General features: G+C 68.0%; 54 protein-coding genes and 1 pseudogene (2 of these 55 only partly in view). 19 read left to right on the forward strand and 36 right to left on the reverse strand.

The genetic code is table 11. The annotated features are described in order from the left end of the window. The 10 genes and pseudogenes from GLP40_RS35040 to ctaD form a co-directional block, all read right to left on the reverse strand. Window positions 1-110 (reverse strand): annotated as a pseudogene (locus GLP40_RS35040) (class I SAM-dependent methyltransferase) (its annotated part extends 310 nt beyond the left edge of the window); the annotation flags it as partial. A 17-nt stretch (window positions 111-127) separates the two neighbouring features. Beyond that, window positions 128-1105, reverse strand: coding sequence for a class I SAM-dependent methyltransferase (locus GLP40_RS10090; protein ID WP_154787570.1), 978 nt, complete (start codon window positions 1103-1105; stop codon window positions 128-130). Window positions 1106-1152: 47 nt separating this feature from the next. After that, the gene (locus GLP40_RS10095; RefSeq protein ID WP_328289948.1) at window positions 1153-1920 is read right to left on the reverse strand and encodes an enoyl-CoA hydratase-related protein; all 768 of its coding nucleotides are present in this window, start codon (window positions 1918-1920) and stop codon (window positions 1153-1155) included. Between the two features lie 79 nt (window positions 1921-1999). Beyond that, window positions 2000-2773 (reverse strand): NUDIX hydrolase, encoded by a 774-nt coding sequence (locus GLP40_RS10100; protein ID WP_230329455.1) that lies wholly within the window; start codon window positions 2771-2773, stop codon window positions 2000-2002. A 127-nt stretch (window positions 2774-2900) separates the two neighbouring features. After that, entirely contained in the window at window positions 2901-3341 is a 441-nt protein-coding gene (locus GLP40_RS10105; RefSeq protein ID WP_154787572.1) for a MoaF-related domain-containing protein, read from the reverse strand. A gap of 136 nt (window positions 3342-3477) precedes the next feature. After that, window positions 3478-4311 carry an ABC transporter ATP-binding protein gene (locus GLP40_RS10110; RefSeq protein WP_154787573.1) on the reverse strand — a complete coding sequence of 278 codons (834 nt, stop codon included), beginning with the start codon at window positions 4309-4311 and terminating at the stop codon, window positions 3478-3480. 367 nt (window positions 4312-4678) lie between these two features. Further along, the gene (locus GLP40_RS10115) at window positions 4679-5422 is read right to left on the reverse strand and encodes a peptidyl-tRNA hydrolase (protein WP_328289949.1); all 744 of its coding nucleotides are present in this window, start codon (window positions 5420-5422) and stop codon (window positions 4679-4681) included. Window positions 5423-5628: 206 nt separating this feature from the next. After that, window positions 5629-6876, reverse strand: coding sequence for a phosphoserine phosphatase SerB (gene serB, locus GLP40_RS10120; protein WP_230329419.1), 1248 nt, complete (start codon window positions 6874-6876; stop codon window positions 5629-5631). A gap of 149 nt (window positions 6877-7025) precedes the next feature. After that, on the reverse strand, window positions 7026-7994 hold the full coding sequence (locus GLP40_RS10125; protein ID WP_154787575.1) for an NAD(P)H-dependent flavin oxidoreductase: 969 nt from the start codon (window positions 7992-7994) through the stop codon (window positions 7026-7028). A gap of 137 nt (window positions 7995-8131) precedes the next feature. After that, window positions 8132-9868, reverse strand: coding sequence for an aa3-type cytochrome oxidase subunit I (gene ctaD, locus GLP40_RS10130; RefSeq protein WP_328289950.1), 1737 nt, complete (start codon window positions 9866-9868; stop codon window positions 8132-8134). 178 nt (window positions 9869-10046) lie between these two features. Between ctaD and GLP40_RS10135 the strand changes: the two genes are divergently transcribed. Beyond that, entirely contained in the window at window positions 10047-11147 is a 1101-nt protein-coding gene (locus tag GLP40_RS10135; RefSeq protein ID WP_154787577.1) for an ABC transporter substrate-binding protein, read from the forward strand. Window positions 11148-11519: 372 nt separating this feature from the next. Here GLP40_RS10135 and nrdF read toward each other — a convergent pair whose 3' ends face one another. Together nrdF and GLP40_RS10145 are read right to left on the reverse strand one after the other, a co-directional pair. Beyond that, a complete protein-coding gene (gene nrdF, locus GLP40_RS10140) occupies window positions 11520-12482 on the reverse strand; it encodes a class 1b ribonucleoside-diphosphate reductase subunit beta (RefSeq protein WP_328289951.1) in 963 nt (320 codons plus the stop codon). A gap of 244 nt (window positions 12483-12726) precedes the next feature. Beyond that, window positions 12727-13029, reverse strand: coding sequence for a magnesium transporter (locus GLP40_RS10145; protein ID WP_230329420.1), 303 nt, complete (start codon window positions 13027-13029; stop codon window positions 12727-12729). Window positions 13030-13247: 218 nt separating this feature from the next. Between GLP40_RS10145 and GLP40_RS10150 the strand changes: the two genes are divergently transcribed. From GLP40_RS10150 to GLP40_RS10170, 5 genes are all read left to right on the forward strand, one after another. Continuing rightward, window positions 13248-13916: a response regulator transcription factor gene (locus tag GLP40_RS10150; protein WP_328289952.1), complete on the forward strand. Its 669-nt coding sequence runs from the start codon at window positions 13248-13250 to the stop codon at window positions 13914-13916. Next, on the forward strand, window positions 13913-15217 hold the full coding sequence (locus GLP40_RS34770) for a sensor histidine kinase (protein WP_154787579.1): 1305 nt from the start codon (window positions 13913-13915) through the stop codon (window positions 15215-15217). The genes GLP40_RS10150 and GLP40_RS34770 overlap by 4 nt, the downstream gene beginning before the upstream one ends. 57 nt (window positions 15218-15274) lie before the next feature. Beyond that, on the forward strand, window positions 15275-15931 hold the full coding sequence (locus GLP40_RS10160) for a histidine phosphatase family protein (protein ID WP_328289953.1): 657 nt from the start codon (window positions 15275-15277) through the stop codon (window positions 15929-15931). Between the two features lie 363 nt (window positions 15932-16294). Continuing rightward, complete coding sequence (locus GLP40_RS10165; RefSeq protein WP_154787580.1) at window positions 16295-17566, forward strand: PucR family transcriptional regulator; 1272 nt, start codon at window positions 16295-16297, stop codon at window positions 17564-17566. 292 nt (window positions 17567-17858) lie between these two features. Then, window positions 17859-18101: a hypothetical protein gene (locus GLP40_RS10170; RefSeq protein WP_154787581.1), complete on the forward strand. Its 243-nt coding sequence runs from the start codon at window positions 17859-17861 to the stop codon at window positions 18099-18101. A 36-nt stretch (window positions 18102-18137) separates the two neighbouring features. Here GLP40_RS10170 and GLP40_RS10175 read toward each other — a convergent pair whose 3' ends face one another. From GLP40_RS10175 to GLP40_RS10200, 6 genes are all read right to left on the reverse strand, one after another. Next, on the reverse strand, window positions 18138-19148 hold the full coding sequence (locus GLP40_RS10175; protein ID WP_328289954.1) for an alpha/beta hydrolase: 1011 nt from the start codon (window positions 19146-19148) through the stop codon (window positions 18138-18140). A 681-nt stretch (window positions 19149-19829) separates the two neighbouring features. Further along, window positions 19830-21911, reverse strand: coding sequence for a class 1b ribonucleoside-diphosphate reductase subunit alpha (gene nrdE / locus GLP40_RS10180; RefSeq protein ID WP_230329460.1), 2082 nt, complete (start codon window positions 21909-21911; stop codon window positions 19830-19832). Between the two features lie 59 nt (window positions 21912-21970). Continuing rightward, window positions 21971-22432: a class Ib ribonucleoside-diphosphate reductase assembly flavoprotein NrdI gene (gene nrdI, locus GLP40_RS10185; RefSeq protein WP_154787794.1), complete on the reverse strand. Its 462-nt coding sequence runs from the start codon at window positions 22430-22432 to the stop codon at window positions 21971-21973. 71 nt (window positions 22433-22503) lie between these two features. Beyond that, complete coding sequence (locus GLP40_RS10190; protein ID WP_154787582.1) at window positions 22504-22743, reverse strand: redoxin NrdH; 240 nt, start codon at window positions 22741-22743, stop codon at window positions 22504-22506. Window positions 22744-23195: 452 nt separating this feature from the next. Then, window positions 23196-24044, reverse strand: a complete 849-nt coding sequence (locus GLP40_RS10195) for a G1 family glutamic endopeptidase (protein ID WP_196054603.1) — start codon at window positions 24042-24044, stop codon at window positions 23196-23198. Between the two features lie 139 nt (window positions 24045-24183). After that, entirely contained in the window at window positions 24184-24750 is a 567-nt protein-coding gene (locus GLP40_RS10200; RefSeq protein ID WP_154787584.1) for an NAD(P)H-dependent oxidoreductase, read from the reverse strand. Between the two features lie 210 nt (window positions 24751-24960). Between GLP40_RS10200 and GLP40_RS10205 the strand changes: the two genes are divergently transcribed. Continuing rightward, window positions 24961-25545 carry a TetR/AcrR family transcriptional regulator gene (locus GLP40_RS10205; RefSeq protein WP_154787795.1) on the forward strand — a complete coding sequence of 195 codons (585 nt, stop codon included), beginning with the start codon at window positions 24961-24963 and terminating at the stop codon, window positions 25543-25545. Between the two features lie 4 nt (window positions 25546-25549). Beyond that, window positions 25550-26389, forward strand: a complete 840-nt coding sequence (nadE, locus tag GLP40_RS10210) for an ammonia-dependent NAD(+) synthetase (RefSeq protein WP_154787585.1) — start codon at window positions 25550-25552, stop codon at window positions 26387-26389. A 160-nt stretch (window positions 26390-26549) separates the two neighbouring features. Here nadE and GLP40_RS10215 read toward each other — a convergent pair whose 3' ends face one another. From GLP40_RS10215 to moaA, 3 genes are all read right to left on the reverse strand, one after another. Continuing rightward, complete coding sequence (locus GLP40_RS10215; protein ID WP_154787586.1) at window positions 26550-26948, reverse strand: DUF1003 domain-containing protein; 399 nt, start codon at window positions 26946-26948, stop codon at window positions 26550-26552. An 86-nt stretch (window positions 26949-27034) separates the two neighbouring features. Beyond that, a complete protein-coding gene (locus GLP40_RS10220) occupies window positions 27035-27277 on the reverse strand; it encodes a MoaD/ThiS family protein (protein ID WP_328289955.1) in 243 nt (80 codons plus the stop codon). After that, window positions 27270-28328, reverse strand: a complete 1059-nt coding sequence (moaA, locus tag GLP40_RS10225; RefSeq protein WP_154787587.1) for a GTP 3',8-cyclase MoaA — start codon at window positions 28326-28328, stop codon at window positions 27270-27272. The genes GLP40_RS10220 and moaA overlap by 8 nt, the downstream gene beginning before the upstream one ends. Before the next feature lie 108 nt (window positions 28329-28436). On the opposite strand from moaA, the gene GLP40_RS10230 reads away from it, so the two are divergent. From GLP40_RS10230 to pucL, 4 genes are all read left to right on the forward strand, one after another. Further along, window positions 28437-29642, forward strand: a complete 1206-nt coding sequence (locus tag GLP40_RS10230) for a molybdopterin molybdotransferase MoeA (RefSeq protein WP_154787588.1) — start codon at window positions 28437-28439, stop codon at window positions 29640-29642. 33 nt (window positions 29643-29675) lie between these two features. Continuing rightward, window positions 29676-30695, forward strand: coding sequence for a bifunctional molybdenum cofactor biosynthesis protein MoaC/MoaB (gene moaCB, locus GLP40_RS10235; RefSeq protein ID WP_154787589.1), 1020 nt, complete (start codon window positions 29676-29678; stop codon window positions 30693-30695). Further along, window positions 30688-31107 (forward strand): molybdenum cofactor biosynthesis protein MoaE, encoded by a 420-nt coding sequence (locus GLP40_RS10240; RefSeq protein WP_154787590.1) that lies wholly within the window; start codon window positions 30688-30690, stop codon window positions 31105-31107. Before moaCB ends, GLP40_RS10240 begins: the two co-directional genes overlap by 8 nt. Window positions 31108-31242: 135 nt before the next feature. Then, window positions 31243-32163, forward strand: coding sequence for a factor-independent urate hydroxylase (gene pucL / locus GLP40_RS10245; RefSeq protein WP_154787591.1), 921 nt, complete (start codon window positions 31243-31245; stop codon window positions 32161-32163). On the opposite strand, the gene GLP40_RS34775 is transcribed toward pucL, so the two are convergent. Then, window positions 32145-33758 carry a helix-turn-helix domain-containing protein gene (locus tag GLP40_RS34775; protein ID WP_328289956.1) on the reverse strand — a complete coding sequence of 538 codons (1614 nt, stop codon included), beginning with the start codon at window positions 33756-33758 and terminating at the stop codon, window positions 32145-32147. The genes pucL and GLP40_RS34775 overlap by 19 nt on opposite strands. A gap of 136 nt (window positions 33759-33894) precedes the next feature. Here GLP40_RS34775 and GLP40_RS10255 point away from each other — a divergent pair, with 136 nt between their 5' ends. Then, entirely contained in the window at window positions 33895-34986 is a 1092-nt protein-coding gene (locus tag GLP40_RS10255; protein ID WP_328289957.1) for a CobW family GTP-binding protein, read from the forward strand. A gap of 229 nt (window positions 34987-35215) precedes the next feature. Beyond that, window positions 35216-35530, forward strand: coding sequence for a hypothetical protein (locus GLP40_RS10260; RefSeq protein WP_154787594.1), 315 nt, complete (start codon window positions 35216-35218; stop codon window positions 35528-35530). A gap of 145 nt (window positions 35531-35675) precedes the next feature. Here the strand turns inward: GLP40_RS10260 and GLP40_RS10265 are convergent, their stop codons facing one another. The 6 genes from GLP40_RS10265 to GLP40_RS34780 form a co-directional block, all read right to left on the reverse strand. After that, a complete protein-coding gene (locus GLP40_RS10265; protein ID WP_196054604.1) occupies window positions 35676-37238 on the reverse strand; it encodes a flavin-containing monooxygenase in 1563 nt (520 codons plus the stop codon). A 152-nt stretch (window positions 37239-37390) separates the two neighbouring features. Next, window positions 37391-38386, reverse strand: a complete 996-nt coding sequence (locus tag GLP40_RS10270) for a sulfate/molybdate ABC transporter ATP-binding protein (RefSeq protein WP_154787596.1) — start codon at window positions 38384-38386, stop codon at window positions 37391-37393. After that, the gene (gene cysW, locus GLP40_RS10275) at window positions 38383-39192 is read right to left on the reverse strand and encodes a sulfate ABC transporter permease subunit CysW (protein ID WP_154787597.1); all 810 of its coding nucleotides are present in this window, start codon (window positions 39190-39192) and stop codon (window positions 38383-38385) included. Before cysW ends, GLP40_RS10270 begins: the two co-directional genes overlap by 4 nt. Next, the gene (cysT, locus tag GLP40_RS10280) at window positions 39192-39989 is read right to left on the reverse strand and encodes a sulfate ABC transporter permease subunit CysT (RefSeq protein ID WP_154787796.1); all 798 of its coding nucleotides are present in this window, start codon (window positions 39987-39989) and stop codon (window positions 39192-39194) included. Before cysT ends, cysW begins: the two co-directional genes overlap by 1 nt. Window positions 39990-40126: 137 nt before the next feature. Beyond that, window positions 40127-41164 (reverse strand): sulfate ABC transporter substrate-binding protein, encoded by a 1038-nt coding sequence (locus GLP40_RS10285; RefSeq protein WP_154787598.1) that lies wholly within the window; start codon window positions 41162-41164, stop codon window positions 40127-40129. A 187-nt stretch (window positions 41165-41351) separates the two neighbouring features. After that, window positions 41352-41441, reverse strand: a complete 90-nt coding sequence (locus tag GLP40_RS34780; RefSeq protein WP_328289958.1) for an Ms4533A family Cys-rich leader peptide — start codon at window positions 41439-41441, stop codon at window positions 41352-41354. Window positions 41442-41582: 141 nt separating this feature from the next. Between GLP40_RS34780 and GLP40_RS10290 the strand changes: the two genes are divergently transcribed. Next, the gene (locus GLP40_RS10290; protein WP_154787797.1) at window positions 41583-42629 is read left to right on the forward strand and encodes a M48 family metallopeptidase; all 1047 of its coding nucleotides are present in this window, start codon (window positions 41583-41585) and stop codon (window positions 42627-42629) included. A gap of 112 nt (window positions 42630-42741) precedes the next feature. On the opposite strand, the gene GLP40_RS10295 is transcribed toward GLP40_RS10290, so the two are convergent. Further along, on the reverse strand, window positions 42742-42990 hold the full coding sequence (locus GLP40_RS10295) for a hypothetical protein (protein ID WP_154787599.1): 249 nt from the start codon (window positions 42988-42990) through the stop codon (window positions 42742-42744). A gap of 128 nt (window positions 42991-43118) precedes the next feature. Beyond that, complete coding sequence (locus tag GLP40_RS10300; protein ID WP_328289959.1) at window positions 43119-43355, reverse strand: hypothetical protein; 237 nt, start codon at window positions 43353-43355, stop codon at window positions 43119-43121. Window positions 43356-43476: 121 nt separating this feature from the next. On the opposite strand from GLP40_RS10300, the gene GLP40_RS10305 reads away from it, so the two are divergent. Further along, the gene (locus GLP40_RS10305) at window positions 43477-45546 is read left to right on the forward strand and encodes a glycoside hydrolase family 15 protein (protein ID WP_407671564.1); all 2070 of its coding nucleotides are present in this window, start codon (window positions 43477-43479) and stop codon (window positions 45544-45546) included. A 69-nt stretch (window positions 45547-45615) separates the two neighbouring features. Here the strand turns inward: GLP40_RS10305 and GLP40_RS10310 are convergent, their stop codons facing one another. From GLP40_RS10310 to lepA, 3 genes are all read right to left on the reverse strand, one after another. Beyond that, entirely contained in the window at window positions 45616-47427 is a 1812-nt protein-coding gene (locus GLP40_RS10310) for a P-loop NTPase family protein (RefSeq protein ID WP_328289960.1), read from the reverse strand. Then, entirely contained in the window at window positions 47424-49634 is a 2211-nt protein-coding gene (locus GLP40_RS10315) for a hypothetical protein (protein ID WP_154787600.1), read from the reverse strand. Before GLP40_RS10315 ends, GLP40_RS10310 begins: the two co-directional genes overlap by 4 nt. Before the next feature lie 338 nt (window positions 49635-49972). Next, window positions 49973-51820, reverse strand: a complete 1848-nt coding sequence (lepA, locus tag GLP40_RS10320) for a translation elongation factor 4 (protein ID WP_328289961.1) — start codon at window positions 51818-51820, stop codon at window positions 49973-49975. A 391-nt stretch (window positions 51821-52211) separates the two neighbouring features. Between lepA and GLP40_RS10325 the strand changes: the two genes are divergently transcribed. The 3 genes from GLP40_RS10325 (at window position 52212) to GLP40_RS10335 (ending at window position 54553) form a co-directional block, all read left to right on the forward strand. Then, entirely contained in the window at window positions 52212-52793 is a 582-nt protein-coding gene (locus GLP40_RS10325) for a type II toxin-antitoxin system PemK/MazF family toxin (protein WP_154787601.1), read from the forward strand. A gap of 419 nt (window positions 52794-53212) precedes the next feature. Then, window positions 53213-53476, forward strand: a complete 264-nt coding sequence (gene rpsT / locus GLP40_RS10330) for a 30S ribosomal protein S20 (protein WP_328289962.1) — start codon at window positions 53213-53215, stop codon at window positions 53474-53476. 327 nt (window positions 53477-53803) lie between these two features. Continuing rightward, a complete protein-coding gene (locus tag GLP40_RS10335; protein WP_230329421.1) occupies window positions 53804-54553 on the forward strand; it encodes an LGFP repeat-containing protein in 750 nt (249 codons plus the stop codon). 27 nt (window positions 54554-54580) lie between these two features. On the opposite strand, the gene holA is transcribed toward GLP40_RS10335, so the two are convergent. The 3 genes from holA to GLP40_RS10350 form a co-directional block, all read right to left on the reverse strand. Next, window positions 54581-55555, reverse strand: coding sequence for a DNA polymerase III subunit delta (holA, locus tag GLP40_RS10340; RefSeq protein ID WP_328289963.1), 975 nt, complete (start codon window positions 55553-55555; stop codon window positions 54581-54583). 190 nt (window positions 55556-55745) lie between these two features. Continuing rightward, window positions 55746-57281 carry a ComEC/Rec2 family competence protein gene (locus tag GLP40_RS10345; RefSeq protein ID WP_154787603.1) on the reverse strand — a complete coding sequence of 512 codons (1536 nt, stop codon included), beginning with the start codon at window positions 57279-57281 and terminating at the stop codon, window positions 55746-55748. Next, on the reverse strand, window positions 57278-57671 hold the 3' end of the coding sequence (locus GLP40_RS10350) for a ComEA family DNA-binding protein (RefSeq protein WP_196054605.1). The gene runs 575 nt beyond the window's last position; the window shows 394 of its 969 coding nt (coding positions 576-969); the start codon falls outside the window, past its right edge; its stop codon occupies window positions 57278-57280. The genes GLP40_RS10345 and GLP40_RS10350 overlap by 4 nt, the downstream gene beginning before the upstream one ends.

Genomic DNA, 57671 nt, shown 5'->3' on the forward strand with positions numbered 1-57671 from the left:
TTCAGCAGCGAGGCGGGGGTGAGGGCGAAATCGCCTACCTGAGCCAGGGCGGCCGCGCCGGCCGGACTGGCGAGGTAGGCGATGTCATCGCGAGAGAAGGCGTAGGCCACGGGATTCGTGGTGCGGCCTACTTGGCGGAGGCGCCGGGCTTCACGCCGGTGATCATGGCGTTGTAGAAGAACTGGCGCGGCACCACGTGGCGCAGCACCTTCTCGTCGAGGGCGGAGAAGGCCAGCCACGCCTTGTACTGGGCCATGCGGTAACGCCAGGTCAGCTTCTCGTCGGGGACGGCGGCCTCGAAGGTGCGCACCGGCCAGCCCCACAGGGCGGCGGCGAATTCCTCGGTCTTGGCCTGCACGTCGACGGCGCCGGCGCTGCGGGCCATGCGCTCCAGGTCGGAGGGGTCGAAGGTGTGCAGGTCGACGACGGCCTCGAGGGCGGCGGCGCGGGAGGACTCATCGAGCTCCTCCTGCGGGCGGCGCCAATCGCTCAGGAACGGCAGCTTGGTGATCTCGGTGGTGATCTTCCAGGTGATCTGGCCCAGCTTGCGGGCATAGAGGTTGCCGATGGTGGTCGGCTCACCGGCGAACACGAACCGGCCGCCCGGCTTCAGCACGCGCAGGCACTCCTTGAGCGCCAGCTCCACATCCGGAATGTGGTGGAGCACGGCGTGGCCCACGACGAGGTCGAAGGTGTCGTCGTCGTAGGGGATGGTCTCGGCGTCGGCGACCCGGCCGTCCACGTCCAGGCCCAGGTTCTGGCCGTTGCGGGTGGCGACCTTGACCATGCCCGGGGACAGATCGGTGACCGAGCCGCGCTTGGCGACGCCCGCCTGCATCAGGTTCAGCAGGAAGAAACCGGTGCCGCAGCCGAGTTCGAGGGCGCGGTCGTAAGGCAGCTCGGCGCTCGGGGCGACGGCGTCGAAGCGGCCGCGCGCGTACTCGATGCAGCGCTCGTCGTATGAGATCGACCACTTGTCGTCGTAGGTCTCGGCTTCCCAGTCGTGATATAGGACCTGGGCCAGCTTGTTGTCGCTATACGCGGCCTGGACCTCCGCCTCGGTGGCGTGCGGGTTCGGCGCGGGGTCTTCAGGACCAACTGTCATGCAGGGCAGCCTAATGAATAGCCCGGTGAACGGTGTTATCGGGCCGCTTAACGGCCGGTGAACCGGATCGCATCCGGACCGTCGACCAAATAAGAACGTGTTCCAACCTGCTGATCTTCGGTGCCGAACAACTCTGCCCACTCGCGACGCGCGCGATCGTGGCCGTGAGCGCCCGCCTCGAAGACCCGTTTGGCGGCCGCGAGAGCCAGGCCCGGACCGTCGGTGAACTGCTTCGCCCAGCGCAGGGCGGCGGCGAACACATCGTCGGGCGCGACCACCTCGTCCACCAGCCCGATCGCCGCGGCCTCCTTCGGGCCCACGAACCGGCCGCTGTACACCAGATCCTTGGCGCGCGACGGCCCGATCAGCTGGCTCGCGCGGCGGATACCGGCGACCGGAATCAGCCCGGCCTTGATGTGCGGCAGGCCCAGTTTCACGTTGTCGCCGATGATGCGGCGGTCCGCGGCCAGGGCCAGTTCGAGCCCGGCGCCGAGGGCGTAACCGCTGATGGCCGCCACGGTCGGCTGCGACAGCCGGGCCAGGCAGCTCAGCGCCGACTGGAAATCGGCGACCATGGCCTGCGCCTGCGCATGGGTGAGCCGGGCCAGCTCGGCCATCTCGTCCCCGGCGCAGAAGACACGCTCGTCGCCATAGACCACCACGGCCGCGATCGACGCGTCCGCCGCGATCTCGTCGGCGGCGGCCGCCACCTCCAGCGCCACCTGGAGATCGATCAGATTCATCGGCGGGCGTGCGATGCGGAGCACGGCGATACCGTCCGCCACACCCCGGTCCACGGTCACGAATTCGGCCACAGCCGACCACCCTACTTCGGCCCCGGGTACCGAGTCGCTCCGCCCGTGCGCGCGCTGAGCCGGGCTGCCCGCGCGGACGCTACTCCGGGCGCCGCGAACCGCGGATGCGCGCGTTGTCCGGCATTTCGGCGAAGTAGCGGTCGGCGTGCGGGAACGCCAGCGCGGGACCCCCGCCCGACGGGTCGTACACCGGCATGATCGGGGTGATGGCGCGGTCGGCCGCGAGAATCTCGGCGGTGGAAGCGAATTCGCTCAGTGCCGCCAACTGGGTCCAAGTCGGCGGCAGCAGCACGTCCACGCCCTGATGCCAGCGGTCGATGGCCTCGGTCGGGGTGCACCAGGCGACCACCTCGGCCTCGGAGGTCGCGCCGTCGGCGAGCTGGCCCTCCGGCAGCACCGCGACGAAGAAGCGGGTGTCGTAGCGCCGCGGCTCGATCACCGGGGTGATCCAGTTGTCCCACGGGCGCAGCAGGTCGGCGCGCAGCACCAGATTCTCACGGGTGAGGAATTCGGCGAAGGACAGTTCGCGGCGTTCCAACTGCCCGCGCGCCTCGGCGTAGACCGAGGTCTCGGTGACCACGCTGTCGACGGTCGGGCCGGCCAGCAGTACGCCGCACTCCTCGAAGGTCTCGCGCACCGCGGCGCAGACCAGCGCCTGGGCGCGGCCGGCGTCGATGCCGAATCGCTCGGCCCACCAGGCCGGTTCGGGTCCGGCCCAGTCCAGCGCGATGGACGCGTCGGAGGGATCGACGCCGCCGCCCGGGAAGACGGTCATCCCGGCCGCGAAGGCCATGCCGCCGACTCGACGCTGCAGGAACACCTCGGGCCCGCGCGCACCGTCGCGCACCAGCATGACCGTGGACGCGTCCTTCACTGGCGCGGCGGCGGACTGGGAATCGGGCCGGGCAATTGCTTCGCTCACGTTTCGCACCATAACCGTTGCCCCGGCTAAGCGATACAACCCGCTGCGGGTTCGCCGGTCAGTCCATCACATGGATCGATCCCGTGCGGGTTTCGATCACAGCCTGGCCGGAGGCGCCATGACGGGTCCAGGTGCCCTCCATCTTTCCGGTCCGGTAGTCCTGCACCTGGCCGACCACGGCGCCGGTGTCGTCGGTCCAGGTAACCAGGAAGATGCCGGCCTCGATGGGCTCGATCGCGACCGGAGAGGTGTTCCGGCGTCCGGTGTCCGCGGCGGTGTAGGTCAGGGTGCGTCCGTCCGCGGCGAAGGTGAGGGCGCCACTCGGGCCACTGTCATAGGCGAGCTGCACCGTCCTGCCGTTCAGATCCGACGGGGCGGCGGCCTTGCCGAGGGTCTCCGCGGCGTGCGAGTTCGAAACCCGCTGGGCGGCCGGTGGATCGGCCACGCATCCGGTGGCGGCGAGGGCGAGGATCGCGATCGCACCGATGCTCCGGCCCACAAGCAGCTCCCTCCATCCACAGCAGTTGCGGACAGTTTGCCCGGTAGCGGCAGCGAATGCAATGATGCAATCGCAATTCGCCAAGGGTCCGCGAGATCGCTTACGGGAAGCCGGTTCCGCGTGCGGGAGAAGAACCTCAGCGGTTGCGGTGCCGCCCGAAACGCTGGCTGCGCCGCGCGAAATAGCGGCCGTCGACGCGGTCCAGCTGGATCGGCTGGCGGAACGCCTCACTGAGGTTCTCGGAGGTGAGCACATCGCTGAGCAAACCCTGCGCGACCACACTGCCCTCATTGAGCAGCATGCCGTGCGTGAAGCCCGGCGGAATCTCCTCCACGTGGTGGGTGACCAGCACGGTGGCGGGCGCGTCCGGATCGGCGGCCAGATCGCCGAGCCGTTCGACCAACTCCTCGCGCCCGCCCAGATCGAGGCCGGCCGCGGGTTCGTCGAGCAGCAGCAGTTCCGGATCGGACATGAGGGCGCGGGCGATGAGCACCCGCTTACGCTCCCCCTCCGACAGCGTGCCGTAGGCGCGATCGGAAAGGTGTTCCGCGCCCAGGCTTTCCAGAATGTCGATGGCCCGGTCGGTGTCCATGTCGTCGTAGCGCTCCCGCCAACGGCCCATCACCGCGTAACCGGCGGATACCACCAGGTCGGAGACCTTCTCATCGAGCGGCACCCGGCTGGCTATGGCGGCTGAGGACAGGCCGATGCGCGGGCGTAGCTCGTTGATGTCGACCCGGCCCAGGGTCTCGCCGAGCAGGTTGGCGACCCCGGAGGTGGGATGCATCTCCGCGGCGGCCATGCGCAGCAGCGAGGTCTTGCCGGCTCCGTTGGGGCCGAGCACGACCCAGCGCTCGTCCAATTCCACCTGCCAGGTGACCGGACCGACCAGGGTATGTCCGGAACGTCGGACGGCGACGTCGCTGAAATCGATGAGCAGATCGGGATCCGGTTGCGGCACGGGGTCCATCTTGGCCCACTGCCCTGGACGATCGTCAACGTGGTGGGAGAATTCGGTGCGTGTCCTCCCCGGAAGCGCGATGGCGATAGGCGATTTCGTGTGCGCGACTGTCGAATTCCGATACTTCGCGCTCCGTGTCCGGCAACCCGCGGTCCCACGCGTCCGCGCTCGCGGACCGGAACATCGGTGCCAGGATCAGTGCCGCCGGGACCGAGGGCGCGCCCACACGATCAGAACAACCAGCAGTGTTGTCATTTCGGTGGTTTCCCTCGAGGAAACGTGAATCGGTCCTTGCCCACACCTTCGGGGAAGTCGATACGCACTGCCCATAGGGGTCAGCGCGCCGACTATTCCGTTCGCTGGTGCGACGTCCGAACTACGGCACCGCGATCACTGTCGTCGATCCCGGAGCCACCTCCGTGAAACCGGCATCGCGCACCGCCACCGCGCCGCCCTCGACCACCCTCCGCTGCAATTCCGCCCAATGAGCCGTATCGGCCTCCGCGACGGTGCACCGGAAACCCTGTGCGGCCCACGCATACGCCCGCCCGACCGGGAGAGCGCCCGCCAGCAACATGCTGGCATGTCCTACCTGTGCCGCGGCCTTCCCCACCGTCATACCCAGTTCCGCGTTCACCCACAGCACCGGATATTCCGGATCGACTGCGATCTCCTCCGCCGCGGGCAATTCGGTGCCGCTGATCTGGAGGCGCCGGATGCGCGGATCCACCTCGCCGACCGGGCCCGGCACCAGCGCCCGCGCCTGCGCGCCCGCGAATTCGACTGTGACACCGTCTACTTCCTGCGCCGCCAGCCACTGCGCCCCGCGCGCCCGCCGCGCCACCTTGCGAATGCGCGAGCGCTTCCAGGTCAGATAGCGCTCCTCCCATTCCCCATCGGGCCCGACCCGCTCGTCGAGGCACAACGCCACCACCGCGGAGGCGGCGGCGGCCAGAAGCGCGCCGCGCGCCGGCGGATCGTTCTTCGGAATGTGCAGCACCATCTGCATGGCCTGCACGAGCGCCGGATCCTCGGGATCACCTCCGCCGCCGTATCCCCTCGCCAATTCCGCGTGCCTGGCCACGAAACCGGCATCGATGGTGGATCCGACGCTCGACACAACCACTCCTACACGCTCTTCCGACCAATGAACCGTCAGGTTCCGGGTGAAGCATTCGGCGGGCTCCACATCCTGACCGCCATCAGCGTCCTACGCACGCGCACGGACTCTCCTTCGATCGTGGCCGGATGCCCCCGACCACGGTACCGAGAGCGGAGCTGCGAGTGGCGCAACCGAATTGGACGCGTTGCGGCTACCCGGACCGGCTATCGAGACAGCGGCACGCGGCGAATGCCGCCGTCGCGGGCGTCGGCCGCCTCGACCTCGTCGCGGGTGACGCCCAGAATGAACAACACCGCGTCCAGGAACGGATGCGACAGCGCCGCGTCGGCGACCTCGCGCAGCGCGGGCTTGGCATTGAACGCGATGCCCAGCCCGGCCGCATTGAGCATGTCGATGTCATTGGCGCCGTCGCCGACCGCGACGGTCTGGTCCATGGCAACCCCGGTCTCGGCCGCGAACCGGCGCAGCGCAACGGCTTTCGCCTCCCGGTCCACGATCTCTCCGACCACCGCGCCGGTGAGCTTGCCGTCGCGGATCTCGAGCGTGTTGGCCTGGACGAAGTCCAGTTCCAGCTCATGCGCCAGCGGCTCGATGACCTGGCGGAAACCGCCGGACACCACACCGCAGCGGAAACCCAGGCGGCGCAGGGTGCGAATGGTGGTGCGGGCGCCGGGGGTGAGCTCGATGCGCTCGGCGACCTCATCGATGACCGAGGCGTCCAGCCCGGCCAGTGTGGCCACGCGCTGGCGCAGCGATTCGGAGAAGTCGATCTCGCCGCGCATGGCGGCCTCCGTGACCGCGCGGACCTCCTCCTCGACACCGGCGTGCGCGGCCAGCATCTCGATGACCTCGCCCTGGATGAGTGTGGAGTCCACATCGAACACGATGAGCCGCTTGGCCCGTCGCGCCAGGCCCGCCCGCTCGACCGCCACGTCCACACTCTCCTTGGCGGCGACGGCGGCCAGCGCGGTGCGCAGCTCGGTCTCGGCGTCGGCGTCAACGGAGGGGACGGTGACCATGAGTTCCAGACCCGTGACCGGGTAGTCGGCGATGCCGCGAATGGAATCGATGTTCACCCGCTGCGCGGCCAGCGTGCGCGCGATGGCGCTGAAAGCGCGAGCGGTGACCGGCGAACCCAGCACCACGACGGCGTGGGTGGACAATTTCGCACCCGAGACGGCGCTCGCCCCGATCGCCACGTCGACATCCATGCCGATGGACGCCATGGCGTCCTCGAGCTGATCCTGCAGGGCTTCCGGATCGGTGGGACACGACACCAGCACGCCGAGGGTGAGCCGGCTGCGGATGACCACCTGCTCCACATCCAGCAGGCTGACCGCGCTATTGGCCAGGGCGGCGAGAAGTACCGACGTAACGCCCGGCTTGTCGGGTCCGGTCACCGTGACCAGAACCGTCGTGTCAGCGCTCCGCCGCCCGGCGTTTGCACTCAATCGATAACTCCTGTCCATGCGACTGCCTGTCCCGCCCGGCATGCGGCGGCAGCTCATTCTGTCAGGTCGGCGCGAACAAGCCAGCGCCGACCGCTGCCGACGGTGGCGGGCATCACGCCGCCCGAGGTCACCGCCCGTGCGGCCGAGGATCAGCGCGACGGATGATCGAGCAGACGGACGGCGCCCGAACACATTTCGGCCAGCACCTCGGCGACCGGCCGCACCGCCGTGACCAGGCCGACGCCCTGTCCCGCGTCGACCGGGGCGACGCGTGGGTCGTCGGCGGCGGTGGCGGCGGCCAGCTCGGCCCGCGCGCCGGGGTCACCGGCCAGGTCGCCGACGCGGTCGTGCCAGCGCGCGGTGAAGTCGTTGCGCAGCACCCGCGCTGGAAAGCGCTGTGGCCAAGGCAGTTCCATGCCGACATCGAAGGTTCGCGTGACGATGGTGCCGGTGTCCTCGGCCGCGAGCAGGGCGCGCCGGCCCCCGGGCGACAACAGGGATTCCTCGCAGGCGGCAAGGGCGGTGCCCAGCCACACCCCCGAAGCGCCGGCGGCCAGCATCGCGGCCACGCCCCGCGCCGACCCGATCCCGCCCGCGGCCAGTACCGGCCCCTGGACCGCATCGAGGATTGCTTCCAGCAGGGGCAGGGTGCCCAGTTCGGGAGCGCCGTGCCCGCCGCCTTCCAGACCGCGTGCGACCAGGACGTCGATCCCGGCATCATGCGCCCGCCGGGCGTCGTCCACGGTGTAAACCTGTGTCGCGGTTCGGATTCCGGCCGCACGGGCCCGCTCGGACCAGGACAGGTCGGTTCCGAAGCTCACCGACAACAGCGCGGGAGCAGCGGCCAGAGCGAGCTCGAACAGCCCCGGACGGGCGGCCGCCACCCAATCGACGAGGCCGATCCCGATGTGGCCGGGCGCGTCCGCGACATGCGCCAATTCCCGCTCCAGCGCTTCGACCGAGCCCGCGCTGCCCATCCCGATCATGCCCAGTCCCCCGGCCGCCGCGACCGCCGCCGCCAGCCTGCCACCCGCCACCCCACCCATCGGCGCGTTCACCACCGGCAGCCGCAACCCCAGCGCGCGCGACCACGCGGTGGACAGTCCCGTTTCCGCCATCGTTCCCGGATCCTCCATCCGCCAATAGCAACACAAACCCCAGCCCGTAACACGATCCCCCAGCCGATCGGCGATCGAGAAACAACGCGGCACCCGTCGTGAGACGGGTGCCGCGTTGGTTTTTCAGTGTCGAGCGACTAGCTGGAAACGTTCTCCAGCTCCTTGACGGTGTGGGACTTGGAGCCCCAGCCCACGTGGGCCTCGGCGCGCATGCGCTCGACCATGTGCGGGTAGTGCAGCTCGAACGCGGGACGCTCGGACCGGATCCGCGGCAGCTCGTAGAAGTTGTGCCGCGGCGGCGGGCAGGAGGTCGCCCACTCCAGCGAATTGCCGTAGCCCCACGGGTCATCCACGGTCACGACCTCGCCATAGCGGTAGGACTTGAAGACGTTCCAGATGAACGGCAGCATCGACGCGCCCAGGATGAAGGCACCGATCGTGGAGATGGTGTTCAGGGTGGTGAAGCCGTCCGAGGGCAGGTAGTCCGCGTACCGACGGGGCATACCCATGTTGCCCAGCCAGTGCTGCACCAGGAACGTGGTGTGGAAGCCGATGAACGTGGCCCAGAAGTGCCACTTCGCGAGACGCTCGTCCATCATGCGCCCGGTCATCTTCGGGAACCAGAAGTAGATCCCCGCGAAGGTGGCGAACACGATGGTGCCGAAGAGCACGTAGTGGAAGTGCGCCACCACGAAGTAGGTGTCGGACACGTGGAAGTCCAGCGGCGGCGAGGCCAGGATGACGCCCGAGAGACCGCCGAAGAGGAAGGTGACGATGAAGCCGATCGAGAACAGCATCGGCGACTCGAAGGTGAGCTGACCGCGCCACATGGTGCCGATCCAGTTGAAGAACTTCACACCGGTCGGGACCGCGATGAGGAAGGTCATGAACGAGAAGTACGGCAGCAGCACGGCGCCGGTCGCGTACATGTGGTGCGCCCACACCGCGATCGAGAGCGCCGCGATGCCCAGGGTCGCGTAGACCAGGGTGGTGTAGCCGAAGATCGGCTTGCGCGAGAAGACCGGGAAGATCTCGGACACGATGCCGAAGAACGGCAGCGCGATGATGTACACCTCGGGGTGGCCGAAGTACCAGAACAGGTGCTGGTAGAGCAGGACGCCGCCATTGGCCGGGTCGTAGATGTGGCCGCCCAGGTGGCGGTCGTAGGCCAGCCCGAACAGGGCCGCGGTCAACAGCGGGAAGGCCAGCAGCACCAGCACCGAGGTGACGGCGATGTTCCAGGTGAAGATGGGCATCCGGAACATGGTCATGCCCGGGCAGCGCAGGCAGACCACGGTGGTGAGCATGTTGACGCCACCGAGGATGGTGCCCAGACCGGAGACGGCCAGACCCAGGATCCACAGGTCGGCGCCGACGCCCGGGGAGTGGACGATGTCCGACAGCGGGGTGTAGGCGGTCCAGCCGAAATCGGCCGCGCCACCGGGGGTGATGAAGCCCGCGGTCGCCATGGTGCCGCCGAACAGGTACAGCCAGTAGCTGAAGGCGTTCAGGCGCGGGAAGGCGACGTCAGGGGCGCCGATCTGCAGCGGCAGGATGATGTTGGCGAAGCCGAACACGATCGCGGTCGCATAGAACAGCAGCATGATGGTGCCGTGCATGGTGAACAGCTGGTTGAACTGCTCCGGCGACAGGAACTGCATGCCCGGCCGTGCCAGCTCGGCGCGCATCAGCAACGCCATGATGCCGCCGACGAGGAAGAAGGACATGGCCGTCACCAGGTACATGACGCCGAGAACCTTCGGGTCCGTCGTGGTGACCATCTTGTAGATGAACGATCCCTTCGGACCCGTCCTTTGAGGATAGGGCCGAGCCGCCTCCACAAGGCTGGCCGGCCGCGGTTCTACGGCAGTCACGAAACCTCCACAGGTATGCCATCGTTCGTACGCTGCTTCCGGCGTCCGGTTCGGCATATGACGAACGACGGTGGCTTGCGCTGTGTCAGATCGTAAACGGTGTTCCTATAGCGCTCGCTCCGGGTCCTACTCTGTGTCGTAATTGGGAGTCGCCGGGCACGGCTGTAGGCTGCCCCGCATGCCGGTGCGCGAGTCCGCTTCCACCCGAAACACGTTCGCCTCCACCTTGTCCCCGCTGCGGTATTTCCGCAGTGTGGGATTGGTCTCGGCCGCGACGCTGCTGACAGTGGGTCTAGTGGCGGGATGCGGCAAAACCGATGACAACTCGGCCTCGATCGTACGAACGACCACGAATATCGCGGGGGCCGGCGTGGTCGGGATCGAGCGCGACACCACCAAGGCGTGCCCGCTGCCGTCCACCCCGGACTCGGCCGCGGGCACGAAGACTGTCGCCCACGCCTCGGGCACCTCGGAGGTTCCGGCCGACCCCAGGCGCATCGTGGTGTTGTCCACGCCCGCGCTGGACGCCGCCTGCGCACTGGGCCTGTGGGAGCGGGTGGTCGGCGCGGCCACCATCGCCGGGACGACACCGCAGCCCTCGTACCTGGGCACCGGCATCGCCGCGATTCCCGCGGTCGGCATGGTGGGCAGCCCGGATCCCGCGAAAATCGCGGAGCTGAAACCGGATCTGATCATCGGCCCCGCCGGCGACGGCTCACATTACGACGCGCTGAAGGCCATCGCCCCGACGGTGCTGGTCGGCGAGGAGAACGGCTGGCAGGCCACCTTCACCGGTTTCGCGGAGGCCATGAACCGCAAGACCGCCGGGGCCAAGGCGCTCGACGACTACCGCGCGGCCGCCAAGGACGCGGGCATCGCCGCCAATGCCGCCCTCACCCAGGCGTCGGTGATCCGCTTCGAGCCCAAGACCATTCAGGTCCAGGGCGGCAACAGCTTCGCCGCCCAGGTGCTCGGCGACGCCGGCGTGCAGCGGCCGGGGCCGCAGCGCGGGGACTCCTTCGACGTGACCAGCCTGAGCACTCAGGCCGACCGCAACCGGATCGAGGGCGACCTCATCTTCCTCATGTTCGACGGCACTGACGGCCTCGACTACGGCAAGTCGATCATGAAGGGCGGCGATTGGAAACAGCTCGCCGCGGTGAGCGACCGCCGCGAGTTCGCGGTCGACGACGCCATCTGGCACGGCAGCGGCATCACCGCCGCGCGGGCACTGCTGGACGACGTACGCAACAACCTCAACGGATACGTCACGGACTGAGCACCCCGGGCTTCCCCGCCTCCCCGAACCTTCAGCGCACAGCTGAGAGCCGTCGACTGGCGGGCACGCGTGCCGGCGGTTGGGAAGCAACCCGATTCCGGTCGCGCCCGACGAGTTACCCCGACCGTTGCGAGACCGGTTGCCGCGGTTGGTTAACGGCGCCGAGCGAATCCGCTCGGGGCTCCTGCGCCTCTTCCGAACCTTCAGCGCCCAGCCGAGCGCCATGCACGTCGGGCACGCGTCGAGGCGGTTGGGGGCCAACCGGTTCGGAGGCGAGTCAGTGACCCGGACCGTTGCGAAATCAATTGTCACCGTTGACAACGGGCCCCGAGCAATCTCGCTCGGGGCCCGTTCTGGTTCAAGGACGCTAGCTCAGAATTCCCAGTCCTCGTCCTCGGTGTTGACGGCCTTGCCGATGACGTAGCTGGAGCCGGAACCGGAGAAGAAGTCGTGGTTCTCGTCGGCGTTGGGCGACAGGGCCGAGAGGATGGCCGGGTTGACGTCGCACTCGTCCTTGGGGAACAGGCCCTCGTAGCCGAGGTTCATCAGCGCCTTGTTGGCGTTGTAGCGCAGGAACTTCTTGACGTCCTCGGTGAGCCCGACCTCGTCGTAGAGGTCCTGGGTGTACTCGACCTCGTTCTCGTACAGCTCGAACAGCAGCTCGAAGGTGTAGGACTTGAGCTCGTCTCGCTCGGCCTCGGAGACCAGCTCGAGGCCCTTCTGGAACTTGTAGCCGATGTAGTAGCCGTGCACGGCCTCGTCGCGAATGATCAGGCGGATCATGTCGGCGGTGTTGGTGAGCTTGGCCCGCGAGGACCAGTGCATGGGCAGGTAGAAACCGGAGTAGAAGAGGAACGACTCCAGCAGGGTCGAGGCGACCTTGCGCTTGAGCGGGTCCTCGCCGTTGTAGTACTCGAGCACGATCTCGGCCTTGCGCTGCAGGTTCCGATTCTCCTCGGACCAGCGGAAGGCCTCGTCGATCTCGCGGGTGGAGCACAGCGTGGAGAAGATGGAGCTGTAGCTCTTGGCGTGCACCGACTCCATGAAGGCGATATTGGTGAGCACCGCCTCCTCGTGCGGGGTGAGCGCGTCGGGAATGAGGCTGACCGCGCCGACCGTGCCCTGGATGGTGTCGAGCAGGGTGAGGCCGGTGAAGACCCGCATGGTCAGTTGCTTCTCATTGGCGGTCAACGTGTTCCACGACGGGATGTCATTGGAGACCGGGACCTTTTCCGGCAACCAGAAATTGCCGGTGAGCCGATCCCAGACCTCGGCGTCCTTCTCGTCCTGCACGCGGTTCCAATTGATCGCGGTCACCCGATCGATCAGCTTCACACCCGCTCACACACCCTTCTCAGCTCACCGGACCCTGCGGATTTCTCTTGCCCTGAACACTACTACTGGTAGGTGACATCCCTATGCAGCACAAGAAGTTGTGTCTTCACGTGTCTCCACGCTGTCCTGCGAGAATGCGAAACGGGGATGGGCAAGCACGCCACCGACTGGTGAAAATTACAGCCGTGCAATCCGTCACAGCGACCCGGGGTGGCCATGCAGAGCCGGCCCCCGGGTTTGCCGATCAGATGCCGCGCACCACCTTGGCGGTCGTGAAGTAGATGACCAGCCCGGTGGCGTCCACCAGCGTGGTCACCATGGGCACGGAGATGACCGCGGGGTCGATGCGCGGTTCTTGCAGCAGCGGCATGGTGCCGCCGATGGTCGCGGCCCATCCGCAGATGGTCACCAGCGCGATGCCCACCACCACGGCGATCCTCGCGCCCACGAAGATGGTGCCGATGACCATGCCCACGGTGGCGAGCATGCAGCCGAGCAGCAGCCCGACCCGACCGGATCTGCTGCTGATGGCGCCCTGAGACCGCATGACCAGGGCGGTACCAATCGGTACCGATCGATGTCGTGGCGGTGACATGCCGCTGGTTCGCCATCGACAGCACTCGACCGGGCGGCCGATTCCATGACAGGGTCGAAAAATGGTGGCGGCGCGGCGGTTTGCCGCCGGATCATTTTCCGATCATTTTTCGCCGATCCCATCGCCGCAGCCGTTGGGCGGGCGTCCTGGATGCCTTACTCTCTGCCTCTGTGCGTGTTCTGGTGCTAGAGGATGACCACCAACTCGGCCGTGAGGTGACCGATGGTTTGCGCTCGGCCGGGTTCGCGGTGGATCTCGCCCAGAGCGTCGCCGACGCGGATTTCAAGATCGCCATCAATCGCTACGACTGCCTGGTGGTGGATCGCGGCCTGCCCGACGGCGACGGCCTGGACCTGGTCGCCGCGGCGCGCAGGGCCGGGCACACGATGCCCGCGCTCATGCTGACCGGCCGCGACGGACTCGACGACCGGCTGGCCGGTTTCGAGCACGGCGCCGACGACTATCTGACCAAGCCCTTCGCACTGCCGGAGTTGGTGATGCGGGTACGGGCGCTGTGCCGGCGCCGCGACCACCCCACCGCTTCGCGAATCGCGGTGGGGGACATCAATATCGACCTCATGCGCCGCCGCGTCACCCGCGGCGGCATCATGCTGGCGCTCACGCCCAAGGAGTTCGCCGTGCTCGAGCTCATGGCGACCCGGCGCGGCAGCGTGGTGACCCGCACCGACCTCATCGAGTGCTGCTGGGACGAAATGGCCGAGCCCGCCTCGAACGTGGTGGACGCGGTGGTCGCCAAGCTGCGGCGCAAGCTGGGGGAGCCGAGTGTCATCGAGACCGTGCGGGGCACGGGATTCATTGTCTCCGGCGGGATCTCGTGAGCGCGCATCGATCCCCCGCCGTGGCCCGGCTCACGCGTGCCCGGTGGTTCATGACCGCGCTGGCCACCGTGATCACGGCCACGGCCGTGCTGGTGTTCGGGTTCGTCGCGGCCTCCATCGACGCGCACGCGCGCCAGACCCGGGCGCAGGATCAGGTCCAGGAGGTCGCGGGCGGACTGGCCCGGGCCATCCAGCACGACGACAAGCAGGTCCTGGACCTGGCCACCGTCATCGACGACGAATTGGCCAAGGGGCCGACGGCGGTCGTCGTCGCGGTGCGCACACCGGGTGAGCCGTGGAAGCAGGCGCACACCTATCAACGCTCGCTCATGCCCGACGACACCCAGATCGCCACGCTCGCAACGCAAACCGAGGATCACGCCGGCGGCCTGCTCTATCGGAGCAGCCGGTTCACCGAAACCGATATCACCGGCCGCGGCGTGACGGTGGCGGGCACCCCGGTGTTCTGGAACGACTGGGACAGTATCGTCGTCATCCTGGCCGGGACCGAGTCCATGGCCGACGCCGGTGCGCATCGAACCCTGGTGTGGGAGTTGACGATCGGCGGCGGCCTGCTGGTGCTGCTGTCCGCGGCCGCCACCTTCGTGCTGTCCGGGCGCAGCCAGCGGCAGGCGCTGCGCATGCTGGACGAGCACGAGCAGTTCCTGGGCGACGCCGCGCACGAATTGCGCACGCCGCTCACCACCTTGAAGCTGCTCACCGAATCCAGGCCCAAACCCGAGGAGGTGCAGCAGACGCTGACCGAGGCCCGGCGGCTCGCGGATCGCATGGCGCGCCTGGTGACCGGGCTGCTGGCCCGCGCCCGCATGCAGTCCGGCGTCGCCGAACCCGAGCGCACGCTGCTGCGACTGGACCAGCTGGCCGAGGCGGTGGCCGAGGAGGCCGCCGACGAGCGCATCGTGGTGACCGCGCATCCGAGCGTGGTGGTGGGCGACCCGCAGCTGCTGAGCCTCGCCATCCGGAACATGCTGGAGAACGGCCTCACCCACGGCGCGGTGAACCGGGCCGCGCCGGTCGAGGTGCATGTGGCCGAGGGCCGGGTCAGCATTCGCGACCATGGTCCCGGCGTGGATCCGGTGCTGGCCGCCAGCCCCTTCAACCGCGGCGCGGCGGGCCGGACGGGGCGCAATGGCATCGGTCTGGCCCTGGTCGCGTGGGTGGCCGAGGCCCACGGCGGCAATGCCTCCATCGAGTCCGCCGCCGGCGGCGGCACGATCGCCACCCTGTGGCTGCCGCCGGCCGACATCACCGTCGGCAGCCCGGTCGGCGCCCGCCGCTAGCGCCGTCCGCGCCCGTTCGGCACGCGGCGAGCCGCCTTTGCGTTCACCATTGACGGTGTGGACGCGGCAGGACCCGGATTGCAGTCACTGACCATCGTGCGGCACGGCGAGAGCACCGCCAATGCGGCGCGTGACACCTCGGCGGAGGAGTTCATCACGGGCACACGTGATGCCGATGTGCCGCTGACGGAACTGGGCGCGGCGCAGGCGGCGGCCACCGGCAAACGGCTGGCCGAGTTCGAGCCCGGCTTCGACCTCGTGGTCTGCTCGCCGTATGCGCGCACCCGGGAGACCGCTCGGATCGCGCTGGGTTTCCCGACCGCACCGCCCGTCCAGTACGACGAGCGCGTTCGCGATCGGGAGCCCGGAGTCCTGTTCGGGCTCACCAGAATCGGCATCCAGCGACGGTATCCGGAGGAATACCGCGCCATGCAACGCGTCGGCGGCTTCTACCATCGGCCCGCCGGTGGTGAGTCCTGGCCGGACGTCGCGCTGCGGCTGCGCGCCGTACTGCGCGAAATGCACGGCCATGCCCTGGTTTTCACCCACGACATCGCAATCGTGCTGACCCGCTATATCTTCGGGGATCTCGACGAAGCGGAGATCAGTTCCCAAACCACCGCCCAGGTCCGCAATGCGTCCATAACCCGTTGGGAGCGCACCGATTCCGGCATGCGGCTGGCCGTCTACAACGACACCGCCCATCTGATGTAGTCGCCCACGTCGACCCCTGTCCACCCGGGATGACAGAGCATTCCTCGCGGGCGCGGATGCGTGAGAGCGATCCGGTGTCACTTTCAAGCCTCCGACATACGCCGCGGCCATCCCCGCACAGGCGGAGGTGAACACGTCCCCGCCGACCTCTGGGCAGGGCTCGGCCGTGCGCGAATGCTTCCATCCGGCAGCGCCGGGTCGTCATGCGGGTTCCTCCTGGCGCATGTGAGAAGTCACAAGCGCATCGAAAGCTGCATTACTGTGCTTCACAGGAGCAATCGAACCAGCCGTTCGGATCTGCGGCGATGCGTTAGCGTTTCAGGTCCCGACGGGGCACGACTCGGGGGTGGAAGGGAGTCACGGATGTCCGTGGGAATTCCGGCCCAGGCGGGGCTGACCGTGTCGGGCAGCCCGATATCGTCGCCGCTCAAGGATGTGCGCGGGCTCGCGCAGCACATGGTGGGGCATTTCGTCGAGACGGTCGCGCCGTGCGGGACCCTGCCCGGGGACGCCATTCACGGCGACGTCACGACCATCACCCGCACCTGCCTGGAGCTGGCGGTGGGGATGTTGGACGGGCGCGATATTCCGGAGAAGACCAAGCGACTCGAGGAGGCCGCCGCGCAGTGGGCGCGGGAGGGCATTCCGATCGACACCATCCACCACGCCATCCACGAGGGCTTCAAGATCGGGTCCGAGCTGGTGATGGCCAATGCCATGGCCGGGCACGTCCGCCGCGAGGACGACAACGGCGTCACATTGGTCATCGCGGCGGCCGATATGGACAGCATCATGGGCGGGGCCAAACTCGTGGTGGAGCTGCTGGACCGGATGACCTCCGCGGTGGCCATGGCCTATGTGCGAGAGCTGCGCTCGGTGGTGAGCGAACACCACACGGCCGTGCACACCCTGACCTCCGCGCTGCTCGGCGGGCACAGCACCTCCACCATGGCGCGCGAATGCGGGATCGAGATCGCCGAGACGTATCACGTACTGGCGCTGGCCATTCCGGAACATCCGGAGGAGCACTCCCCCACCGTGGACGGGGCGGTGGTGGCGCGGCGCAAACTGCGCCGGGTGCAGGCCGAACTGGCCACCCGCTACCCCGACCAGGTGCTGTCGCTGCTGAGCGTGGACGGCGGCACGCTGCTGGTGCCGGTGACCGCGCTCGCGGAGGACCAGCTGGACGAACTGATCGAGCAGCTCTCGCGCGCCGCGCGGGTGCCGATCACCGCGACGCTGGTTTCGGCTACGCCGCAACAGATTCCGGACGCCGCCGATCAGGCGCACGAGCTGCTGGACATCGTGCACCGGCTGCGGCTGGTACGCGGGTTGTTCCGATTCGACGAGCTGGCACTGGAATACCAGCTCACCCGGCCGGGACCCGGACGCGATCACCTCGGGTCGCTGCTCGATCCGCTCGACGAGCACACCGAGCTGCTGGAGACGCTGCAATCGCACATCAGCAACAACCTGAACCGGCAGCGCACCGCGCGCATGCTGCATGTGCACACCAATACCGTCGACTACCGGCTCAAACGGATCGGGCAGCTGACCGGGTTCGATCCCTCGCAGGCGTCGGGACTGTGGTACCTGCGCTCGGCGCTGGTGGCGCGCACCTATCAGGCTGGGTGACCTCGGCATCGGTCCGCTCAGCGATGGTCGGGGCGGGCTCGCCGCGCAGGCGGGTCGAACCGAGCAGGTGACGGTGCCCGACCATCCCACCGCGGCCGTGATCGGCATTCCCGCCGCCGACGTTTCCGTTCCAACGCGTAACAACTGAACTCGCGCGGCGCTTGTGACATTTCCAAGCGCGAAGCGGAATACGTTCCCGCGCAGGGAAATCCAGTTACTTTCGGTTACAGAGACGCGCAGCCGCCGCTGGGGTCGGCTTGCGCGTCTCTCCGCACTACTCGAGGAGCAGCACATGGTGGGCACCAACCGGGGCAAGGTCCTGTTCGACAGCGTGGGGGAGGCTCTCACCCACCGGGTCACCGTGTATTTCGGCGGGCCCGAGGACGGAGCCGAGCTCACGATGGAATACGCGGCCACCTGGAAAGAGGCGTCGGACTTCACCGTGGCGGCCGTGCACGCCGGACTGGCGGTGACGGTGGACAGCCGGATTCGGCCGGGACTGCGGCGACTACCCCGATACGGGTTCCGGCACTGAGATGATCGGCGTCTCAGCCGTGCTCGGGCGGTGCGATCACCGCCCGAATACGGGGGCGACAGCGGTCGCGAGCGCGTCCCAGGCCGGGCCGAGCTGGGCGGAGAAATCCTCCCAGGCATGAATGCCGGTGGGCTCGTAATGAACCGTCGCCGGAATTCCCAATTCGCTCAGGCGTTTCGCGAAATGCTCGGTGCAATGACGAGCGCCGGCCTCGAGGACCGCACCACCGCCGGCGGCCTGCAATGCGGCCAGGATGTTCGGCGACTTCAGCACCTCGGTCAGATCGGGTGTGCCGGGCATGCCCGAGGCGGCCGACAGGTAGATCACGGTGCCGCGCAGGGCTTCGGCGCCGACCGTGCTGTCGTGAGTGAGCCAGTCGAAGGTGCCGATCGGGCCCCACAGATTCATGACGTTGCCGCCACGGGAGGCGACGGTGAGCGCGGTGATAGCGCTGCCGGGGCCGTCGACGGTGGAATAGCAGCCGCTCAATCCGGCCACGGCGCGGTAGAACCCGGGGTGGCGGTGGGCGAGCATCATGGCCCCCTGCGCTCCCATCGAAACGCCGGCGACGGCACGGCGGCCGTCGGAACGCAGATAGGGCTCGATGACACCGGGCAGCTCGCCGGTCAGAAAGGTCTCCCAGCGGTTCCAGCCGAGGGCGGCGTCCGGATGCTGCCAGTCGGTGTACATGCTCCCGGTGGCTCCCGCCGGGAGGACCACGTCGACCGGCTTGTCCGCGAAGAAGTCCTCGGCATGACCCTTGGTGAGCCAGTCGGACACGCCCTCGGCGTCCACACCGTCCAGAAGATAGAGGGTGGGACGCGGGCCGGCCCCCGAGCCGTGCAGCACATCCAGTTCGACGGGGCGGCCCATGGCCGCGGAATCGACCTCGACCCGCTCCCAGTGCGGGCCGATCCGATCGACTCGGGTCACACCGGCCTGCCCGACGATCCGCCCCGGCGATCCGGCCTGGGCGGCCGCGCCGAGCGGCGGGCACGCGAGCACCGCCAGCGCCGCCACGGCCCCGGCGGCCGCGCAGCGGCTCACGACTCCGCTCCCGTCTCCGGTGGCCGGTGAATCATGGTGTGCGACATGCTGGCTCCTCACGCCGAGCGTGGTCTCCGAAGAACCCACCGAGCGGGTGCGAGGTTGGCCGCTCGATGGGTCCTCATCCGATGGGAGTGCCGTTGCAGACCGCACCGGCAGTTCATGAATCGAACAAGCAGTCCTCGTGTGCGGGGGCAGGAGAGGACTTAGAACTCACCTCCAAAACATCTGTCCCGGTGCGTTTTCCAGTTCCGGCATCGACCGCGCACTCGGTTGATTCGATGCCTGAACCACGGCGAGCCTAACCATCGGCGGGTGCCGATCGGCAGGGCGCGAGGCACCTTCTGGAGAGTTCACAATCACGGACGGCACCCGCGTGGGACCGACCACAGCAGCACATCTCCCCACCCCGTTGCTCGCCCTCGAACCCCGAAACGCAATGTCAACCAGACGTTTTCATTTCGAGGATCACGTTGACCAGTACATTGCCGCCCACCGAGGTTCCCATCCGAGCATTCGGCACAGAACAACCGAACAGCGTGCTCGTACTGGACTTCGCGCACTCGTTCTCAGACCCTGCCCCGGCATCGGCTGCCGGCAGGCCCAGAGTGCCGGGGTATGCGTCGGAAACGACGAGGGCGTCCGCGGCGGGTTGCCGGGACGCCCTCATAGGTGCGCTCGTCAGAGCATGCAGCTCACGCAGCCCTCTACTTCGGTACCCTCGAGGGCCATCTGGCGGATGCGGATGTAGTAGAGGGTTTTGATGCCCTTGCGCCAGGCGTAGATCTGGGCCTTGTTGACATCTCGGGTGGTGGCGCTGTCCTTGAAGAACAGGGTCAGGGACAGGCCCTGGTCCACGTGCTGGGTGGCGGCCGCGTAGGTGTCGATGATCTTTTCGTAGCCGATGTCGTAGGCGTCCTCGAAGTATTCGAGGTTGTCGTTGGTCAGGTACGGGGCCGGGTAGTAGACGCGGCCGATCTTGCCTTCCTTGCGGATCTCGATCTTCGACGCCACCGGGTGGATGGAGCTGGTCGAGTGGTTGATGTAGGAGATCGAGCCGGTCGGGGGGACCGCCTGCAAGTTCTGGTTGTAGATGCCGTGCTGCATGACCGAGGCCTTCAGCGCACGCCAGTCGTCCTGGGTGGGGATGTGGACGTTCGCGTCGGCGAAGATCTGGCGGACCCGGTCGGTCTTGGGCTCCCACACCTGCTCGGTGTACTTGTCGAAGAACTCACCGGAGGCGTACTTCGAGTCGGGGAAGCCGCCGAAGGCCGAACCCCGTTCGATCGCAATCAGATTCGAGGCGCGAATCGCGTGGTAGGCGATCGTGTAGAAGTAGATATTGGTGAAGTCCACGCCCTCTTCGGAGCCGTAGTGGACCCGCTCCCGCGCCAGATAGCCGTGCAGGTTCATCTGGCCCAGTCCGATGGCGTGTGACTCGTTGTTGCCCTGCTCGATGGACGGCACCGAGTAGATGTGGGTCTGGTCCGACACAGCGGTGAGCGCGCGGATAGCGGTCTCCACGGTCTTGCCGAGGTCCGGCGAGTCCATGGTCTTGGCGATGTTCAGCGACCCCAGATTGCATGAGATGTCCTTGCCCACCTTGGCGTAGGACAGATCGTCGTTGAACTCCGAGGGGGTGGAGACCTGCAGGATCTCCGAGCACAGGTTGGAGTGGGTGATCTTGCCCGCGATCGGGTTGGCCCGATTCACGGTGTCCTCGTACATGATGTACGGGTAGCCCGACTCGAACTGCAGCTCGGCAATGGTCTGGAAGAACTCGCGAGCCTTGATCTTGGACTTGCGAATCCGCTTGTCATCGACCATCTCGTAGTACTTCTCGGTCACATTGATGTCGGCGAACGGCAGGCCGTAGATGCGCTCCACGTCGTACGGCGAGAACAGGTACATGTCCTCGTTCTTCTTCGCCAGCTCGAAGGTGATGTCCGGGATCACCACACCCAGCGACAGCGTCTTGATGCGGATCTTCTCGTCCGCGTTCTCCCGCTTGGTGTCCAGGAACCGGTAGATGTCGGGGTGGTGGGCGTGCAGGTACACCGCGCCCGCGCCCTGCCGAGCGCCCAGCTGGTTGGCGTAGGAGAACGAGTCCTCCAGCAGCTTCATGATCGGGATGACACCGGAGGACTGGTTCTCGATCTTCTTGATCGGCGCGCCGGCCTCACGAATATTGCTCAGCAGCAACGCGACACCGCCGCCGCGCTTGGACAGCTGCAGCGCGGAGTTGATGGAGCGCCCGATGGACTCCATATTGTCCTCGATGCGCAGCAGGAAGCAGGACACCGGCTCACCGCGCTGCTTCTTGCCCGAGTTGAGGAAGGTGGGGGTGGCCGGCTGGAAGCGGCCGTCCATGATCTCCTCGACCAGCTCGCTCGCCAGGGTCTCGTCACCGGCGGCCAGGGCCAGGGCGACCATGCACACGCGGTCCTCGAAACGCTCCAGGTAGCGCTTGCCGTCGAAGGTCTTGAGCGTGTACGAGGTGTAGTACTTGAACGCGCCGAGGAAGGTCGGGAACCGGAACTTCTTGGCGTACGCCTGCTGGAACAGCTGCTTGATGAACGCGCGGCTGTACTGGTCCAGCACCTCGGTCTCGTAGTAGTTCTCCTTGACGAGGTAGTCGAGCTTCTCGTCGAGGTTGTGGAAGAAGACGGTGTTCTGGTTGACGTGCTGCAGGAAGTACTGGTGCGCGGCCTCCCGATCCTTGTCGAACTGGATCTCGCCGCCCGGGCCGTACAGGTTCAGCATCGCGTTGAGGGCGTGGTAGTCCAGTCCCTCGGTCGCGGAGTCGCCGCTGACGGGGCGCTCTACGCGGGCAGTCTTTCCGACCGGTGCTGTTGTCGTTGCCAAAACAATCCCAATCCCTCTCGGACGCGCTCGACGTCCTCGGCAGTTCCCATGAGTTCGAAGCGATACAGGTACGGGACCCCTGCCTTACGCGAGATCACCTCTCCCGCGTAGCAGTACGTATCGCCGAAGTTCGTGTTGCCGCTCGCGATCACGCCGCGCAGCAGGGCGCGGTTGTGCGGATCGTTGAGGAACTTGGCCACCTGGCGGGGGACGAATTCCTTGTCGGATCGCTGCCCACCCAAAACGTGCCGACCACCCCCGTAGGTGGGGACGATCAGCACGAAGGGCTGGTCGACGCGAAGCGAGTCGGCGGGGTGAAGCGGTATGCGGACGGCGGGCAGGCCCAGCCGTACGACGAAGCGGTGCGTGTTCTCCGAAGCACTCGAGAAGTAGACCAGATTCGGTGTCTCGCTGGACATCTCGGTCACCTCCCCTCCTTTCGATTCGGACGAACCTGCAGGAGGCCGCCGGCCCGACCGGCGGCGCGGCGTCAGGCGACGGCGACGGTGTCGGCCAGAGCCTTGATGCGGTCCGGGCGGAAGCCGGACCAGTGATCGTCACCGGCGACGACGACGGGGGCCTGCAGGTAGCCCAGGGCCATGACGTAGTCGCGGGCTTCGGGATCCTCGGAGATGTCGATGACGCTGTAGTCGACACCCGCCTTGTCGAGCGCGCGGTAGGTGGCGTTGCACTGGACACAAGCGGGCTTGGTGTAAACGGTGATGGTCATTGGTATCCCCTTCTCCTTGCCTTCGGTCCGTCCGCAGTGCACGGCTCAAACAAGATCCACGTAGTAAGTGCGCAAACCCCTGGAAGCGGAACCGAAGCCCCTGGTCACTCGGCGTCGTTCGAGGTCCTCGCCTAGCGGCCTTCCAGCTCCCAAGACACTACACCTAGTGGCCGACAGATTCATACAACACGACATGTTGCGACTCACAAAGGTGAAATTCCGGTGTCGTAAGTACCTGGACACTCGATTCGCAACTCGACACGACTGAGGCGCACATCACAATTTGGGCATTCAGTTCATTTCCAGCAAACACACCATCACCGCTGAACCACACCCATCGCACCAGTCACAGCAGACTCGAGCGACCACCCGCTTTCCGACGCCGCCGAGCCTGTGCCCCCAATTCCTGGGTCCCGCGCGCACTTCGGCGTGTCGCGGCGCGAGCGGCCAAACTACCCGATCGTGAACGACGCGCCGGCGACCGGACCGGGCACCAGCAATCGATTGGTGGCCGCGATGCCGTAGGCCTGGGCGTCGTAGGCCGACAACGGCTGCCCGTCGATGCTGATGTTGGTGAAGGTGATCGGTTCGAAGCCGGGCAGCGCGGCATCGAGATGGCCTTCGACGACGATCTCCGCGGTCCGGGCGGGCACAGTGGAGGCGGCGACCGTGGTGCGAGCCCAGTTCGCGGTGCGGTTCTCCAGCGTCATGATGTAGCGCCTGCCGTCCCAGCTGACCACCGAGCGCATGGTGTCGCCGGCACGGACCACCACGTCGTCGTAGCTCACCTGCGGGTCCGGATAGGTCTCCCACCAGCCGTCGACCTGTTTGTCCGGCCTGCAGAAACCACCGAAGAGTCCGATCGAGCACAGCCCGTCGGCGGCCGCGCCCAGGGCGTCGGAGAGCTTGGCCCCCATGTTCATGACCGTCCCGGCCAGATGCGGATCGGCGTACGCCACGCCCGCGGCCATGGATTCGACCTGCAGTCCCGGCAGCGCCGCGTACACGGCGGCGTCACTGGCGCACAGGGATTCGACGCCGGTCTGCATGAGCGGGAGGGCGACCGAACCGTCGAGGCCGGCGGCGCCGTTCAAGCCCACCCAGGGAACCACGCGCTGCAGGACGCCGGGGTTGCGGCAGTCCACCTCCGGCTGCACCCAGGTGGCGCTGACCTCGCGGAAGTCCCCCTGCACCACATACCCGGCCCAGTTGCCCACATACAGGCGGACATTCGATTCGGCCGCCGCGTCGACAGCGTTGACCACCACCGAGGCGGCGGAAACGGCCAGGGTGACCGCCATGAAACAACGGCTTAACACAGAGTTGCCCGTTGATAGCTTCATAATCTGAAGGTAGCCCGAATTGTCCGGGAAGAGTGGCAAGGCCACGGCCGAAAAGCCGTGGCCTTGCGCTGAATTCAGTGAGTGATCATCCTGCGTTTCAGGCGTTTGCCCGAGCGTTGACGGTCTCCGCCAGCAGAAGCACGGTGGCGGCCAGCTGAGTGAGGGCCTCGGCGTCGTCGGCCGGGTGGATCTCGCCGAAGCGCTGACCGATGACGCCGAAGTTCAGCGACGCCTCCTTCACCACATCCGCGCCCGCCACGCCGAGCGCCTTGACGGCGTCGTCATGGGACCACTTGGCCGCGTTCGCGCTGATGGACGCCGAGATGACGGCGGCCGGGCGGCCCTTCAACGCACCGGCGCCGTACGGGCGGGAAGCCCAGTCGATGGCGTTCTTCAGCACGGCGGGCAGGGTGCCGTTGTATTCGGGGGTCACCAGCAGCACGGCATCGGAGGCGGCGACGGCCTCACGCAGCGCCTGCGCGGCGGCCGGGACCTCGCCCTCGGCGTCGATGTCCTCGTTGTAGAAAGGAATTTCACCGAGGCGCTCGTAGATGGCGAGTTCGACGCCCTCCGGGGCGGCCTTCGCAGCGGCCTCGGCGAGGCGGCGGTTGATCGACGCGGCGCGGAGGCTGCCGACCAGAACGAGAATGCGGGTCTGCGACATGATGATCACTCCAAGGGTTACTGATTCAGCAGCGGAACTTTCGATAGACTGTAACCGGACCACAGTCCGCTTACATTCCCGGGTAGGAGCAGACAGCCTGTGACACGCGACACCTCACCGGATGAGGTCGTTCCGACCCCGCCGACCATCGCCCTGCCGATCGAACCCGTCGGCAGGCAGCGTCCCCCTGCGCACTCGGTGCCGCTGCTCATGCCCGGCAGCAGCCACGAGCGCAGCGATGCCGCCCGCAACCGGCAACTGCTGCTCGACGCCGCCGAACAACTGGTCCGCGACTGCGGCGCGGACGCGGTCACCATGGACGCGGTCGCCAAGCTGGCCGGCGTCGGCAAGGGCACGGTGTTCCGGCGCTTCGGCAATCGGGCCGGACTCATGCTGGCGCTGCTCGACCAATCCGATCAGAAACTGCAGTGGGCCTATATGTTCGGGCCGCCGCCGCTGGGACCAGGCGCCCCGCCGCGGGAGCGGCTGATCGCCTTCGGGCGGGCACGGCTGGCGCTGGTCGAGGTGGAGGGCGATGTGCGCAAGAACGCCGACATCGGCGGGCAGTACTCCGGCCCGCCCTACAACATCGCGAAAACCCATGTCGCCCTGCTGCTCCGGCAGGCGGACGCGCCCGGCGACATCTCGCTGACTGCGGACACGCTGCTGGCCACGCTGGACGCCGGGCTGGTGCTGCATCAGATCCGCGAGCTCGGCTACACCCTGGAACAGGTGGGCGATCACTGGGAGACCCTCGTCCGGCAGGTCACCGCGCCGGGCGCACCGTTAGAGTGACCGCATGGGGAACCTGCGCGAACAGATCATCGCCGAATTGGGCGTCTTGCCGACCATCGAACCGAAAACCGAAGTGCGGCGGCGCATCGACTTCCTCAAGGACTATCTGCGCTCCACGCCTGCCCAGGGTTTCATCCTCGGCATCAGCGGCGGCCAGGACTCCTCACTGACCGGACGACTGTGCCAGCTCGCCGCCGAAGAGCTGCGGGCCGAGGGCCACGACGCCACCTTCCTCGCCGTGCGCCTCCCCTACGGCGTGCAGGCCGATGAAGAAGACGCCCAGGTCGCCCTGCGCTTCATCCAGCCCGATCGTTCCATCCTCGTCAACGTCAAGCCCAGCGCGGACGCCGCCGCCGCCGAGGCTGTACGCGATCTCACCGAGATCCTCGGCGAAGAGCCGCGGTTGCGAGACTTCGTGCGCGGCAACATCAAAGCCCGCGAGCGCATGGTGCTCCAGTACGCCATCGCGGGCCAGCTCAACCTGATCGTCGTCGGCACCGACCACGCCGCCGAGGCGGTCACGGGCTTCTTCACCAAGTACGGCGACGGTGGTGTCGACATCACGCCGCTGACCGGTCTCACCAAGCGGCAGGGCGCGGCCCTGCTCCAGGAACTCGGGGCGCCGCCGAGCGTGTGGGAGAAGGTCCCCACCGCCGACCTCGAAGACGACCGTCCGGCCCTGCCCGACGAAGAGGCCCTGGGCCTGAAGTACTCCCAGATCGACGACTATCTCGAGGGCAAGCCCGTCGCCCCCGAGGTCGCGGAGAGACTCGAAACCATCTTCCGCAACACCCGCCACAAGCGCGCGGTTCCCGTGACCCCGCTCGACACCTGGTGGCGCTGACTCTCATCCAGGCTGGTGCCCGCCGCGCCGGAACGCAGCGGGCACACCTGCGAGAAGAACGCGCGAAGTGGCGCCACCTCACGCCCGCTCCGCACGATCGCAGCGGGGCCCCCGGCGCACAGATGCCTGATCGCGTCGGAGGGGATGTCGGCCGCCCGGATTATTTCCGGTCCAGGTCCTCGACGAGGCGACGGTGGAGTTCCGCCGTCATGACATGGATAGCGCGGGTCAGTTCGGTGTTGGTTTTGAGCTCGAGTTCCTGCTCTTGGAAATCGTGGTCGGCCTTGGCCTGTTGGAAGTCGGCCTGACGGTTCTGGCCGATCATGACGAAGGTGGACAGGAAGATCGCTTCCAGGGAGACGACCAAGGTCAAGGTCGGCCAGGGGCTCTTCTCCAGGACGATCATCCAGACCGCGAAGCCGACCGCGTGGATGTAGACGAAGTTCATCGAGCCCGCGAACTTGGTGATCCAGTCCGCGACGCGGAGCTGGAAGCTGGCGGCCCGCGCGGCTTGCGCCTTCGCGACGGCCGGGTGGCGGGGCTTGGGGGTGTGCGTCATGCGCGATCGGTCTCCTGGCGGCAGCGTGCGGGGACCGGCGAATGTTAGCGCCCGGCAATGAAGCTCATGACGCGGCCGCCCGGGCGCTAGCCGCCCGCGAACGGCGGGAGCACGTCGACCCGTGGTGAGAGCGGGGCGGCGGCGTCGCGGGTGAGCTCGTCGCCGATGAGGTAGGCGCAGACCTTCAGCATGGGGTCCAGTTTCGGGCCGTAGGTGGCCGACAGGATGGTGCGCAGGTCGGCGACGGTGGCCCCGGACGGCAGGTCCAGGGTTTCCTTCTCCTTGCCGACCGCATCGGCGATCGCGGCGAAATAGCGGACCTCAACCACCGATGGCTCCCATCGTTCGTTCGGGCGGGACGAAGCCGGCCGCGTCGATCCCGTGCCCGGCCGATTTGTTCCACATGGCGCCGCGCCACAGCTCGGCGATGCCCTCGTCGGTCGCGCCGGACCGCAGGGCGGCGCGAATGTCGTACTCCTGGTCGCTGAACAGGCAGGAGCGGATCCGGCCGTCGGCGGTCAGGCGGGTGCGGTCACAGTCCCCGCAGAACTTGCGGGTCACCGAGGCGATGATGCCGACGGTGGCCGGGCCGCCGTCGACCAGCCAGCGCTCGGCCGGAGCGGAGGGATCCTCGCGGCCTGCCTCGGTGAGGTCGAAGCGCTTACCCAGCACGTCCAGGAGTTCGGCGGCGGTGATCATATTGGCGCGCGCCCACTCATGGTCGGCGTCGAGCGGCATCTCCTCGATGAACCGCAGTTCCGCGCCCGCATCGAGGCACCACCGCAGCAGATCGGCCGCACCATCCAGGGTTTCGCGCATCAGCACGGCATTGACCTTGAGCGGGGCGAGTCCGGCCGCGATGGCGGCGCGAACGCCGGCCAGCACCGAGTCCAGCCGGTCACGGCGGGTGAGCCGGTGGAAGCCGTCGCGGTCCACAGTGTCGAGCGAGACATTGATGCGCCGCAGCCCGGCCTCGGCCAAGCCGCGCGCCCGATGCTCGAGCCCGACGCCATTGGTGGTCATGGCCAGCGGTGTATCCGGCAGCGCCGCATGGCAACCGGCGATGATCCGCTCCAGGTCGCGGCGCATGAGCGGTTCGCCGCCGGTGAATCGCACCTCGTGCACGCCCAGTTCGCGCACCGCGAGCGTCACCAGGCGCACGATCTCCTCGGTGGAGAGCAGTTCGTCGGCGGGGATGGGCGGCAAACCCTCCTCCGGCATGCAATAGGTGCAGCGCAGCGAACACTTCTCGGTGATGGATACCCGCAGGTCCCGCGCGACCCGGCCGTAGCGGTCCAGCAGCAACGGCGTGTCCGGGCGTCCGTCCATCGCGGGCCGCCCGGTTCGCACAGCGGGCATACCCATCGCGACCACGGTCATTGGACCATTATTGCCGGGTCCGCAAGTGTTCGTAGATTCCTACGAGCCGGACCCGTCGACCAGCCCGGTCGCGGTCTGAAGGGTCCACCCGCGTATAGGCTCACCGGCATGAGTTCCCGGCACGCGCTAGCCCCGGCCCGACCCGTCGACGACCACCGCCGACGCATCGAGGATGTGCTCCGCCCGCTGGCCGGACGCCCCGCGGAGCCGGTATCGATGCCGCGGGCGCTGGGCCGCCGACTGGCCGCGGACGTGCATGCCCCCCTGGATCTGCCGGTGTTCCGAAACTCGGCCATGGACGGCTATGCGGTGCGCGCCGAATCGGTGGCCATCGTGCCGGCCACACTCCCGCTGGCGGGCGTGGTCGCGGCGGGCAATACCGAGCAGATGACCTTCGAACCGGGCACCGCGGTGAAGGTGATGACCGGCGCGCCGGTGCCGCCCGGCGCGGACTGCGTGGTGCCGGTGGAGCACACCGAGTCCGACGGCGTCACTGTGACGGTCCGAACCAGCCGTGCCACCGGCGATTTCGTGCGCGAGCCCGGCACCGATGTGCGCGCCGGACAGCTGCTGGCCGCCGCGGGGACGCTGCTGCGTCCCCGGCATATCGCGGCGCTGGCCGCGGTCGGCCTGGGCGAGCTGTCGGTGTTCCGTCCGGTGCGCGCGGCCGTGCTCACCACGGGCGACGAATTGCGCCCCGCCGGAGCCGCTCTGCTGCCCGGCCAGATCTTCGACTCCAATGGCATCGCGCTGGCGGCGGCCTTGACCGACAACGGCGTCGAGGTGGTGTCGGTGGCACACTCGACCGACAACCACGACGAGTTCCGGGACCGCCTGACCGAGGCGGTGGCCCAGGCCGATGTGGTCTTCACCTCCGGTGGCGTCTCCATGGGCGACTTCGAGGTCGTCAAGGAGGTGCTGACCCCGCTGGGCGGCGAATTCGGTTCGGTGGCAATGCAACCCGGTGGCCCGCAGGGGCTGAGCGTGGTGGACGGGGTTCCGGTGCTGAGCTTCCCGGGCAATCCGGTGAGCACCATGGTGTCCTTCGAGGTCTTCGCCCGGCCGATCCTGCGCGAGCTGGCGGGGCTGCCGGCGCTGCCGATTTCCGAACTGCCACTGCTGGAACCGGTCCGCTCCCCTGCCGGGAAGCGGCAGTTCCTGCGCGGCAAGCTCGCCGAGGGCGGAGTGGCGCTGGTGTCGGGTCAGGGCTCGCATCTGATCGCGGCCATGGCGCAGGCCGATGTGTTGGTCGACATTCCGGCCGCCGCGACCGAGCTGCCCGTGGGCACGATCGTCGAGGTCCGGCCGCTGTGAATCCGGCGACTTCCCTGTGCCAAGGTGGTGGATATGAGTAAGTTGTCGCATGTCGACCGTGAGGGGCGCGCCCGCATGGTCGATGTGAGCGCCAAAGCCGACACCGCGCGCACCGCGGTCGCCGCGGGTGAACTGCACACCACCGCCGAGGTCATCCGGCTGGTCCGGGCCGACGACATGCCCAAGGCCGACGTGCTCAGCACCGCGCGCATCGCCGGGATCAATGGTGCGAAGAAGACCTCCGAACTGATTCCACTGTGCCATCAGCTGGCGCTGTCGTCGGTGCACGTGAGCTTCGACTTCACCGACACCACCATCACCATCGAGGCGACCGCCAAGACCAAGGGCCCGACCGGCGTCGAGATGGAGGCGCTGACCGCGGTCGCGGTCGCGGGACTCACGCTGCACGACATGGTGAAGGCGGTGGACCCGGCTGCCACCTTGAACGGAGTGCGGCTGATCACCAAAGAGGGTGGGAAGCACGGACATTGGGTGCGGCCGGAAGCCGAGAAGCACGGTGGGCACCATCGCGAGAAGCACGAGAAGGCCACTGCCGCAACGGCTCCGCTCGCCGGCACGGGCCGGACCGCCACCGTCGTGGTGGCCTCGACCGGCGTCGCCGCCGGAACCCGTCTGGACACCACCGGCCCGATCATCGCCGAATGGCTTGATGCACAGGGTTTCGCGGTGCGCGGCCCGCTGGTCTTCGCGGACACGGATATCGCCTTCGGCCTCGAGGATGCCCTGTCCACCGAGCCGAACCTGATCATCAGCACCGGCGGCACCGGCGCCTCCCCCACCGACGCCACCCCGGAAGCCACACTCGCCCTCCTCGATCGGGAACTCCCCGGGGTCGCCGATGCCATCCGCCAGGCGGGCACCGCCAAGTTTCCGCTCGCGGCGCTGAGCCGGGGCGTGGCGGGCCTGTCCGGGCGCACCGTGATCGTCAATCTGCCCGGTTCGCCGGGCGGGGTGAAGGACGGCATGGCCGTACTGACACCGCTTCTCGAACATCTGCTGGCCCAGGTGGCCGGAGGAGGCGACCATGACTGAGCTCCTGGCCCGGATCAGCGATCAGCCCCTGGATCCGGCCGAGGCGGAGAAGGCGGTGAGCGGACCCCGGTACGGCGGCATCGTGGTGTTCACCGGCAAGGTGCGCGATCACGATGGCGGGCAATCGGTGTCGTCACTGGAGTACTCGGCGCATCCGCAGGCCGAGCAGTTCCTCCGGAAGGTGTGCACGGACGTCGCCGACTCCAGCGGACTGCCGGTGGCGGCGGTGCACCGCATCGGCTCACTGACCATCGGCGATCTCGCGATCGTCGTGGCGGTCGCCGCCCCGCATCGCGCCGAAGCCTTCACCGCCTGCGCCGAACTCGTGGACCGCATCAAGCATGAGGTCCCGATCTGGAAGCGTCAGATGTTCGCCGACGGACTCTCGGAATGGGTCAACGCCTGCGGATAGGCCAACCCCGCAGTTGTCCGATTCGCTCGAATGTCGCGGATCGCCGAGGACAGTTTTCGTATTCGGAACCAGCGTGCGCGGCGGCTCCCGTACGCCACAGTGGGGCACAGTGATCAGCGACCACGGGAGGCGACCATGAGCGAAGCCGACGGCCGGATCGTGCTCGGCCCGCACCAGTACGGGAAAGCCGAGAACCGGGTGGTGCGCATCTACCGCGACACCGCTCGGCACGAGATCCGGGACCTCAACGTGTCCTCGTGTCTGCGCGGCGCGTTCGATGACGCGCACACCATGGGTGATCAGGGCGCGGTGCTGCCCACCGATTCGCAGAAGCAGACCATCTACACCTATGCCAAGAGCCACGGCGACGGGAGCATCGAGGACTACGGGCTGGCACTGGCCCGGCATTTCGTCGATGACATCGCGCCGGTGGATTCGGCGCGCATCGAGATCGAAGAGTATGCGTGGCAACGGGTTCCGGTCGGCGGCAGCGGGCACGATCACACCTGGACGCGGGTGGGACCGGAGGTGCGGATCGCGGCGATCACCGTCGGCGGCAGCGGTGCGGATCGCCGTGAATGGGTGATCGGCGGCGTCAAGGACCTGGTGATTCTCAAATCCACCGGTTCGGAATTCGCGGGCTTCCTCACCGACCCGTTCACGGTCCTCGAACCGGCCTACGATCGGATCCTGGCCACCAGTCTGGCCGCTCGCTGGCGCTTCGCCTCCCCGCCCGGCGACTGGGATGCCGCCTACCACGGTATCCGCGCCGCCATGGTGGAGACGTTCGCGACGCTGCACTCGAAAGCCTTGCAGCAGACGCTGTTCGAGATGGGCCGGGCCGCGCTGGAAGGGTATCCGTGCCTGGCGGAGATCCGCCTGTCGGCGCCCAACAAGCACCACTTCGCCTATGACACAGACCGTTTCGGAGTCCCGAACAGGGGCGAGGTCTTCCACGCCGACGATCGCCCCTACGGCCTGATCCAGGCCGTGGTGCTGCGCGAGGGCGCACCGGATGCCGGAACCGCCTGGAACCCCTATACCGGCGCGGTCTGACCGCCCAGCGTCCGCACCGCCAGGTACAGGTCCAGCCGATCGTCGAGCCGGCCGAGATCGCGCCCGGTCAGCTCCTCGATCCGGCCGATGCGATAGCGAACGGTATTGAGATGCAGATGCATTCGATCCGCCGCCTGCCGCCAGGAGCCCTCGCATCCGAGAAAAATCGCCAGCGTCTCCAGCAATCCGGCCCCGTGCCGCCGGTCGTACTCCAGCACCGGCCCCAGCACCCGCTCGGCGAAACGCCGCTGGAGTCCACCGGGCACCGTGGTGAACAGGCCGACCGCGGAGTCGATGTCAGCCGCGCGCAGGCTGAGGGGAGCAGCGTCGTCACGGGCCGCGGTGGAAGCCGCGGCCGCCGCTGCGATCGCGCCCGCCAGGGTCTCCTCCGGGTGCCGGGCGCTCACGCCGATCGCGAGTCGAATACCGGTGAGAACGGGCATGATTCGCCCGAGTCGTCGCCGAATCGCGGTGGCGACCTCGTCCTGGCCGCCCGAGGTCACGCCCACGACCCGTCCCTCCCGGTCCAACGAGGTGACCAGGTCCGGGAGCACGTCGTGCAGCGCGCTTCGCACAGCCGCCAGCCCGGCGGCGGAATCCACCCGACCCGCGACCCGGTTCGGGGCCGCGGACTCCGGGCCGGGGGCCGGCGCGCTCGCCCGTTCGCTCGAGCCCGGGGGACCGCCGGGCAGCGGTCGGTGCGTCAGCGCATCCGGGACCGGCTCGATACCGGTCCCGGCCTCGGTCGCGTGGACTTCGCAGACGATCGCCGCTTCCAGCCTGCTCGGTTGCTCGGTGAACGGCACCGGGAAGCGGTCGGCCAGCTCCCAGTCCAGATGCTGCCGGTCGGCGCGGCGCTGGCGGTACAGCTCCGCCACGGCCGCCAGGTCCGCGCCGAAGGGATCGCGCTCGGGGGCCGACGGGCGGATCACCAGGTACCAGGCGGTGACTCGATCGCCCGCGCCCACCTGGAGCACTCGCATCGCGCCGGTGGCGACGGCGGGCAGACGTGGCGCCGTGAGCGCGGTGGCGAGGATCCGGTCGACGTCCGCCTCGACCAGGTCGGCTGTTCCGGCGATGACCGTGCCCGTGGCGGTCAGCAGCCACGCCGAAACATGCTGCTCCGCCGCGAAATCCGCGACCAGCGTCTCGATCGCGGCCCCGGCGGCGACCGCGGTCAGCAGTCGTCGCTGACTGTCGGCGCGCGACTGCACCCGCCGCCAGCGCATCTCGGCGGCCTGCTCGGCGAGGTATTCGATGATCCGGCTGAAAGCCACGCTCTGAGGCACGGACAGCAGCGGCAGCCGGTGTCGGCGGCAGGCCGCGACCACATCCTCGGGCACGTGCCCGTGCAACGCCTGGCCGGCCACCACTCCGACGACCCCGGCTCCCGCCAGCAGGCCCACATAGCGATCCGAATCGGCGGCCTGCTGACGCCACACCAATCCAGTGCACACCAGCGCGCCCGGCGTCACGAACGGCCGGGGGTCGGGCATGTCGGTCGCGCAGACCCTGGCGACCGGACGATCCAGCTCCCCCGTATCCCCGTGCAGCAACCGCATACGCAGCTGTGGCGCATCGAGAACGTCGCGCACTCGCACGGCGCACCTCCCGTGGTCGGTCCGGATAGTCCGTCACGGTAGATCTCGGGTATTTCCCCGCGGTTTCTGTCGAATCAAACTCGGCATCCATGCCGCGGTGGCCGCGGGCCCGATCGGTAGGGTGGTCGCCGTGAGCCGCCGTATTCCAGTCCTGATCGTGGCCGGATTCCTCGGGGTCGGGAAGACGACGCTGCTCAACCGATTGCTGCGGACCCGGAACACGCGGATCGGGGTGGTGGTCAACGACTTCGGCGCGGTCAATATCGATGCCATGCTGGTGGCCGGGCAGGTCGACGCCATGGTCTCGCTCGGCAACGGATGTGTGTGCTGTGCGGTGGACGTGAGCGAACTGGACGAGTTGTTCGACCGGCTGGCGCATCCCCGGCACAAGATCGACGTGATCGTGGTGGAGGCCAGCGGGCTGGCGGAGCCGCGCAATCTGATTCGCATGGTGGTGAACAGCGACAATCCGCGCATCCGCTACGGCGGACTGGTCGAGGTGGTCGATGCCGAGCACTTCTCCGAAAGCCGCGCGCTGCACCCGGAACTCGCGACGCACCTGCACATGGCGGACCTGGTGGTGCTGAACAAGGCCGACCGCGTCGACCCCGATGCCCTGGAACGGCTCCGGTCGGAGATCGCCGAACTGGTCGACCCGGTCCCGGTGTATCCGACCAGCCACGGACGCATCGACCCGGGCCTGCTGTTCGACGTGCCTACCCGTGCGCCACACGAACCCCGGGTCGGCGAGCAGCTCAGCTTCGACGAACTACTGCTCGACGCGGACGCGCCGCATGAGCACGGCGACCACTGTCACGACGGCGATTGCCACGGCCACCGCCACCTGCACGACGCCTACGACAGCGTCTGCTTCACCTCCGACACGGACCTCAACCCGCGCGAACTCATTGCGCTACTGGAGGATCCGCCCGCCGGGCTGTTCCGCGCCAAGGGCGTGCTGGCCTTCGCCGTCCCCGACGACCCGCGAAAGTTCGTGCTGCACATGGTCGGCCGCCACATCACCATCGAGCCCACCATGTGGTCCCGCCATGAGCCCCGCGTCAGCAACCTGGTTTTCATCGGCTCCGGCCTCGACGAGACCGCTGTCACCGACCGCCTCCGCGCCACCGCCCATCCGGCCGGCGACCCCCTCGACGACCACGCTCTCCTTCCCGTCTGGCGCTATGTCGCCGACCACCACGCGCATGTCGGCGAGGGCTGATTCGGCCTCGAGTTCCGCCCGCAGCTTTGCGACCTCGGCAGCGAGCTCGTCGCGCATCTGCTCGCGTTCGGCGAGGGCGGCCCGCATGGTCTCGACGCTGTCGTTCATTGCGGCCAGCCGCTGGCCGGCGCCCTCGAGCAGCCACTCGACCACGTCCCGCCGCCCGACGGCCGCGCTCGCCTCCCGCACCCACCCGACCACGTAGTCGACCCATTCCTGCTGCTTCGGCATGTCCCTGGGCGCGTCCCACCCCCGGCGCTGGGCGGCCTTGGTCGACAGCACCAGCTCGGCCCGCTTCCCCCGCCCGGGCGAGTTCAGTTCCGCCAGGGCGAGTTTCCCGGCGCTGGTCACCACCGCGGTGAACCGGTACTTCCCCGCCAGATGCATGCGCAACTCGGCGGTCCCCCGCCCATCGGAATCCATGGCCCCCAGCCACGGCCCCTCCGCCGCCTCGATGATGGACGCCAGGACTTCCAGCTGCCCCACACCGCGCCGCAACCGCGCCGCGGCCGTCCGCAGCGCCCCGGGCGTGGCCGTCATCTGATCCCAATGCATGCCCCGAACATAGCCCCGCCGCCCTGCCGCGCCGCGCCCGACATGGCCGATGGCCGGTGGCGCCGAGACGCTGCGCGGGCCATCCTGGCCTCGGCGGCCAACACCGCACGCTGCGCTGAGAATCAGCAGCGAAACTACGCTGACCGACCGCGAAGCCTCCGGTAGCAGGCATAGGCCATGGTGAACGCCGCGACTCCGCTCAGGGACCGACCGGCGCTCACATAGCGGCGACGGCGCGACGCGCGCGCCCGGACCTGCAGACGCTCCTCGGTAAGGTCGGCATAGCGGCCGGGCGACAGGGTGTCGAAGTATTCGGAGACGAAGTTGTCGGTTCGCCGGACGGGCAGACCCATATCGCTCATCAGCTCGTCGATGTGGTGTATCAGGTACGGGCCGAGGTAGTAGCCCTCCGACCGCGCGGGCATGACCTCGCCCAGCCACGCTCCGACACGGGCTATCTCACTGTGCATATCGTCGACGCCCGGCAGGTCGAGTTCGCCCAGGAAATGCTGGGACAGCCAGTGCGCGGAGATCTCCGCGCTGAGCTGGCAGGCGTCCGAGGAGCCGTACCCGATGAACCCGAGCCGCGGCAGCGTCGGCGGCAGGATGTGGCGGTAGAGCTGGAACCGGCCGTCGCCCCGGACGGTCTTCTCCAGTTCCGGCGCGAGGAATTCCAGCTCCTGTCGCCAACCGGTGGCGAAGACGACGATATCGGCGTCGAGCCTGTCGCCACCGGCCAGTTCGATCGTGGTTCCCCCGGGGAAGGCCGTGATGCTGTCCCGCCGCAGGGCGATCCGCCCGCGCCGGGCCATTCGGAAGAACTCGTCGCTGACACCGAGACTCTCGATCCCCGCGGGCAGCGGCGCGTCGGGAACCATGACCTTGGGTGACCGCAGTGCGAATCGCATAGAGGCCGAGACCGCCCGCCAATACCGTTCGGTCAACTTCCGTCCGGGCCCGTGCAGGAACCGCTCGATCCGGCTCTGCCGGTGATACCGGAAGAAGGATTCGGTGAAGCGGTTCAGGATGATCCGATCCGACGGCGTGCCGCCCGGCAGGAACCGCGGCAGCATGGGATGGGCCCTGCGGAACACCAGCGTGCATTCGCGCGCGTGCTCGCCCGCCCAGGCGGCGCAGTCCAGCGCCGACTTCCCGGCCCCGACCACCACCACCCGCCGCCCCGTGAACAGCGCGGGGTCGGTGGCCCGGCTGGAATGCAGCAGCCTCCCCCCGAACTCGGTGCCGCCGTCGATGATCGGGAGTCGTGGTGTGGAGAACACACCCGCGCACACCACGACGAAGTCGAACCGTAGGTCCTCGATCCCCTCGGGGCCGCAGACCCGCAAGTCGAACCCGTTGTCCGCCTCCGACACCCGGGTCACCTCGGTGGAAAGCCGCAGCAGCGCCGCCAATCCGAACCGCTCCACGTACGAGGCGAGATACTCCCGCACCTGCCCCGCGGTCGGGAACACATCGGCCGACTCCGGATACGGATGGTCAGAGTACGCGTAGGTGTCGCGGGAGTTGTTGGTACGCAACCCCGGATAGGTCCGCGCCTCGATCCACACGCCACCTGCCGCGGCCTCCTTGTCGAAGACGACCACCTCGAATCCGTCATCCCGCAGGACCTTCGCGGTGACCAGCCCCGCGATCCCCGCCCCGATGATCCCGACCCGTTTTCCACCCGCACTCGTCACGTCCGATCTTCCCCTCTGGACCCACAAGGCACAGCGGGCCTCACGCTACGGCAGCGCGAGGCCCGGCGTACATGCGTCGGAGCGACTCGCCAATCGGCGAATGATCTGGGCGTGTCGTGAGTTCTCGCCGAAATCGCTTAAACGGGACGAACTTACGAGACAGGGAGCTCCGGGATTCGGGTGGCGCGGGCGTACACGGTCTCGCCCTCGGCCAGGCGCAGCGCCTCGGCGTCGCCGCGGGTCACCTGCGCGGTGAACAGATCGCCGGTCGCGGCATTGCGCAGCTCCACGCGCACCTCGAAGCCCAGGTGCACGACGCGCTCCACCGTCGCGCGGGTGACACCGGCGGATTCCGCGGTGCCCTCGTGGGCGGCCAACGCCATGCTCGGGTCCCGGCCGACGCGAATATCGTGCGGCCGCACCAGATGCCCGTTCAGCTTGGCCACCGCGCCGAGAAACGACATGACGAATTCGTTGGCGGGCCGGTCGTACACGTCCTCCGGGCTGCCGACCTGTTCGATGCGGCCCTTGTTCATGACCGCGATGCGGTCGGCCACGTCCAGCGCCTCCTCCTGGTCGTGGGTGACCAGCACGGTGGTGACGTGCACCTCCTCGTGCAGCCGCCGCAGCCAGGTGCGCAGGTCCGCACGAACTTTCGCGTCGAGCGCTCCGAACGGCTCGTCGAGCAGCAGTACCTGCGGGTCCACCGCCAGCGCACGGGCCAGCGCCATGCGCTGACGCTGGCCACCCGACAGCTGCGCCGGATACCGGTGCTGGAAGCCGTCCAGACCGACGATCTCGAGCAGGTCGTCGACCTTCTTCTTGATCTCGCCCTTGGGCCGCTTGCGGATCTTGAGCCCGAAGGCCACATTGTCGCGCACGGTCATGTGCTTGAATGCCGCGTAGTGCTGGAAGACGAAACCGATATCACGTTTCTGCGGCGAGACATTGGTGACGTCGCGGCCCGCGATGGTGACGACGCCGTTGTCGAGTGTCTCCAGTCCCGCGATCGAACGCAGCAGCGTCGACTTGCCCGAACCGGACGGACCGAGCAGCGCGGTCAGCTCACCCGAGGGAATGTCGATGCTGACATCGTCGAGAGCGGCGAACGTGCCGTACCGCTTGTTCGCATTGGTCACGGTGATCATTTGGCAGTGTCCCGCTTGCGTTCGAGAAGGGTCATGAGCAGAAGAACGACGAGGGCGATGCCCATGAGCAGGGTCGCCGCGCAGTAGGCGCCGAAGGTGTTGTGATCGTTCACATATCGCCCGTTCACCAGCAGTGTGAGCGTCTGTGACTTTCCGGGCAGACCGGTGGAAACCATGATCACCGCACCGAATTCACCGAGCGCGCGGGCCACGGTCAGCACGATGCCGTAGGTCAGACCCCAGCGGATGGCCGGCAGCGTGATACGCCAGAAGGTCTGCCAGCCCGATGCGCCCAGGGTGGCCGCGGCCTGCTCCTGATCGTCGCCGATCTCGTGCAGCACCGGCTCCACCTCACGCACCACGAACGGCAGCGTCACGAAGATGGTGGCGATCACCATGCCCGGCAGATTGAAGATGATCTTCAACCCGTGGCTGTCCAGCCCGCCGAGCCAGCCGTTCGCGCCCCACAGCAGAATCAGCGAGACACCCACCACGACCGGCGAGATGGCCATCGGCAGATCGACCAGGCCCTGTAAGAGATTGCGGCCGGGGAACTTTCCGCGCACCAGCGCGATCGCGATGATCACACCGAAGATCACATTCACGGGCACCACGATCGCGACGATCAACAGCGTCAGATTGAACGCCGAGATCGCCGCGGGCGTGGAGATCGAGTTGTAGAACGCGACGAACCCGTGCTCGAAGGTACGCCACAGAATGATGCCCAGCGGCACCAGTAACAGCGCGAAGATGTACGCCAGGGCCACCGTGCGCAGCGAAATCCTCGTCCAGGAACCGAGTTTCATCAGGACTCCCGTTCCCGGCGCGCCAGCCGATCGGAGGTGACCCGCAGCACGAACAGGGTGAGGAACGAGATGGCCAGCAGCGCCACCGACACCGCGGCGGCATTGACCGGCCTGTCCACCTCGATCTGCTGCTGGATGTACTGCGAGGCCATCTGGGTCTTCTTCGGGATATTGCCGCCGATCAGCACCACCGAGCCGTACTCGCCGATGGCGCGGGCGAACGCCAGGCCCGAACCGCTCACGATGGCGGGGGCCAGCGTCGGCAGGATGATGGTCCGGAAGGTGGTCCAGTTGTCGGCGCCCAGCGACGCGGCCGCCTGCTCCACATCCTTGTCGGCCTCGATGAGCACCGGCTGTACCGACCGAACCACGAACGGCAGCGTCACGAACGCCAGCGCCACCACCAGACCCGGCTGGGTCGCGTTGAGGTGGATGTCGAACGGCGACTGCGGCCCGTACAGCGCCAGCAGCACAATGCTGGCCACAATGGTGGGCAAGGCGAAGGGCAGATCGATGAGCGCGTTCACGAACCCCTTGCCGGGAAACTCGTCTCGCACCAGCACCCAGGCCACCAGGGTGCCCATCACCACATTGATCAGCGTCACGATGACGGACACCGTGATGGTCACCCGCAGCGCGTCCAGGGCGGACGGCGCGGTGACCGCCTCCCAGAAGCCGGACCAGCCGTTTTCGAAGGATTTGGCGGTCAGCGCGGCCAGCGGTAGCAGCACGATGATGCTGAGCCAGAGCACGGAGGTGCCGATGCCGATCGGGCCGACCGACCCGGTCACCTTCAGCCAGGACCGGACCCGGCCCGGACCGGCCGATCGGCGCGCGTTGTCGTCTGCCGAAACGCCGGGATCATGATCGATCCCGGCGTTCGAGGTGCTGTCGCTCACGGTTTCGAGTATCACTTGTGCCGCAGGTCACCCGGCTATTTGGTGGCCTTGTCGTAGAGCTGGGCCACGGAGCCGGTGTTCGGCGTGAACAGCTCCTTGTCCACGGCCTTCCAGCCGCCCAGCTCGTCGATGGTGTACAGCTTCTGCGGGGTCGGGAAGTTCTTGGCGTGGTCGGCGCGCACCTGCGGATCGACCGGACGGAAACCGGCCTCGGCGAACGCCTGCTGCGCGTCCTTGGTGTAGAGGAAATCGCGGAAAGCGATGGCCTGCTTCAGGTTCTTGGCGTTTTTCAGCACCGCCACCGGGTTGTCGATCCGGAAGGTGGTGTCGGGCACGATGTGCTCGATCGGATCGCCCTTGGTCTCGGAGAAGATGGCCTCGTTCTCGTAGCTGATGAGCACGTCACCGGTGCCCTGCAGGAAGGCGTCGGTGGCCTCACGGCCCGATTTCGGCTGCACGTGCACGTGGCTCAGCAACTGGCTCAGGTAGTCCAGACCGACCTGCGGGTTCTTGCCGCCCTCGCTCTTGGCGGCATACGGAGCCAGCAGATTCCACTTGGCCGAGCCCGAGCTGAACGGGTTGGGGGTGACCACTTCGATGCCCGGCCTGAGCAGGTCGTCCCAGTTCTTGATGCCCTTCGGATTGCCCTTGCGGACCGCGATGGCCACCACCGAACCGAACGGAACACCCTTATTGGCATCCGCGTTCCAGCCCGCGTCGATCTGACCGGAGTCCACCAGGCGGGTGATGTCGGGCTCGACGGAGAAGCTCACCACATCGGCCTCGGCGCCGTCCTTGACCTTGCGGGACTGATCACCCGAGGGGCCGTAGGACGCCTGGAACTGAGTGCCCTTGCCCGCATCGGTCTTGTTGAAGACCGGAATCACCTTGTCGTAGGCGGCCTTCGCCACCGAGTAGGCATACAGGTTGATATTGCCGCCGCCCCCGGATGCCGGGCCACTGTCCTTGGCGTCGCTCGCGCCGCCGCCGCAGGCGGTGAGCACGGTGGCCGCGACCGCGGTGAGAGCGACGGCGAAGGTAGATCGGCGAGAGACACGAATATTGCGCGACATCGGCGTGGACCTTTCGGGCGACCCGCCGGTTCGACGTCGACCGGCGGGAATGAACGTACTGCCGTAGACCCGTCGGGATTCCGCGACGGTGGCGCTCCGGCCCGAAGGCCGCCGGGGGACGAACACGAACTGCGAAGAAATGCGCGCGCCAAGTCTACTCAGACGTGCAGCAGTGCCCGATCGGCCGTCAGCGACAGTGAATGTCGGCGACCGCGAGGCAGCCCACAGCGATCAACGCCAATTCATGGCGGACCCGGGGCACAACGCTCGACGACACGCCGCGACTTTAGCAGAGCGGCACCTCACGCCGCGAATCTCGAACGGGGTTGAAATCACCTCGAGCGCAACCCTGGGCGGAACACGGCAGACTGTATCGAGCGGCCCGATGCCGCGTCGCCTGCTGACACCACACGGGGGAATGATGACCACACCCGCTCGTCTGCGCCGGGAGTTTCCCGACATCTCCACTCGCGCCTGGGAGCATCCCGCCGACCGCACCGCGCTGGTCGGTCTGCGGCAACTCAGCGGGTTCGACACGCTGCTGCGGACGTTGTCGGGGCTGCTGCAGGAACGGCAGCACCGGCTCATGTACCTGGCGACAGCCGTACGGGTGGACGAGCGGCAGTTCAAGAACATTCACCACCTGCGCGAGGACGCGGTGCGGATCCTCGATGCGAAGACGACTCCGGAGATGTTCGTCCTGCAGTCTCCCGGCGCCAATGCCTTCACCATCGGCATGGACCGGCCCTTCATCGTGCTGACCACGGGGCTGCTGGATCTGCTCGATCATGAGGAGCTGCGCTTCGTGGTCGGCCATGAGCTCGGGCACGCGCTGTCCGGGCACGCTGTCTACCGGACCATGCTCATGCACCTGATGCGGCTGGCCGCCAATATCGGCTGGATGCCGGTAGGCGGCTGGGCTTTACGCGCGATCGTGGCGGCGCTGATGGAGTGGAGCCGCAAGTCCGAACTGTCCGGCGACCGCGCGGGTCTGCTGGTCGGCCAGGACGTCGAAGCCTCGGTGCGGGTGCACATGAAGCTGGCGGGCGGCTCCCGCGTCGACGAGATGAGCCACGCCGCCTTCCTCGCCCAGGCCGACGACTACGACCGCGCGGGCGACCTGCGCGACGGCGTGCTCAAACTGCTGAACCTGGAGCTGGCCAGCCACCCGTTCTCGGTATTGCGGGCCGCGGAACTGCGACGCTGGATCGCCAGCGGTGACTACGACCGCATCCTCGACGGTCAGTACCCGCGCCGGCATCAGGACAAGGACGCCCGCATCAGCGAGGAGATCAAACACGCCGCCCGGTCCTACCGCGAGAACTTCGACCAGTCCGAAGACCCCCTGATCCGCACCGTGCGCAACCTCGGCCGCGATGTCGGAGCCGCGGTCGGCACGGTGGGTCAGGAAGTCAGCGAAACGCTGTCGAAGCTCGGCAAACGGATCCGGGGATCCGATGATTGACCTGATCCCGGTCCCCCGGACGAGATTCGGGACCAGGCCCCGCCTCATTGGAATGGGATCCGGGGACAGCGGCCCCCGGACGCCCTCGTCGTTTCGACGATAACCCGCGGGATTACTCGTCGCCCTCGACCACGGGCGGGGTTTCGAGGATGTCGAGGATCCACTCCTCGGTGGCGGTCTCGGCATCCTCCTCATCGGGGCGGATGCGGTTGGTGAGGCGCACGCCCAGGCCCAGCAGCTGGGCCGCCTTCACCATGTCGATGGCCTCGTCGGGGCCGCAGTAGTGGGTGGCGATCAGACGGGGCTCGTCCTCGAAGTCCTCTTCGGACAACACCAGTTCCAGACCTTCATCGGTTGACATGGGTCTGCACAGTACGCCGAGAATTCGCCCGAGCGGTACCGAAACTCACTCAGCGAGTGAACAACCAGGCGACGACTACGAGAACAAGGAGTGCGATCAGGGCAAGCTGGACGCGAGAGCGCGGCATCTCAGGCGGCTTCCTTCCGCATGCGACGCGGCGGCGTGGCGGGGACCGCGGCCTCCTGGGCGGCGATCCGATCCCGGCCGAGAACGCGCAGCACCAGCCGCAGCGTCCGGTCGAGCCCGTAGGCGATGGCCAAGCAGACCGGCACCATGGCGGCCAGCACCACCGCGAACTGGGGAACGAAGGGCAGGCCGGCCACCCACAGTTCGACGCCGTCCCACCATCCTGCAATCGCATGCACGACCCCAGCCTAGGCCGCGTATCAGGTGGTGGACGATTCGGGCCGCGGAATATGCGGAGCGGCCGACAGGCCTCGGTCGAGGGGTGGCGGTGGGAGACGTGACGGGCAGATCATGTTTGGTATGGATGCGTACGACGAACCGGAATCCGCCGACCGCCCGCTCGGCAGTGAGATCGGTGTCGATCCCGCCGCCGATTACAACGATCCGCCCGAGGTGAAGGCCCAGAGGGACCCGCTCTCCCCCGGGGATCCCGCCCTGTCCGACAGCTTCCTGCCCACGGCGACCGGCATGATGCATCAGTCCGTGTTTCCCCCCATCGACGACTACGCCTTCCTGTCCGACTGTGAGACCAACTGCCTCATCGCCCGCAATGGCTCGGTCGAGTGGATGTGCATCCCGCGGCCGGACTCCCCGAGCATCTTCGGGGCCATGCTGGACCGCAGCGCCGGCCACTTCCGCATCGGCCCCTACGGCCGCAAGGTGCCGGCCGCGCGCCGGTACCTGCCGGGCGGGCTGATCGTGGAGACCACCTGGCAGACCGAGACCGGCTGGCTCATCGTGCGCGACGCGCTGGTGCTGGGTCCGTGGCACAACAACAGGTCCCGCAGCCGCAGTCACAGGCGCACGCCCATGGACTGGGATGCCGAACACATACTGCTGCGCACCGTGAAATGCGTGAACGGCGTGGTCGAGCTGGAGATGAGCTGCGAACCCGCCTTCGACTACCACCGCGGGCCGGCCAACTGGCACTACAGCGGCGATGTGTACGAAAGGGCCAGTGCCACCTGCGATATCGAGGGCTGCCCGACCCTGACGCTGACCACCGATCTGCGACTGGGCCTGGAGGGCCGGGAGGCCCGCGCCCGCACCCGCATGAAGGAGGGCGACGAGGTGTTCGTGGCCCTGTCCTGGTCGGAGCTGCCACCACCGCGCACCTTCGCCGAGGCGGCCGAGAAGATGTGGCAGACCATCGAGTGCTGGCGGCAGTGGATCACATTGGGGCGATTCCCCGATCACCCGTGGCGTAGCTACCTCCTGCGCAGCGCGCTGACGCTCAAAGGCCTCACCTACGCGCCCACCGGGGCGCTGCTGGCCGCCGCCACCACCTCGCTGCCGGAAACCCCTGGCGGCGAACGCAACTGGGACTACCGCTACACCTGGGTGCGCGATTCCACCTTCGCCCTCTGGGGCCTGTACACCCTCGGCCTGGACCGGGAGGCCGACGACTTCTTCGCCTTCCTGCACGATGTCACCACCGACGAGGATGGCAAACCCGTGTCACTGCAGGTGCTCTACGGCATCGGCGGCGAACGCCAGATCACCGAGTCGGAACTCCCCCATCTGTCCGGCTACGACGGCGCGCGGCCGGTCCGCATCGGCAATGCCGCCTACAACCAGAACCAGCACGACATCTGGGGCACCATCCTGGATTCCGTTTACCTGCACGTGAAATCGCGTCAGCAGGTGCCGGAAACCCTGTGGCCCATGCTCGAGCGGCAGGTGCAAGCGGCAATCGAGAACTGGCGCGAACCGGATCGCGGCATCTGGGAAGTGCGCGGCGAGCCGCAGCACTTCACCTCCTCGAAGGTCATGTGCTGGGTGGCGTTGGACCGCGGCGCGAAACTGGCCGAGTTGCACGGGGAATTCGATTACGCCAAGAAGTGGCATGACATCGCCGACGAGATCCGCGCCGACATCCTCGACAACGGCGTCAACTCCGAGGGCGTGTTCACCCAGAGCTACGGCAGCGACACCCTGGATGCCTCACTGTTGCTGGTGCTGCTGACCCGCTTCCTCCCGCCCACCGATCACCGGGTGCGCGCCACCGTGCTGGCCATCGCCGACGACCTCACCGACAACGGCCTGGTGCTGCGCTACCGCACCGAGACCACCGACGACGGCCTGTCCGGCGAAGAGGGTTCGTTCACCATCTGCTCGTTCTGGCTGGTGTCGGCGCTCGTGGAAATCGGTGAGCTGCAACGCGCCCGGCAGCTGTGTGAGCGGCTGCTCGGCTATGCCAGCCCGCTCAAGCTGTACGCCGAGGAGATCGACTCGCGGACCGGACGGCACCTGGGCAACTTCCCGCAGGCGTTCACCCACCTGGCGCTGATCAACGCGGTCATGCACGTGATCCGGGCGGAGGAATCCCATCACGCGGGCCAGTTCCATCCGGCGCACCCCGGACGCTGAGCAGAGAACCGGGGCAACGGATTCGGCGGCTCACGCGGCCGAATCCGTTCGGCGCCAAGGGCTCTCGCCTCAGTAGGCCGGGTTCTCGCCGATGGTGTCGGCGTGCTCGCGGATATCGCGCAATCGGACCAGCGACCGTTCGATCTCGGTGAGCCGCGCCTCCCGCCCCGCACCCGAGTGCACGGTGGCCGCCTCCTCCGCGGCGCGCAGCGAGGCGTCCACCGAACGCAGTGTGGCCGTGGCGATCTCGGTGAAGTGGTCGCGCAGACTGCGCTGCACCGCGCGCAGCCGGTAGCGGGACTCCTTGCTGACCTGGAAGATCACATCGTCCATGAGCCGGGCCACCGCCATCTTGGCCTCCGCCTGGCGACGCTGGCGGCGTGCCTTGCGGTCGTCCCACAGCGCGTTCACGCCCAGCAGCACGGCCGCGCCGCCGGAATACCAGTTCACCAGCGACATGTGCAGCAGGCTGGTGATCAGGCCGACCATGAGCAGGCCGCCGTAGGAGCCGCGCAGGGCGGTCAGCACCTGCTGGGTGACGCCGTGCTTGGCGCTGTCCAGCTTGTCCAGTGCGGCAACGGGTTCCAGCACCGCGCCGACATCGCCAGGGTTGTCCAGCTTGAGGTCCGGGGTGGGGATCCCGCTGTCGGGGAACTTCGCGGCCACCTGCTCGGCCAACTCCACCGACCGGTAGTGGGCGATGACGAAGTTCTCCTCCACCGCCTCACAGATCTGGGCGTCCAGGTCCGCGCCGAAGTCCGCCCAGCGTTTGGCCGGATCACCCTTCATGATGTCGGCCTCGGCGTCACGGATCAGGCTGCGCAGCCGGTGCCGCAGATCGTGTTCGGTGTCGGCCATCAGCTCGCCCGCGCCGTCGGCCAGGGTGACCTGCCAGTTGGCGGACCGCTGGCGCAGTTGCTCGGCCTCCTCGCGGGTGCGGCGCAGTTGCTCGGTGATGACGGTCAGCCGGCGCGGATCGCGCAGCGTCTCGGCCTCGCTGCGCAGGGCCAGCGACAGGTGGTCGGTGATGAGCCGAATATCGCGCACCGCGGCCTCCACGGCGACGGCGTCCGCGCGACCCAGCACATACGAGCGCAGGTGGTCGAGCAGTTGCGGCACACCGGATTCCAGATCCAGCTGTCGGTCTCCGGCGGCGGTCGCGCGCTCATGCAGCCGCGCCGAGGCCGGGGCCACCGCGAAGGCTAGCCCGACGTCGTCGAGCAGCTGCCGGTCATGCTGCTGCACCTGCGGCCACTGCGAATACTGGTCGATCTTGTTGAGCACGCAGACGATCGTCGGGCACACCTGCGCAATGCGTTGCAGCTGTTCGATCTGCGCCGGGGTGAACGGAGCCCGCGCATCGGCGACGTACAGCACCGCGTCCGCGGCGGCGATCAGCGACCAGGTCGCCGGTGTCTCGGTGGGCGAGCCGGGCGCGTCCAGCACCACGAAGCCCTCCGCCAGCAACGCGCTGGGCTGGGTGAACTCGGCGCGGATGACGTCACCGTCGAGCTCGGACAGGACCCGCTGAGGATCCACGGCGGTGCGCTGGGCGGTGCCGCCCGGGCCCGCCTTCACCAGGGTGGCGCTGGCCTGCGGACCGTACTCGGCGATCACCGGCACGCTGGCCTGGCTCTCGGTGGCGCTCACCGCGGCCCCGACCAGGCTGTTCACCAGCGTGCTCATACCGCTCTTGGATTCGCCCACCACGACCAGCCGCACCCGCGGGTCGGCCAGGCGCGCCCGGGCGATACCCAGTCGCCCGGCCAGATCGAGCCGACCGGAGGCATGGGTCAGTTCGAGCAGCTGGTCGAGCAGCGCGACCAGCGGACCCAGTGCATCGGGATTCTTCACCGCAACCTGATGACCGGGCACGCTCACAGCAGCAGCATGTGATCGCCCGGACCCTGCACCGAGGAGTGGGCATCGGCGTACAGGGCATCGGCGCCGAGGCCGGAGAACAGTCCGGCGTCATGCACCAGCAGACCACTGTCGTGCACCGACAACAGCGAGTGCAGACCCGCGTCGTCGGCGATCGGCAGCGCGTGGTTACCCGAATCGAACTGGTCCGCTATGGGTTTCACCGGCGGGTCGATGTGCGGCGGCGTGGTGATCGGCTGCTGCATGGTCGGGACCGGGGCGACAGTCGGCGCGGGCGCAACCGAAACACTGGGCTGCGAACCATGATCCGGCACCGTCGGCACCGTCGGCACCGTCGGCTGAGCCGTCGGCACGGTCGGGTGCGGCGGGTTGCTCACGGTCGGCTGATGCGTCGGCGCGGGATCGTCGGTCGGGACGGTCACGGTCGGCGTGCTGCCGTGAGTGCCGGAGTCGTCCACGGGCTTCTGCGGCTTGGTGGTGAGATCGGTGTCACCGCCGGAGGTCACCGGCGCGGTGGCGGGCGCGGTGGTCACCGGCGTGCTGCCGCCCTTGGTGAGATCGGGGTCCAGACCCGGGATCTTGGTGGTCGGAATCGGCGGCACGGTGGTGAGCACCGGAACCGGATCGGTCTTGACCGGCACGCTGACGTTCGGCGCGGTGGTCGACGGGGCGGTGGGAGCCACCGGCTTGTCGACCAGCGTCGCCGGATGCCCGGGCTCCGACGGTCCGCCATCGGCCAGCACCGGTTGACGCCCGTGATCGAACAGCGCGGGCGCCACGGCCGCGGGCGCGGTCAGCGGCGACGGACCGCCGTGCGTGGACAGCAGATTCGCGATCGGCTGATTGGCGGCATCGGGCTGAATGGTGGTCTGCAACGGTGTCACCGCGACCGGTTGGGCGACCGCCACCGGCGCGACCGAGACCGGGGCCGTGGGCGCGGGCACCACAGGCGCGGCGACCGGCGAAACCGAGGCGGGCGCGACCGGAGCCGACGGGGCGGCCGGAATCGTGGTGAGCGAGATAGGGTTCGACGGCGCGGCCGCACCCGGCACACCCGACGCGCCCAGCGGCGCACCGGTCGCCGCGACCGGCGACGTCGTGCCCGGCACAGTGGAACCGGACATCGGGCCGGAGGGCGACTCGGACACACCCTGTCCCGGAAGAGCATTCACCCCCGCCGGAATCGCCGACCCCGGCTGATTCGCGGGCTGGCTCGTATTCGACGCGGGCGTCCCCGGGGCGGTGGGCGTGGCGCCGCCATTGGGCAGCGTGGTGTTGGCGGGAATGTGCGAAATCCCCTGTCCCAGCTGCTGGCTGTAGGCATCCAGCTGGTGTCCGACCGTGCCGACGCCCACATCGACCTTCATATTCGAGTGGAACCACACGCCGTCCAGTCCGACGTGCGCATCCACGGCCCAGTCGGTGCCGACGAACACGCCCGGCCCGCTCTGACCGGCCGTCGCGCCGATGCCGTCGAACGCCCCGCCGGTGTGGTCCGCGGCACCGGGGTGAGCGCCGGGCTCGAGCGCGGCACTCGGGTTGAAGGCTGCGCCGGGGTGGAACCCGCTGCCGTCCATGCCGGGCAGGTGCATCGCGTCGGGCAGCTTGAAGCCGCCCAGGCCCGGCAGGAATCCGGGCTGTTGCTGATCGAGCGTCGGCAGATGCGGCTGCGCCTGGGCCGGAGCCGATTCCGACTGCTGGTCATCGTTGCTCTCGAGCGGCAGGCCCCAGCCCGGCCGCGGGCCGTAGACCGGTATTCCCGCCGCACCGGTGTCGGTGTCGGGCAGGCCGAGCCCGTGGAAGCCGGACATCGCCGGATCGTTGGACGGAATCGCGTCCAGCGAGGGAAACATTCCGGCGTCGGTGCCGTGCTGGTAGTCGCCGAGCGGACCGAAGGGCGCGTTCACCGGCGCGGCCGCGGGGCCGTGGTGCGGCTGCACCGAATCGGCCGTCAGGTCCGGGAAGGTGATGGTGGGACTGGGCACATTCGGCTGCGGATCCTCGACCTCTGACCAGCCCACGTTCTTGCTGTCGTGATTGATGGCCGGGGTGCCGCCGCGATTGCCGCCGGCCGCGATGAGCGCGCCGCCGGTGACGTACGCGCCTGCCCTGGCTACGCGGGCGACTCCGTTGGCAATGCGGTAGGCGGCGTCTCCGCCGTTGTCACCGGTACCGGCAGCGTCGTCGAAGGGCAGATCGCGTGTCATCTGGGCTCCGCTCTCAGGGCTTCGGCGACCCGCTGCGCGGACCGCCGAACCGAACTCGTTTCACACCCTATTTCCGGAGAACCGGGTCTGTCACATCCACCTGGTTGGAGGCAGTGTGCACAGCGGTGCGTCACATAGCTTGTCACCCGGCATATCGCTACGGAAGCCCCATTTTCCGGGTGCATATCCAACCTTGCGCCTGACCGGCCGACCGGGAGTGCCACAACGATGCCCGCTGCCGGGCAGAGCCCGGACACCCGGCCCCTTACCTCACCGCCGGGACCGTGCCCGGATCCCGAAGGGGGCGGGCACAGGAGTTCCGAGAGCCGGCGTCGCGCCTACTTCTTCTTGTCCGAGGCGGAATCCGTGGAGAGCGCGGCCACGAAGGCCTCCTGTGGCACGTCGACGCGTCCGATCGTCTTCATGCGCTTCTTGCCTTCCTTCTGCTTCTCGAGCAGCTTGCGCTTACGGCTGATGTCACCGCCGTAGCACTTGGCCAGCACGTCCTTGCGGATGGCCCGAATGTTCTCGCGCGCAATGATCTTCGAGCCGATGGCTGCCTGGATGGGTACCTCGAACTGCTGCCGGGGAATGAGCTCGCGCAGTTTGGTGGTCATCTTGTGCCCGTAGGCCTGGGCGGCGTCCCTGTGCACGATGGCCGAGAACGCGTCCACCGCCTCGCCCTGCAGCAGGATGTCCACCTTGACCAGGTCGGCCCGCTGCTCGCCGGCCTCCTCGTAGTCCAGCGAGGCGTAGCCGCGGGTGCGCGACTTCAGCGAGTCGAAGAAGTCGAAGATGATCTCCGCCATGGGCAGCGTGTACCGCATCTCCACACGGGTCTCGGACAAGTAGTCCATGCCCAGCAGCTCGCCGCGCCGGGACTGGCACAGTTCCATGATGGTGCCGATGAATTCGCTCGGCGCGATCACCGTGCACTTGGTGATCGGTTCGTAGATCTCCCGCACCTTGCCTTCGGGCCAGAACGACGGGTTGGTGACGACATGCTCGGTGCCGTCCTCCATGACCACGCGGTAGATCACGTTGGGCGCGGTGGAGATGAGGTCGAGTCCGAATTCGCGCTGCAGGCGCTCGCGGGTGATCTCCATGTGCAGCAGGCCGAGGAAGCCGCAGCGGAAGCCGAAGCCCAGGGCCACAGAGGTTTCCGGCACATAGGTGAGCGCGGCGTCGTTGAGCTGGAGCTTGTCCAAGGCGTCACGCAGGTCCGGATAGTCGGAGCCGTCGACCGGGTAGAGACCGGAGTACACCATCGGACGCGGATCCTGATATCCGGCCAGGGCCTCGGTCGCGCCGTCGCGGGCGGTGGTGACGGTGTCACCGACCTTCGACTGGCGCACGTCCTTCACACCGGTGATGAGGTAGCCCACCTCGCCGACGCCGAGGCCGGCGGTCGGCTTGGGCTCCGGTGAGACGATGCCGATTTCGAGCAGTTCGTGCTGCGCGCCGGTGGACATCATCTTGATCTTCTGACGCGGGGTGAGCTTGCCGTCCACCACACGCACGTAGGTGACGACGCCGCGGTAGGTGTCGTAGACCGAGTCGAAGATGAGCGCGCGGGCCGGCGCGTCCGGATCTCCGACCGGTGCCGGCACCTCGGCGATCACCTTGTTCAGCAGCTCGGGCACACCGACGCCGGTCTTGCCGGACACCCGCAGCACGTCCTCCGGCTCGCAGCCCACGATGTGCGCGATCTCGGCGGCGTAGCGATCCGGGTCGGCGGCCGGCAGGTCGATCTTGTTGAGGACCGGAATGATGGTCAGGTCCTTCTCGAGCGCCAGGTACAGGTTCGCCAGTGTCTGCGCCTCGATGCCCTGCGCCGCGTCGACCAGCAGCACCGCGCCCTCACAGGCTTCCAGCGCGCGCGACACCTCATAGGTGAAGTCGACGTGGCCGGGGGTGTCGATCAGATGCAGGACATAGTCCTGCCCGTCGACCTGCCATGGCAGCCGCACGTTCTGCGCCTTGATGGTGATCCCGCGCTCACGCTCGATATCCATGCGGTCCAGGTACTGAGCGCGCATAGCCCGCTCCTCGACCACTCCGGTGAGTTGCAGCATGCGGTCGGCCAGGGTCGATTTCCCGTGGTCGATGTGCGCGATGATGCAGAAGTTCCTGATCCGGCTGGGATCGGTGAACGTCTTGTCGGCGAAGCTGCTAATCGGAGTCACTCCTCGGCATGGCGAAACAGCGGCATGTCAACCAGAAAGTCTACGGTGCTCTGTTCTTGGCCTCCGCTCCGCTCCGGCGCATTCGCGGCCCCGAGGTCTCGATTCTTCCCTCCTCCGCTCCTCCGCTTCACTCCCCCGCTCCGTCAGTCCAGAATCGAGACGGCCGCGAACACGCAGGTGCACTGCGTTCTGCGGCAGTTCTCGGCCTCCGCCCCGACCCGCTCGCGACCCCCACGTCACGATTCCTCCCTCCTCCCCTCCTCCGCTTCACTCCCCCCACTCCATCAGCCCAGAATCGAGACGCGCCGCGAACACGCAGGTGCACTGCGTTCTGCGGCAAGCTGATCCGGTGCGGATGAGAATCCCGCAATCCGCCGTTAGGCTGCCGGACATGGCCGGCAGGTGGAACGCTCTGGGGAAGCAGTTGGGGATCGTTGCCAAGGTGCAGGGGACCCAGCTCGTCACGCAGCAGGCCCCGAAGTTGATCGGGCGGGTGCGGCAGTCGACGATGCTGGACCGCGCGCTGAAGGCGGTGGGGACGCCGCGCAAGGGTCCGGGCGTGAATGTCCGCCCGACGTCGTCGGCGGGGGTGCCGTCCGAGGAACGTGCGCGCCGCATCGTCTACAGCCCGCAGGTGGACGGGCGTGCCGATCCCGGCGAGATCGTGTGGACCTGGGTGCCCTACGAGGAGGACCCGGATAACGGCAAGGACCGCCCGGTGCTGGTGGTCGGACGTGAGGGCGACACGCTGCTCGGGCTCATGCTGTCCTCGAACTCCGAACACGCCCACCATGACAACTGGGTGGGCATCGGCTCGGGCCCGTGGGACAGCGCCGAGCGGGACAGCTGGGTGCGGCTGGATCGAGTCCTCGACGTACCCGAGATGGGCATCCGCCGTGAGGGCGCGATCCTCGCACGCAAGACCTTCGACAGGGTGGCGCATCGACTGTGCGCCGAATACCACTGGCACTGAACCGGACAGCTCGCCCGCGACCGGCGTAAGCATTCCGTAGACGAGGGTCCGGAGAATCCCGCCGATCAGCGGGTACATGAGGTACACCCACAGCTGCGCGGGTGCGCCGTCCGGCGACGGCCGGGCTGCGGGGGCGGGTTCACCGAGGTGTAGTCGAACGGGATCGACACCCGTGCTCGATCCCGGCAGACGCGAAGGTGCCGGTCGTGCGAAAATGGTCCATCATGCAGGAACGACACGCAGTCGGACCAGGATGGATTTCTGATTTCGGCCACGTGTCGGCCGGGGCCGATTTCGTTCCTCGGTGCGTCGCCTGGTAGCCTCGACGGTCGGTGCTGCAACTACCCCTCTCGTAGTGCGCGCCCGAAGACTTTGCATCCCGCATACACCACCAAGCGAAGGAACACGAGGAAACCGGCGTGGCCAACATCAAGTCCCAGATGAAGCGGATCCGCACCAACGAGCTTGCGCGCCAGCGCAACCAGTCGGTCAAGTCCGCGCTGCGCACCTCGATTCGTAAGTTCCGCGAGGCCGCCGCGGCGGGCGAGAAGGACAAGGCGCTCGAGCTCATGCAGTCCGCCAGCCGTAGCCTGGACAAGGCCGCCTCGAAGGGCGTCATCCACGCCAACCAGGCCGCCAACAAGAAGTCGGCCCTGTCGCTGGCTTTCAACAAGCTCGGCTGATTCTGCCCGGTTCCTACCGGACATCATGCTTTCGCACAGCCGCCGTGGCCACGATGACCACGGCGGTTTTTGTCGTACCCGTCCCCGCGACTTCAGCGTCCGGCTCGGGCGCCGCTGACTGTCGTGCACGTGCACCGGTGGTTGAGTGCCGAAACTATTTCGGCTGTATCCGACGAGTTACCGTGACTGTTTCCCACACCAGTCGTCCGTCCGTTCGACCGACACGCCCGTCCGTTACGACCGACACACTTGCCGACCCGGGCCGAACGAAGCAGGATGGCTGCGAGCCGTCGGGGGCTATTGGAAACCTGCACTGGGAGAGTTCTCTTGGCATCGCTGCATCGTGACAACCGTTCGTCCTGGACCCGGGGCACGCTGGCCGTCAGCGTGGCCGCGGTCGCGCTGACCGCCGGAATGGGCGTCGCGGCAGCCCGTCCCATCGGCCCGTTCGAGGTGGGTGGGGCGATCGAGGCCGAGTACGACCGCGCGGGCGGGCCGGACTTCTTCGGCGATCCCACCACCCCTGAGACCGACGCGGCGGGCGGCGGTAAGAAGCAGGACTTCGTCAACAACGTCTCCATCTACTGGACCGCGGCCACCGACGCACACGCCATCGGCGGGTCGATTCGCGACAAGTGGCGCGGTATCGGCGCGGAGTCCGGCTCGCTGAAGTACCCCGTCGTCGACGAGGGCGATACCTCGAAACCCGGCCGCTTCCAGCACTTCCAGGGTGGCTCGATCTACTGGTCCGTGGGTTCGGGCACCCACGTGATCAGCGGCGTGATCCGCGACAAGTACTCCTCGGTCGGCTGGGAGAGCAGCCCGCTGGGCTTCCCCATCGCCGATGAGAACAAAACCAACAGCTCCACGACCCATGAGCAGCTGTTCGAAGGCGGGGCCATCTACTCCACCCAGAAAACCGGAACCCACATCGTGTGGGGCTCGATCCGTGACGAGTGGGTGCGCAATGGCGCGGAGAACGGCCGCTACGGCTACCCGACCAGCGACGAGTACGACTACGAGGGCGGCAAGGCCCAGAATTTCCAGGGCGGCAAGGTCACCTGGAAGCCGGAGTAATCTCCGCCAGCGCCCGTGGGCCTTCGGCTACGAGGCACTCTCGCGCAGCTCCAGAATGCGCGAGAGTGCGCGCTCCAGTGCGTAATCCGCGTCGGCCGCCTGACCCTTGACATCGGCGTTGAGCGCGGCGACGACCTGCAGTGCCGCCCCGATGGACGCACCGGTCCAGCCGCGCGCCTGGCCCTGGGCCTTCTTCACCTTCCACGGCGGCATGCCCAGATCGCCCGCCATCTTGAACGGGTCGCCGCGCCCGGCCGAGCCGACGCGGGCGATGGTGTGCACCGAATCCGCGAGCGCGTCCGCGAGCAGCACCGCTGGGACACCGCGATCGATGGCCCAGCGCAGCGCCTCCATGGCGGCCGGCCGATCCCCCGATACGGCGAGATCCGCAACATCGAAGCCGGTCACCTCGGCCTTGCCCGAGTAGTACCGCCGCACCGCCGCGAGATCCACCTTGCCGCCGGTATCGGCCGCCAACTGTGAAGTGGCGGCGGCGAGTTCACGCAGATCCGAGCCGACGGCCTCGATGATGGCCTGCACCACGTCCGCCGGCACCCGCACATTGGCGGCGCGAAACTCGTTGCGTACGAACTCGACCCGTTCGCCGGCCTTGGTCAGCTTCGCGCAGTTGTGCACCACGGCGCCGAGCTTCTGCAAGGCCGACGCGAGCGCCTTGGCACGCCCACCGCCGCTGTGCAGCACGACGAGCACCACGCCCTCCGGCGGCGACGACGCGGCGTCCTGGATCACCGCTACCGCGTCCTTCCCCGCCTCGGCCGCCGACTCCAGCACGATCACCCGATCCTCCGCGAACAGCGAAGGACTCAGCAGCTCGGCCAGTTCCGCCGTGCTGGCGTCTCCCGCCCGCAGCCGATCCACCGGCAGCGCATCGGCATCCGCGGTCGTGGCCCGGGCCTGCGCGGTAATTCCCGCGACAGCCCGCTCGATCAGCAGTTCCTCTTCACCGAGCACAAGATGCAGGGGCGCAGGTCGCTGGTTCACGCCCCGATCCTACGAGTCCGCCCCGACAACCCCCGCACCCCGCACCCGGTCAACACACCTGTGCGACCCGTGGCGCCGTCCCCCGCGCAATGGCCGAGGCCATGCGCACCCGCTACCCCGCCACCCACATGGTCGAACGCGAGACCGACCACTTCCGCTACGCCGACGACCCCACCATTTCGCGACGCCGTCAACGAGTTCCTGAGCGCCCTCTGGTCGCGATCAGAACCAGTGCGCACAGAACCGCGATCACCAGTCCCGAGCGCAGCCCGGTGGGTAGCGAGACCGACGCTCCGAGCGCGGCCGCCCGATCCGAGACGGTCAGCAGCCACCACAGCGGCGGGGCGGTGCAATGCATGACCGCCGTGGCGAGCGGTGACCAGACGCAGGCGAGCAGCGCGCCCAGCGCGCCGAGGATGGTGATCGGTGCGATCACCGGCTCGATCAGCATGTTCACCACGATTGCCACCAGGCTCAGGTGGCCGGTCAGGGCGATGACCAACGGTGTGGTGACGACGAAGGCTGCGGCGGCCACGGCGAAGGAATCGGCCGGGATGCGCCACCAGCCATGTGCGCGAAGCCAATCCGCCCAGCCCGGGGCGATGACGATCAGGCCCGCGGTGGCCAGCACCGAGAGAGCGAAACCAGCGTCCACCGCGAGACCCGGGGACCAGGCGAGCAATCCGATGACCGCCGCGCACAGCGCGGGTAGGGCCTGCTTGCGTCGGCCGGTGCACAAGGCCAGCAGCGCAACGGCTCCCATGACGGCGGCGCGTAGCACGCTGGGTGACGGGCGGGCCAGGATCACGAACATGACCAGTGCCGCGCCCGCGGCCGCCGCACCGACGCGTGGATCCACGGTGAGGGCGCGCATCGAAACCAGAATCGCCCCTAGCAGAATCGAGATATTCGCACCGCTGACAGCCGTTAAGTGCGTCAAATCCGTTTCACGGAAGTTCTCCTCGACATGCTCGGTGAGGGTCGAGGTGTCGCCGATGACCAGGCCGGGGAGCAGGCCCGCCGCATCGTCGGACAGCGCGCGGTGGGCGGACGTCGCGAAGTCGCCGCGCACCCGCCCCGCCATGCGTTGCCACCAGGGGGGTTCGCTCACCGAGGTCGGTGCCGCTTCGGCTCGCAACACGGCCACCGTCAGATCCGCTCGCCACGGACGCGCCACGCGGGCACCGAATTCCACCCGCTGACCCGGCAGCAGCGTTCGCCACCCGACCGTCGGCGCCATCACCGTCACCGCCCCGCCGGAGTGAACAACCCGCCCGCCCAAACGGTATTCGACCAGCGCGGCGCGCATCATCACCTTCGGCCCGCCGAATGGCCCGGTAGACACCCGCTTGGGATCATCGGTCAACTGCACCACGGCGACCAGTCGCTGACCGGCACGCACCGCCCGCAACGGATGGGTCTGCACCCCGTGCGCATGCCAGGCCCCCGCCACCGCGAACCCTGCTCCGATCAGCAAGGCGCCCAGCACAACCCATGTCACCCCGCTCCGCCGCCCCTCCCGCGCACTTCGGATCGCCAACGCCCACACGCACACCCCCGCCAACCCGCACCCTGCCGCGACTCCCACCCCGGCCTGCCAACCCACCACCAGCGCCGAAACCGTCGCACCCCAGCAGGACACGGCCGCGGGCACCAACCGAGCATCCAATACATCCGGGATCTCGGCCGGCCCACGATCCTTCACGTCGGTGTCGGCGGCGGTCATACCGTCACCCGGTCGCGGAGGCGGATGAGGCGGGAGTGGCCTATGCCCTGTATTTCGGTGAGCTGGTCAATGGAGGTGAAGCGGCCGTGGCTGCCGCGCCAGGTGAGGATCGCCCTGGCGGTGACGGGGCCGATGCCGGGCAGGCCATCGAGGTCGGATTCGGTGGCTGTATTGAGGTTCACTTTGGCGGGAGTGGAGGGCGGGCGGGGAATGCCGGAGGGCGACGGTGAATCTGCCGCGGGGTGGGCGGAATTCACGATCGTGGTGCCGACCAGCTGGGTGGTGGGGCGGGGTGCCGGGCGACCGATGACGATCTGGTCGCCGTCGGTGAGGGGCTGGGCGAGGTTGAGGGCGGAGAGGTCGGCGTCGGGACGCGGGGCCGCGGCGCGC

Source organism: Nocardia aurantiaca (genome assembly GCF_009708175.1).
Classification (GTDB): domain Bacteria; phylum Actinomycetota; class Actinomycetes; order Mycobacteriales; family Mycobacteriaceae; genus Nocardia; species Nocardia aurantiaca.

Bases quoted from the DNA above. Each gene is read 5' to 3' on its own strand.
- GLP40_RS10290 (WP_154787797.1), top strand. From the start codon at position 41,583: ATGATGACCACACCCGCTCGTCTGCGCCGGGAGTTTCCCGACATCTCC.
- GLP40_RS10325 (WP_154787601.1), top strand. From the start codon at position 52,212: ATGGCCGGCAGGTGGAACGCTCTGGGGAAGCAGTTGGGGATCGTTGCC.
- GLP40_RS10240 (WP_154787590.1), top strand. From the start codon at position 30,688: ATGACTGAGCTCCTGGCCCGGATCAGCGATCAGCCCCTGGATCCGGCC.
- GLP40_RS10260 (WP_154787594.1), top strand. From the start codon at position 35,216: ATGTCCCTGGGCGCGTCCCACCCCCGGCGCTGGGCGGCCTTGGTCGAC.
- nrdE (WP_230329460.1), bottom strand. From the start codon at position 21,911: ATGCTGAACCTGTACGGCCCGGGCGGCGAGATCCAGTTCGACAAGGAT.
- GLP40_RS10125 (WP_154787575.1), bottom strand. From the start codon at position 7,994: ATGGCGGAAACGGGACTGTCCACCGCGTGGTCGCGCGCGCTGGGGTTG.
- moaCB (WP_154787589.1), top strand. From the start codon at position 29,676: ATGAGTAAGTTGTCGCATGTCGACCGTGAGGGGCGCGCCCGCATGGTC.
- GLP40_RS10200 (WP_154787584.1), bottom strand. From the start codon at position 24,750: ATGTCGCAGACCCGCATTCTCGTTCTGGTCGGCAGCCTCCGCGCCGCG.
- GLP40_RS10205 (WP_154787795.1), top strand. From the start codon at position 24,961: ATGCCCGGCAGCAGCCACGAGCGCAGCGATGCCGCCCGCAACCGGCAA.
- GLP40_RS10345 (WP_154787603.1), bottom strand. From the start codon at position 57,281: ATGACCGCCGCCGACACCGACGTGAAGGATCGTGGGCCGGCCGAGATC.
- nadE (WP_154787585.1), top strand. From the start codon at position 25,550: ATGGGGAACCTGCGCGAACAGATCATCGCCGAATTGGGCGTCTTGCCG.
- GLP40_RS10165 (WP_154787580.1), top strand. From the start codon at position 16,295: ATGTCCGTGGGAATTCCGGCCCAGGCGGGGCTGACCGTGTCGGGCAGC.
- GLP40_RS10215 (WP_154787586.1), bottom strand. From the start codon at position 26,948: ATGACGCACACCCCCAAGCCCCGCCACCCGGCCGTCGCGAAGGCGCAA.
- nrdI (WP_154787794.1), bottom strand. From the start codon at position 22,432: ATGTCCAGCGAGACACCGAATCTGGTCTACTTCTCGAGTGCTTCGGAG.
- GLP40_RS10145 (WP_230329420.1), bottom strand. From the start codon at position 13,029: ATGCGGTCTCAGGGCGCCATCAGCAGCAGATCCGGTCGGGTCGGGCTG.
- GLP40_RS10100 (WP_230329455.1), bottom strand. From the start codon at position 2,773: ATGCTGGTGCGCGACGGTGCGCGCGGGCCCGAGGTGTTCCTGCAGCGT.
- moaA (WP_154787587.1), bottom strand. From the start codon at position 28,328: ATGACCGTGGTCGCGATGGGTATGCCCGCTGTGCGAACCGGGCGGCCC.
- cysW (WP_154787597.1), bottom strand. From the start codon at position 39,192: ATGAAACTCGGTTCCTGGACGAGGATTTCGCTGCGCACGGTGGCCCTG.
- GLP40_RS10190 (WP_154787582.1), bottom strand. From the start codon at position 22,743: ATGACCATCACCGTTTACACCAAGCCCGCTTGTGTCCAGTGCAACGCC.
- GLP40_RS10270 (WP_154787596.1), bottom strand. From the start codon at position 38,386: ATGATCACCGTGACCAATGCGAACAAGCGGTACGGCACGTTCGCCGCT.
- GLP40_RS10195 (WP_196054603.1), bottom strand. From the start codon at position 24,044: ATGGCGGTCACCCTGGCCGTTTCCGCCGCCTCGGTGGTGGTCAACGCT.
- GLP40_RS10285 (WP_154787598.1), bottom strand. From the start codon at position 41,164: ATGTCGCGCAATATTCGTGTCTCTCGCCGATCTACCTTCGCCGTCGCT.
- GLP40_RS10110 (WP_154787573.1), bottom strand. From the start codon at position 4,311: ATGGACCCCGTGCCGCAACCGGATCCCGATCTGCTCATCGATTTCAGC.
- GLP40_RS10090 (WP_154787570.1), bottom strand. From the start codon at position 1,105: ATGACAGTTGGTCCTGAAGACCCCGCGCCGAACCCGCACGCCACCGAG.
- GLP40_RS10230 (WP_154787588.1), top strand. From the start codon at position 28,437: ATGAGTTCCCGGCACGCGCTAGCCCCGGCCCGACCCGTCGACGACCAC.
- GLP40_RS10305 (WP_407671564.1), top strand. From the start codon at position 43,477: ATGGATGCGTACGACGAACCGGAATCCGCCGACCGCCCGCTCGGCAGT.
- GLP40_RS10170 (WP_154787581.1), top strand. From the start codon at position 17,859: ATGGTGGGCACCAACCGGGGCAAGGTCCTGTTCGACAGCGTGGGGGAG.
- pucL (WP_154787591.1), top strand. From the start codon at position 31,243: ATGAGCGAAGCCGACGGCCGGATCGTGCTCGGCCCGCACCAGTACGGG.
- GLP40_RS10295 (WP_154787599.1), bottom strand. From the start codon at position 42,990: ATGTCAACCGATGAAGGTCTGGAACTGGTGTTGTCCGAAGAGGACTTC.
- GLP40_RS10135 (WP_154787577.1), top strand. From the start codon at position 10,047: ATGCCGGTGCGCGAGTCCGCTTCCACCCGAAACACGTTCGCCTCCACC.
- GLP40_RS10315 (WP_154787600.1), bottom strand. From the start codon at position 49,634: ATGACACGCGATCTGCCCTTCGACGACGCTGCCGGTACCGGTGACAAC.